Genomic DNA, 57,671 nt, shown 5'->3' with positions numbered 1-57,671 from the left:
GGGGACGAACCCAAGCCCACGCCATTCGAACTGCTCACGCAGTTCGAATACCTGCGAGATCTCGTCCTTGGCGCGTCGATTGCCTTGGCGCGTAACCGCACGGCTGTATTGGTTTTCCACCTCGTAGCGGCCTTCGTTCACCTGCCGCACCAGCATCAGGATCGCCTGCATCACGTCGAGCGGTTCAAATCCCGCGATGACGACCGGCTTACCGAATTGTTCCGCCAGGGGCTCGTAAGGCTGCGTACCGATGATGGTGCTGACATGTGCAGGACCAACGAAGCCGTCGATTGCGACCCCACCGACCTTGCGCATGTTCGGATTCTCGAGAATGCTGTGCATCGCAGAAGGCGTAAGCACGTGGTTGCAGAACACGCTGAGGCCCTTCAACCGCTTCTTATCCGCAATCCGGACCATCACCGCAGTCGGCGGCGTCGTGGTCTCAAATCCGATGGCAAAGAACACCACCTCCCGGCTTGGCAGCTGTTCGGCGAGCCGGATAGTGTCGAGCGTCGAATAGACCATCCGAATGTCTGCGCCGAGGGCCTTGGCTCGCAGCAAGGACTGCCCCTGCGAGCCAGGTACGCGCATCAGGTCGCCATAGATGCACAGAGTGACCTCCGGCCGCTCAACGAGCCGGATCGCCATGTCAATCCGGCTGGCGGGCAGAACGCAGACGGGACAACCGGGCCCGTGGATCATGCGCACGTTCGCGGGCAGCAAATCCTCCAGCCCGTACCGGGAAATCGCATGAGTATGTCCGCCACAGAATTCCATGAAGCGGTAAGTCCGTCGCGGACCGGCTTCAGCGCCGATCGCGCGCGCGAGCCCCTGCGCGATGGTCTTGTCACGAAATTCGTCGGCATATTTCATGATCAGCGTTCCTGCCCTGCACTGCCCAGCCCATGCAGCAGCTCCAACGTGCGCTTGGCTTCTGTCGGGTTGATCTTGGACAGCGCATAGCCGACATGGACAAGAACGGTGTCGCCGACATCGATCTCCTCAATGAGAGCGATCGATATCTCCAGGCTGACCCCATCAACGGACACGATCGCCATATCGTCGGGTAAGATTTTTGTGACTTTTGCCGGGACCGAAAGACACATATCAGACTGCTCCTTCCAAGGTTGACGACTGTTCGGCAATCTGTAGAGCAGCAATCCAGGCCTGCCCAAGGCTAAGACCACCATCGTTGGGCGGCAGCCGGCGTGGCACCAGCAGGGTGAGGCCGGCGCTGCGGCAACCGCGCTCAATTTCTTCCGCCAGCACCGCGTTCAGGAAGCAGCCGCCGCTTAGTACGATGGTACTGACACCGGTTCTCCGCGCAACGTGCGTGACCCAGTCAATGCAGGCGGCGGCAAAGGTGCCATGAAACAGGCCGGCTCCGTCCGCGGCGTCGAGGTCGTCTGCAATCAACCGCGAAAATAGCGGACGAAGCGACAGCACGTCGCGCTCGATGCTCCAGCCCGTTTCGAGAATAGCAGTCCGCCGCACCAACGCCTCGAGCTTCATCGCAGCTTCGCCCTCATAGCTCTGCAAACTCGCGACCCCCAGCAGCGCCGCCGCGGCATCGAACAAGCGGCCCGCGCTGGTCGTGGTGGCCCCGCCCGGCTGATCGAGCAATGCCGGCACGCGCTCAGCCTGTCGCTGCGCTGCAAAGCGAGGCCCGATTTCGTTTCCCCGCCCGAGCCGGTGTAATACTGCGCTCGCCATGCGCCACGGCTCGCGGGCTGCACGATCGCCGCCAGGCATCTGCAGGGGCGCGAGATGCCCGATGCGTCGAAACCTCGATTCTTCGCACAACAATAGCTCGCCACCCCAGTTTCCGCCGTCGCAGCCGAAGCCATGGCCGTCGAGCACCAGGGCAAGCGCAGGTCCCGCATGGCCATGCTCAGCGATGGCGGCGGCGGCGTGTGCGTGGTGATGCTGGACAGCGATCAGCGTGCGACCGCTCGCTTCCGCAAACCGGGTCGACGCCATATTGGGATGCAGATCGTGGGCAATGACGACGGGCTCCACGTCAAGGGTCGATGTGAGATGCCGGATCGTCTCCTCGAACGCACGGAGGCCTTCGGCCGTGTCGATATCCCCAATATGCTGGGAGACGAACGCTTCGTTGCCCCGCGTAATGGTGACGGTCGATTTCAGCGCGCCGCCGACGGCAAGCACGGGCGGCACCGACCGCGCAAGACGGGTCGGTTCGGGAACATAACCGCGCGCACGGCGAATGAATTGAGGCCGGCCTGCCACCACTGACATCACGGAATCATCGGCACGCGTCAGGATCTCGCGATCATGGGTCACGATAAGATCGGCGATCCCCTCAAGCCGCCGCCGCGCCTGCGCGTTGTCGATCAGAAGCGGTTCGCCGCAAGGATTGGCACTGGTGGCAACGATAACCGGGCCGGGTCCCGCAAGCCATGCTGCTGTGGAGCGAAGCTCATGGAAGATCAGGTGATGCAGCGGGGCTAGCGGCAGCATGACACCCACGCGCGACAAACCAGGAGCTATGGCAGGCGCCAGATCATTGCGCGTAGGTAGAAGGATGATGGGACGTGCTGAGGATTCGAGCAGCGCAAGCTCCGGCCCATTCGCTTCCGCGATCTCGTTGACCTGCGCGATGGAACCGACCATGACCGCGAACGGCTTCTGAGGGCGCTGCTTTCTGCTGCGCAAACGCTGGACGGCGCGCTGGTTACGCGCGTCGCAAAGCAACTGATACCCGCCCAGCCCCTTTATCGCGACGATTTGGCCGCCGGCGATTGCCGCGACAATGGCATTGATCCCATGGCTGAGCCGAGGGCCGCAGGTCGGACACGCGATCGCTTCCGCATGGAACCTGCGGCTCGCCGGATCGGCATAGTCGGCCGCGCAGGCGGCACACAGGCTGAAGGCGTTCATGACCGTGTTGCGGCGATCGTATGGAAGCCGTTCGGCGATGGTATAGCGTGGACCGCAATGGGAGCAGCTGATGAAGGGATAAAGGTAATGACGATTTTCGGGATCGAACAGCTCACTGAGGCATTGCTCGCAGGTCGCGGCATCGGCGACGATCCGCGTCGACAATCTGCCAGCTTGGCTCGTGGTGACCGAAAAGTCTTTCGTCCCGAGCGCCGCGGTCTGGTGAACGCAGATCTCGTCGATGCGTGCCAGTGGAGGCGCCTCCAGCGGCAAAGCGGCAACAAACTCCGCAGCCCAGTTGCCCTCGACTTCGATTGTGACGCCCTCCGGGTCATTGACGACAAACCCCACCAATCCGTACTGCTTGGCAAGGCCATACACGTAGGGGCGAAAGCCGACCCCTTGCACAGCCCCGCTCACGCGCACGCGCAGCCGTGTCGGGTCGCAGGCGATAGCCGCGGCGCTCATCGCCCTATGTCCTCTCCGGCGCATCCTTGATGCGCCCCTGCCGATTGATCCAGGCGTACAGGGCGCCAAAACCCTCGCCGGTGCGCGCCGAGACCGTCAGCACTTCGACCTTTGGATTGACTCGTCTTGCGTGTTCGACCGTCTTTGGCAAATCGAACGCTAGCAGCGAGGTCAGATCAATCTTGTTGATCAGCATGAGCGAAGAAGCAGCAAACATATCCGGATATTTAAGCGGCTTGTCTTCGCCTTCGGTGGTCGACAACACCACGATCTTGCAAGCCTCGCCGAGATCGAAGGCTGCCGGACAAACCAGATTACCGACGTTCTCGATAAAGAGAATACCGCGCGTCAGCAGCGGCAAGCGGCGATAAGCCTCGCCAATCATTGCTGCATCGAGATGGCAACCCTTGCCGGTATTGACTTGAATAGCCGGCACGCCGGCCGAGCGAATGCGTTCGGCATCATTCGAGGTCTGCTGGTCGCCTTCGATAACCCCGATCGGGCGAATGCGCTTGAGCTCTGACACGGCGCGGACCAGCAGCGAGGTCTTGCCCGCACCCGGGCTGGACACAAGGTTAAAAACCAGCACGTTATCGGCCACGAAACGCGCGCGGTTGTCTGCGGCGATCCTGTTGTTCTTGCCAAGGATGTCGCGCTCGACCTGAACGAGCCGCTCGCTGTTCATGGGCGCGAGCTTCAACGTGGCCGATCCGGCGCCGCAGCTCGAAGGCGCCCGCTCCCGATGCGCCTGGTGATGGCCAGGATGATGATCGTGATCATGGCGGCGGCGAGCATCGCGCGAATGCGGCTGGCCCTGGTCACGATGACGATGGGCATGATGGCGATCGCAATCGTCCTGCCCATGAGCATGGTGACGTCCTTGGTCTCGCGCATCATGCGCTTGGATAACTTCCGCTGAAGGCATTCCTTCGCTGCAGCCGCATATGGTACACATCAATCGAACTCCAGCTCCTTTACCCGCATCTGTTCGCCCGCGGTTACCTGCAACTGGTAGCTGCCGCAGCAAGGGCAGCGCTCACCGCGCCGGGGAATTTCGACGCTCTTCGAACAGCTCATGCACCAGGCCCCGCCGGGAAGTTCGACAATTTTAAGAGCCGCACTCTCGGCAATGGTCCGCGCTGCAACGACTGCAAAGCAAAACTTGATCGCTTCAGGCGCGACATGGCTCAGCGCCCCGATCTCCAGACAGACGCTCCGCAGCTGCGAAAGCGATCGACGGCGCGCCTCGTCCTCGATGATTTCGATGATGCTTTGACAAAGCGCCATTTCATGCATCGTCAACTTCGCGAAACTTGAGTGTGAATCCGACGCAGGGATCAAGCGATGTAATCACCGCACGAACCGCTTGCTGATGTCGTCTCGCCGTCAGCACCGCGCCCTGCAGGTTCCGGACAAGCGGACCGCGCCAATGGAAATTCCATTCCGTCGGCGCAAGAAATTCGAAGCGGTATATCTGCCCCTGAGGATCGAGCTCAACCGCGTGATAGAGCCGCCCCCTGGCGCATTCGACCGCGGCCGCTGCACGGCCAGGACCTAGCCTGTAGCTTTCGATGATCCCAGGCTCCGCCGACTCGATATGAGCACCGGCCTTGAGCCAGTCGCATAGCCGAACGATTTCTGCAATTCTGGCCTTCAGCCGCTCGACGGCACCCGACCGACCCAGCCAGAGCCGATCACGCGTCATTTGGCGCGCCCATGGACCCGTCTCGGGCGCATGCCCCCCAAGGTAAGGACAATGGCAAAACGTCGGGTCATCGCCGAGCAGCCGTTCAATGATGTTGCGGTCGTCGGCAACGGACAGGAACGAGTGCGCGATCGGGATGGACTTCAAGTCGACCTCGTCAAGCGCTGCAATGCAAAGCGCGAACGGGCTACCGGGCCTCGGCGCGCCATCTTCATCCGGCATGCCGAGTGCAGCGAGCGCAGCCACGATCTGTGCGGTAGCCTCGCGTCGAGCTGAACCTCGAGCTGGCCGTGCGCTGCCGACAAGCGCTGACAATCCCTGTATGAGGGACCGGATCGCCGACGCAGTGCTGCTCGGCGTAGGATGTCCGACAAAGAGGCCCCGCAGCAATTCTGCAATGCGCTCGGCAACGACCAGCATCATACGACGCTGTTTTGTCGCCAGAACGATCTCTTCGTCGCGCGCCGCCTCGGTCGCGGACTGCAATGCGGCTTGCTGCGCAGCGGCGCATAACGTGAAGAGCCGCGGCAGCGCCTCGAACAACGACGAGACCGGCCTGCCGGTGAACAGCCGCGCCAACGGCGGCCTGGCTCGCGGCAGGATCTCGACCGCGGCGATGACGTCGGCAGCAAGCAATATGGTGACATCGATTTTGTTGCGGGCGAGGAGAGTCATGCGCACCGCTCCGCCATCATCTCGCGCAAGAAATGCCGGCGGTCGATCAAACAGAGATGTGGTGCATGGATATGATATTGAGCTCGGCGCATCTCCGGCCGTATCATGGCACCGACCACTGCTTCGGCACGGACGTCCCCCTTGTCTTTGTGTGCCGAGGTCGCCGAGAGCAGGGAGCAACGGGCAATCGAGCTCAACGACGCGATTTCGCTGACAACAAGTTCAATGTCGCCGGATCGAACTCGCAAGCGCAGGTTCGATCTCTGCCCAGCATGCCGTTGGCAGGTACCGTTACGCAGGAAGATAACCACGTTCATGGCCCAAGTCGCGCCCTTCATGCTAACGGCTCTGCCCTGCGCGTGTGCGAAACCCGATCGCTTCGACCCTGTACACGGATCGTTCAAGGTCGGTCGCGTGCGCATGGTTCGACCGGCGATACCCCAATAGGCTGCTGCGAGCATCTTCTCAGACGTCGACACATCGGCGTGCTTGCTCCTACGATCGTCCCGTTCGCGCTCAAGCACCATTTTCAACGGACGCGAAGCCGAACCTGAAGGTGCGAAATCTGAAAAAACTTTTCATTCTTGGCGCCACGCGCTCGCGCAGCAGTCTGCGCCGCCATCGCTCTTCGGTCCGTTGCGCATGATCCAGCCAACGCCAATTGCAGGCGCGCCGTCTGCCGGAATCCGTCCGATGCCACCTATTCTCCAAGCTATTCATGTGGCGTAAACCTCGATCATTTCCCGCAGGCGTTCGGCGGAATCCTCGAAATCCTCGTCCGCGGCCAACGCAACAATCGGCACGCCGCCGACCTCCAGCGTATCCAGGATGATGTTGTCCGTAGAATTGAAGAACTGCACCGACCAGACGTTCCGGATCCCGGTCGCCTGCACCCGGCATGTGCCGTAGCCGCGGAAGACTAGCTGGGTCGGACCGTTGCCCACGCTTTCGTGCAGAAAGGCCAGATCGACAGCGTTCATCGGGAGCAGCGTGAGGTTGATGACATGCGCGCGCATGCCAGACCGCCAGGCACGGGCCCGCTCGCGTATTTCGGCGAGCACCGGCAGCACGTTCATCGCGCCGTCCGGCGGAGCGGCGATCACAAGATCAGTGGAAGTCAGGTCGGTTGCGGCACGCCGCACAATCTGCGGAATCGCCCCGACCTCGACATATTCATGTGCGGGCTCGGTCCCGATGCGCACGCGCCAGATTCCCGCAAGCACGGATTCCCAAATTTGCGCCAGGGAGCCATCCGGCAGCGCGACAACGCCAGCAACCTCGCCTTCCCCAAGCATTTCGGCAATCAGCGTGCGTTCGAGATCACTGAGGTTCGCCAGCCCGTACAGTTGCGTCCGCGCGCCGCCTCTTTGGCCGCCGGCGGCAGCAGCGGCCTTCGATAACAGCGCGACGGCATTCGCACGGTCCCTTGCAAGCTCGTCGCCGTCGTGCCAAGCGCACTTGACCGGCGCCACCACAGTCGTCAGTCCGCCATGGATTACGTCGAGACTTTTCAACCCCAAGGGAAACTCGCTCACCGCCTGCTCGGCGCCGTCGGATCCGACGCGGGCCGCTGCTTTCATGATGCGGCCTTCCGTTGGGCATGCCGAGAGGCGGTGCTTTTGGCGATACGAGCGCCACCGGCGCGTGGTCGAGCGGTCGGTGCCAAGGTGGGGTCGATCTTGAGCAAACGGACCAGGCTCGTGAGGATCAGTCGCCGTGTACCCTGCTGATGGCACTCGATCGGCGTCTGCGAGCCGAGCAGGCTGCGGCGCCCGCCCGGCTCGTCACCGGCGCCCCGCGCGGTCACTGCCCTCCGCACGCGCCGCCGAAACGACTTGATCCATTCAGAAAGCCCGATGGCCACGTGGATGGCCCAGAGCGAATGCGGTGGATTGGCCGCCGGCAGCAGCGCCGCGCCCCCCGTTCCGGGGTCCTCCGCGGCCAGAGGCGCATCGGCGCCCGCTCTCTCCACATCGGACAGACCGGGCCACGGCAGATCGTGCTGCCCCGGATGGAACTTCATCGGACACCTTTGTGATAGTTTTTGGTTCTGCTAGGCGAGGTATTAGCAAGCCACATGCCATCATCGTCTCGCCCGATCACGTTCCCCGCTCGAACCAGCGGCTCGACATTTTCGTGTGAATGTTGCGCTGCGATTGCAAACTCCAGTTGGGAGCAAGAGCACGCAGCCCAATGTCCGCAAGCGGTACCGCTAGCGTAGATGCTCGGGCAATTGCGGCTCATGACCGATCAAGTCCGCAAAGAAGCGATCGCAGTCCTGGCCGTTGAGGCCGGCCTCAAGTCCGTCGAGTGCTTCCGATATCAGCCTTGCTTCATCCTCGTCCAAGAGCCGCACTGCGGTATCGATATGGACGAGCACCTTAGCGCCGACCGACGCGCCGGAGAGCAGCATCACCGAAACATACCGCTGTTCATTGCCATGCTGGCACAGCGCGGTGATGCCGTCGGTCTCAACGATCGTCATTGGCACGCCAAGGCACATGGTCAGCCGCAGGCCGCTAGATCGGCTGCGCTCCCTATCTCATAATTTGTACGGTCGATATTGTTCGCCAACAGCCATTCTGAAGCAGGCAGCGGCGCGATCCGCAGTTTTGCCGGCGAGCCCCACTGGGCAAGCAGTTTGCAAGCCAGTTCAATCGCGGGGTTAATCTGAAAGCGCACAGGATCAGTCAGCGGACCGCCCCAATGATCCAGGTCCAGCGGCTGACAGCCGATGAGAGCGAGCTCTCGCGGGCAGCGTCCGAGCAGGTCGGCCGCACTCAGGACCTCCTGAAAGCCGGTCTGATGCAGGCTGACCTTCCTGGCAGCGCTAAATTTTGGTACCTCGTCATCTCTCACGAGCTTCAACTTCCCCGGCGGAAGTCCATAGTCGATGGCATCGAACACGATCAGGCAATCGGCCTGCTCAAGAAAGCTGACGAGGTAGAGACCCTGCGTTCCGCCATCGAGCAGGGTGACGTTGTCCTCGATGGCGTAGCGGCGGTGAAACTCCTCTACTACGCGCACGCCGAATCCCTCGTCCGCCCATAGGATGTTCCCGATGCCGAGCACCAGGATCCTTTTCTTATTCTCCGGACCCGACAACCGCTTCCAGGTCAATCGCGTAACTCGCGTTCGCCGGAAATTATTGAGGAGATGCTCCGGCGCGACATGATGTCTTCGCGGATCACCACGTAGATGTGGACCACCGCAAAGGTCACGATCACCCATAGGCCGAGATGATGCCAGGTATGGGCGTCCTGACTGTTCGGCCAGATTGCAAATACCCAGCCGAACAGCTCGTACTGCCAGCTATCATTGCCGGCACCCTGCCCATAAAGTGCAAAGCCTGTCACGACCATGAACGTCATCGTCTGCGTGAACATGAAGAACATCGCGAGCTGAGCCAGCCGATTGTGCCCGACGTGCCTCTCCGGCTCGACTGCAACGAAGGCGTACCAGCGAATCTCGTGGTACACCTCGCGCCAAAAGCACCTGCGCCAGAGCGGCACGCAAAAGATCTGCATGGCATGCGAGTTTCCCATCAAGGCCCAGTAGATGCGCAGCAGAAAGCCGACGCTCAGCACATATCCCGCAGAGAAATGCGCAAAGCGGATATAGCCGAACAGGAGATTGCCGCTAGCCTCCCCCGGCATCGCAGGGGTCCCCGTTCCAATGAGATAGCCGGTTATACCGAGCACCAGAATGGCCGCCGCATTGACCCAGTGCCACAGCCGCACCGGCGCTTCATAAACGTAGGTGACGCCACGGCCGACGCCGCAGTCAGTTTGTGCCGAATCGACGGCGGCAAGGCGTTGCGGAGATTTATCCAGCATGTCCCTAACGAACATTGACTGAGGCCAGTTCTTGGCCGGCAGGACTGATCACATGGGTCGAGCACGCCAAGCATGGATCAAAGGAATGGATCGTGCGTAAGATCTCCAGCGGCCGCTGCGGGTCGGCCATCGGGGTACCGTTCAGGGAGGCTTCGAAAGCGCCAATATTGCCCTTGGAATCGCGAGGAGATCCGTTCCACGTCGTCGGCACGACACATTGGTAGTTGTCGATCTTGGTGTCCTTGATCTTGATCCAGTGCCCGAGCGCCCCCCGTGGCGCCTCAGTGAAACCGTAGCCCTTGGCCTCCTTAGGCCAGCTTTCCGGCTTCCACTTGCTGACGTTGGCAGTTGCGCTATTGCCCGCCTTGATGTGGAGTACGAGCTTATCTTGGAAATAGCGCATCTGATGCGCCGCCCACTGGCATTCGAGCGCCCGCGCCGCGGTGCGGCCGAGCGTCGAAAATAGTGCAGTCAGGGGAAGATTGAGCCCCTTGAGTAATTTCTCGGCCGGCTCCTTGAATTCGGCTTTGCCTTGCGCATAACCGATGATGTATCGCGCCAACGGCCCGACCTCGACAGCGTGGCCGCGCCAGCGCGGCGCTTTGATCCAGGAATACTTGCCGCCTTCGTCGAGTTCCTGGATATTTGTCCTGCTGCCTTTGACCTTTGCCCCAAGCTGAAAACTCGGCTCGGTGATGCCATCCCAAGGGTGTAGTCCGGAGAACTCGCTGGGGTATTTATACCAGGAATGCGCGACGTATTCCTGGATTTGCTCGGGATCACCATGGTCAATCGGCAGGATCTCATTCAGATTGCCACCGAGAATGACGCCGCGCGGCAACTTGAGGCTTTTCGCGGAACAGTCGTTGGCGTGTTCGGGAATGTCGCCGTAGGACATCACGCTTTGGCCTGAAAGCCCGCCGCCATGGAGCCAGTCCTTATAGAACGAGCCGATCACTGCGATATCGGGCAGATAAACCTGCTCGACAAACTCGATCGAACGGTCAATGATCGAGGAGATCAGGTTGAGACGCTCCATGTTGAGCGCACCCACCGCGCCGGTCCCATCCATATTGATTGGGCAAGGCACGCCGCCGACCAGCCAGTTTGGATGCGGGTTCTTACCCCCATAGATGGCTTGGATCTTGACGATTTCCTTCTGGAAATCGAGCGCCTCCAGATAATGCGCCACAGCCATCAGGTTCGCTTCCGGTGGCAGCTTGTAAGCCGGATGACCCCAATAGCCATTCTTGAACGGACCGTGTTGCCCTGATCCAAAGAATTTAGTCAGCCTGATCTGCAAATCCTTGAAATAGCCGGGGGATGACAGCGGCCAGGGCGAGACAGACTGCACCAGCGCCGAGGTCGACTTGGGATCGGCCTTGAGCGCGGAGACCACGTCGACCCAATCCAGCGCGTGCAAATGATAGAAATGCACGAGGTGGTCATGCACAAGCAGGCACAGCTGCATGATGTTGCGGATCGAGTTGGCATTCTCCGGAATAGTGATCCCTAGCGCATTTTCAACAGCGCGCACCGAGGTGAGCGCATGGGTGCCGGTGCAGACACCGCAAATCCGTTCGGTGAACGCCCAGGCGTCGCGCGGATCGCGCCCGCGCAGAATGACTTCGATGCCGCGCCACATCGTCCCGCTAGAGACGGCGTTGCGGATCACGTTGTCCGAATCGAGATTGGCCTCGACGCGCAGATGGCCTTCGATCCGCGTCAGTGGATCGATGACAATACGCTTGCCAGAACGATCGAGATTGAACCCATTGGGTGTCCGGACGGCCACCGTCGGCCTTTCCCTCAATTCGGTTTACTTTTGTGAGCTGCGCGATGCGCCTTGTCGGTCAACCGTTTCACGGCCGTCACCGCCGCATGGGCGGCGACGGTCAGGCCAACCGCACCGGCAGCGGCCATGCCGATCTGGTCGGCGTTCTGCTCGATGCCGAATTGCTTGATGGTCGTGAGTCGATCGTAAAACGAACCTTTGTCCCAAAAGCCGTCTTCGGAGCAACTGAGGCAGCCGTGGCCGGATTGGATCGGGAACGAAACGCCGCCGTTCCAGCGAACGGTCGAACAGGCGTTGTAGGTGGTCGGGCCCTTGCACCCCATTTTGTAGAGACAATAGCCTTTGCGTGCGCACTCGTCGTCCCACTCTTCGACAAATTGGCCGGCGTCGAAATGCGACCGCCGATAGCACTTGTCGTGGATGCGCTCGGAATAAAACATCTTTGGCCGCCCCTGGCGATCGAGTTCCGGAAGCTTTCCGAACGTCGTGATGAAGGTCACCAGGCCGGTCATGACTTCCGCGATGGGCGGACACCCGGGCACCTTGATAATCGGCTTGTTGGTGATCACCTGATCGATCGGCGTCGCACCAGTCGGATTGGGTTTGGCCGCTTGCACACAGCCCCAGGACGCACAGGTGCCCCAAGCGATGATCGCCATAGACTCTTCCGCCATCGACCTGAGTTTTTCAACGAATGGCTTGCCACCGTCGATGCAGAACATGCCCGCCTCGTTCAGCGGCGGATTGCCTTCGACGGCAAGCACATACTTGCCTTTGTATTTGGCACGGGTTTCCTCCAGGATGGCTTCGGCCTGGTATCCTGCCGCTGCCATGATCGTATCGTCATAGTCGAGCGAAATCATCGACAGCAACGCGTCTTTGATCAACGGATGGGCCGAGCGGATAAAGCTTTCCGAGCAGCAGGTACACTCAAGCCCGTGCAGCCAGATGACGGGCACACGCGGCTTGGTCTCCAGCGCATTGGCAATAGTGCTCGCGGCGAGCGGGCCGAGTCCGAAGCTTGCGGCGGTCACACTGCAGAATTTATGGAAGCTGCGACGCGTGATGCCTTGACGTCTGATCACGCCGTAGAAAGTTTCCGTTGCCACGCCCATGATCCCTTCCAGTACTCGCCGGGCTATACCGCTTACTGATGTTAAGCAGCAAGAAACAGGCCAGGGTGCGTGAAGCGCTTGACCGATACCAAGCCGCTGCTCGCCGGCCGCAATGCCGATGAGAAAGCCCGGCTAGCGAGGCACAAGCTGCGCCTGTGACCGTCCACCGCGCCAATAGCGTCCGGTTTTGAACGTGGATGTGAGAACTCCAACAAAACAGCAGGGTATTCGCCCTATACGATGAATACGTCATACTCGCTTTCGACGTGGCCGTGACACGCCTGCGGCATGACAATGCTGAACAGCAGTTGGTGCAGTTGACGGGCACCCCGCCAGGCGAACTATCGGATTATTGCGGCGTAGACGATATTCTGGACTTGCTCGCGGTAGTACTTGCGGATCTCTCCGGGTGCTGCCGTTCCAACCACCACGATCAGACGCTCCTTGGGGTCACAGAAAAATTGAGTTCCGTAAGCGCCGGTCCAGGTGAACTCACCTGGATTACCTGGAACGGCCGATAGACCGTCGCTTATGCGTACAGCTACTCCGAGCCCGAACCCAAAGCCGGCACGGTGCGGCTCCACATTGCCGACTTTGTTCTTGATCTCCGGCCCAAGGTGATTGGAGATCATGTGATGCACCGTCTTGGGGCCGAGAACGCGCTGCCCGTCGAGCTCCCCGCCGTTGAGCAGCATTTGCCCAAAGCGCACGTAGTCACCAACTGTCGCAAATGCGCCGGCTCCCCCGCAGTCAAACCTCGTCGGACTTCCGAGGAGCTCGATGCTTTGTGGCTTTCCCGTCAGCGGGTCGTTTGGAAATGGACGCGCGAGGCGTTCGCGTTGCGATGTCGACAAATGGAACGTGGCGTCCAGCATTCCAATCGGCTTCCACAAATTGTCGGCAAGATAATCGCCCAATCGCTGCCCGCTAACCTGTTCCACGACAGCTCCAAGCACGTCAGTCGAGAAACCGTATTCGAATTCTGTTCCCGGCTGGTGCGCTAGCGGCAGCTTGGTGATGCCTTCGATGAAAGCTTCCTTATCGCCCTTGATTGGCGGAGCTGCGAAATCCGGATAAAGACGCGCAACTTGATCTGAATTCGGCGCGCCATAAGTTAGGCCTGATGTGTGGCGATAAAGATCGTGGATGTAGATCGGAGAACTCTGCGCTTCGAACTCTAATGAACCGTCAGGCTGCGGCACCGCCACCTTCATGTTGGCGAATTGCGGATAGTAATCCGTAAGCTTGGCCCGCAAAGGCAGGCGCCCCTGTTCCGTGAGGCTAAGCCCAGCAACCGCCACCATCGGCTTGGTCATAGACGCGAGGGCGAATATCGCATCCAGCCGCATCGACGTTCCTTTTGGTGGATCGAGCTGCCCGTACGCCTTGTAGTGAATCAGCTTGCCGTCTCTGGCGATTGCAACCACCGCGCCCGGCACGCGCTCGCTTGCGATCTCGCGAGCGAAGAACTCGTCTAGTTTCGCAAGGCGCTGCCGAGAAACGCCGACGTCATCCGCGCTGGCCTCGGGCAGAGGCGCGGAGTGTACTGACTCGAAACTGATTCCTGCGGCCGCCGCGGCCACAACAAGCTTGTTCATTGAGCTCTCGCCAATGGATGGATGGACCTGACTTGCGAGACGGCTGCCGTCGTGATCGAATGTATCTGGCCGACGCGCCGAAGGTGTTTTGCGCCGGCCTGCGCTCATGTACTTCTCCTGGCACAACGTTTGTCGATGAGGGTCAAGGTGAGAATGACTGCAATCGCGAACATCACCATACCGCCAGCAACCCAACTTGCCTCCCGCCAGCGCGATGCTTGAACGTAGTCTATGACGTAGGCCGACAACACCTTGGTGCGCCCGGGAATGTTGCCGCCAATCATCATCACGACGCCAAACGTGCCGATCGTATGAGCAAAGCCGACGACCCCAGCCTTGAAAAGCTCAAATCTCGCCAGCGGCAGGCCAATGGTAATGAAGTCATACAGCGCAGAACCGCGCTGAGTGGCCACGACATCCAGCGGAAGCTCACCTGTTGCAACAAAGGCATTACGGATCGGCTGCACCACCAAGGGGAGCGCGGAGAGGACCGACCCGATTACGATTCCCGCAAAGGTAAAGGCGAGCGTGTGCTCGCCCCAGAAGGAGGCGAGAAGACCTCCGGGTCCGTTCGGGCCGAGCAGGACGAGTACGCAGAACCCGAGCGCCGTCGGCGGCAGCACAAGCGGCAGTACGACGATCGTTGCAACCGCCTGGCTCAAAACGGTCTTTGAGCGTGCTAGCCACCACGCGAGCGGCGCGCCAACAACCAGCAGGATCGTCGTCGTCACGCTGGCGAGCTCGATCGTGAGCGCAACGGATTGCCAGATCTCGGGCGAAAGGGCGTCCATGTGCGTCAGCCCCTCGGTGAGAGCCCGCCGCGAAACCGGCGCAGCGATCGCCTGCACATCCAGTTCGCTGAGAGATTTGGCGCGCATCGCCTTTTGGTCAGATCCAACCTCCGAGAACGGAACGCCCTGCCGGATCGCTCGATAAGACGCCTCGCTAACAGCCAGCGCATACCCGCCTTGTGGCCTGTTAGCGACAGCGCAGCGGAGCTGTAGTCTGGGTCTCCGGCCTCAATCAATCGATCGGCCTGTGGGGCGGGTGCCCCCTGCACCAGCCGCGCCGGCTGCGGCATGGCAACCGCATTCATTGTGTTCGTCCAAGCCGCGATATGCCTGGACAGGGCCGTGAACGACGACGGCTTGCGCGTCTCATTTTCATCTATGGTGTTCGAAGTCGACACCGCCGAGCTGAAGCGGCTTTCCGGAGCCGCAGGGCCGTTCTCATGCAGTCCAGTCGGGCGAATGCTGTCGCCCGAACGTAACACCTGAACTGTTGCTAACTGCGTGGCATGACCGTAGAGATCGCCGCTCGCGCCAATATTCGACACGGTCTCGGGTCGTCTTGCCTCAGTCGACCACCCGGCAAGCTTATCGTCCGGCATGCAGCTTTTCGTGGCGGTCGCCACATTGACGCCCGTCGCTTCTGCGAGCACGATCAGCATCGCAAGCACCTCATCGGAAACTCCGGTGACAGGGCCGCTTCGCCCGGTCTGACGGCGGCAACTGCTCGCTTGCCACCCAGCAATCCCCGTGCCGCTTGTGAAATTTGGCGCGCTCTGTGCCTAACGTAAGAAAAGCGCGCCTAGATGCCCTTCACTTTGGAGTGGACGTAACGCGCTGTCAGATTTCCGGCATCTTTGTTCTCAAGCAGACAGCGACGACACAATCAAGCGGCAGAGCTTGCCGCCCGAGATGCTCTTGGGTGTTGCGACGCTCTGTGATCACTCGATGCAAATCCTCGTGTGGATTCTGCTTCGTAGGATTGGCTGGTCTGTTTAGGATCCCTCGAGGGCCAGCGCGTGCAGGCGCAGACGGCCCGCCAAATCCCTTGCGGGAATGAACGCGGCTGAACAGAGGTTTAGAAGTACATGTCGTGCTCGACTTTTTTCTTACTTGGAAGAAGGATAACCAGGCATCGCCGATCGTCTTCGTCCGGTAAGCATGCGCGCACCGTTCTATGGTAACGTAGCACTACCTTTGGACATGGCCATTGTGCCGAGCGACTGGGCCAGGACCTGCTACCGAAACCAACACGTTGCAGCGAACTTACAGCGCGTCCGGGCGATGCAGTATGTCGACGGTAATAGTACCACGGGCGCGAGAGACACATGCACAGATCTTTTCGTTGGCGTGCTTTTGCTGTTCGCTGAAGAAAACGTCGCGGTGGTCAAGCTCACCGTCAATGTGGACGATGTCGATGGCGCAGACGCCGCACTCGCCGCGCCGGCAATCTGCCATCACCTCGCAACCGGCCTCATTGAGCACGTCCAGCAACGAGCGATCGCGCGGAATCTCCACTTCGAGGGCCCGATCTGCAAGGCGCACCCGGAAACCTTCAGTCGGCAGCGAGCCGCTCGAACCGAAGGTCTCGTAGCGTAGGTCGGATAGTGCGCGTCCCGCGCCGGTCCAGGCCCGGCGCGCGGCATCGAGCATCCGCATCGGACCACAGAAGAGAGTCAAGGCGTCAGGCGGCAGTGATGCGAATAAGTCGTCGAAATCGAGCCGGCGCCCTTCGTTGCCTGCATGGACAAAAAGCTGATCGTTCAGCAAGGGAGAGAGAACATCCAAGTATACGGATTGCTCACGGGAAGGCACTGCATAGTGCAGAGTGAAGTCGGCATTGCGGCGCGCCAGCGCCTGAGCTGCCCCAACCAGTGGCGTAATGCCGATCCCACCCGCAATTAGGCAGTAGTGCCTGCGCGCCCAGTCGATCGGCAGCAGCGAGGCGGGCGATGTAATGGTCAGCCGCGCGCCCGGCGCGAGCGACCACATATACTGCGAGCCGCCGCGGGAGTCCTCCGCGCGCCGCACGGCGATACGATAGCCGGCTCGGTCAGCTTCGCCGACCAGGGAATAGGACCGCGTCTCAGGACGTCCATCGATAGTGACGGCGATGTTGATATGGCTGCCGACCGGATAGGCCGCGCCATCAAAGTTTTCCGGTTTGATCAGGAACTCGCGGATCGAAGGTGTCAGATCGCGCGTCGCGACGAGCGCTGCTCGTGTCCAGCTTTCAATGAACCGCATGGAGATTTCCTTTAATCGCCTGGCATCTTGATGAGCGCCAGTCCCGGCAGCAGATCAGAATGCGTCTTGTTCCTGAGCACAACGCGCAGATTGCGCGCCGCCACTCGGGCGTGCTCGCGCATGATTGCCTCGGCCCGTGCGCCTTCGCGGTTTTCGATTGCATCGATCACGACGCGATGTTGATCTTGCGCAATCAAGAGCGTGTGGCGCGCATTCGGTAGCGTCGATTGGGTCATCACAAAGCCGCTGGGCGAAGCGAATGGTAGCGCCGACGCGCGATCGACCTGCCGGATCAAGGGCGGACTGCGCGACAATTCGGTCAACAGCGCGTGAAAACGCGCATTGAGCGCGACGTAGGAGGAGAAAGCCTCGACGGAGATGGGATCCTGCCTCACCAAGCCGTCGATCTCGTCGAGACATCCTTTAAGAGGCTCAAGATCGCGCGACGAAACGCCGCGCTCGGCGGCGAATCGCGCGGCCAGCCCCTCCACCGTGCCACGCAGTTCGATCGAATCCAGGACATCTCGTTCGGAAAATGCCTTCACCATGAAGCCGCCAGAAGGGATCGCTTCCAGAAGTCCTTCCTCCTCCAGTCGAACCAATGCCATTCGCACCGGAGTACGCGATGCGCCGATCGTCTCCACAGCTTGCAACTCGGAGATCCGTTCGCCCGGCCGCAAGTCGCCCGACAGGATCAGATCGCGCAAGCTGAGCTGGGCGCGCACCGTCTGTGAGACGGAGCGATCACTGTCGCGCTCGACCATGCCCTACTCCGCGGCCTGCCGACTGTGCTGTGGATCCTCGGCCTCGATCATGCGATCTATCAAGCGGCGGGCCCACATCGCGCCCGCATCGATGTTGAGGTTATAGAAGACCCGGTCAGGATTTTCGTCGATCGCACGCTGCTGCGCCTCGAGAATGACCTCGTCCTCACGGAAGATGCTAGAAACGCCTTGGCGGAGTTCAGTGGTCAGGCGCTGTTCGTTCAGGCGATAATTGCGCACGAAGGCCCAGAAGTAATGGCAGCTCGTTTCCGTTTCGGGCGTAATGGTGTTGAGGACAATGCCATTGACGCCAGCCGATCGGTCGCCTTCCGGCGCGCCAGTTCCAGCGGGCGCCACTCCGACGTCGATATTGATGGTGCACGGCGCCTCGAAACGAATGATTTGCCAGCGGTCCACCGGACCAGGTTTTTGCAATTGCTTGGCCCAGAACGGCGGCGCGGTAATCCCCTTCATCCAGCGCGTTACGGTAGCGGTCTTCTCACCATGGGTGACGTCAAACGGCGCTTCCGCGATGGCGTCATTGCCGATGCTGGCTCCATGCACAAAAGTTTCGTGCGTCAGGTCCATGAGATTGTCGACAACCAGACGATAATCGCATTTCAGGTGGATGGTGTCGCCATCACCGGCCCAAGCGGAATCATCGTTCCAGTGCATATCCGGCACCAAGCGCGGGTCGGCTAGCGCCGGATCACCCATCCACAGCCAGACGAAGCGATCGCGCTCGACCACAGGATAGGCACGCACACAGGCGGAGGGGTTGATCGTCTCTTGCGAGGGCATGAAGATGCAGCGGCCCTGCGCGTTGAATTTCAGCCCGTGGTAGCCGCAGACGACGCTGTCGCCCTCAAGACGCCCTTTTGAAAGCGGCACCAACCGATGCCAACAGGCATCCTCCAATGCCGCCACCTCACCGTTGGCGCGCCGGTACATCACGACGTGCTTGCCGCAGATTGTGCGCGGCAACAGCGCCTGCCTCACCTCAGCATCCCAAGCGGCCACGTACCAGACATTCGTCGGAAAGCAACGGCTCATAGCGGCTCCTCGCATTGGACACTGTCTGTATACAGTGACTTCAAAACAAGCCAGAAAATTGACGAATGTACGGGCTTGTGATGGCACTCTTGTATACAGAGAAGGGTCGACAAGAAGCTCATCGACTTCACCTCGGCCCTAACGAAACATCGGTGGTACCGCTAACCAAGCTGCCGGCTCAATCCGAGCTCGCCATCGTGTACATCCCGCTGCACCTCGTCCTGCACTGTCGCGGCTTCGTACGGCTATCGGCGATGTTCCTGGCCTGCGTAGGGGCGCAACATTGGGCGCTTCTTAGCCGGCAGCACAGTCCCCCTGCCGGGATCGGACGTCGACGTCTTGGTGCCGAGATCGGCCCATGCTCTCAAATCCTCTAGTGCGTAGATGACGCGACCGCCGATCTTTCGATACGCTGGCCCCGTGCCATATGTGCGGTGCTTTTCGAGCGTGCGGCCGGATAGGCTAAGATAACGCGCAGCCTCCGGTGTACGCAGGAACCGCGTGGATAGACGTGACATCGGATCGGGCATTTGAGAGCTCCAGGTGAGAGGCCGGCCGCGAATGGCGGCACTTTGTTCGCACCATCATCATGGAGAAGCGTGCTCTCTGGAGGGATACCGAATATCGAGGAAGCGGCTTTCGGCACCCCAAGTTGAAGGCGCCGCTCGTCTCCTACGCCCTGGGCGCAAAGCCTTCTTAGCGCCGGGCTCGCGGCTGCAAAGACGCACCTTGCACAGAAGGATATGCGCACGGTGATCGGGCGCCTTCGTAATGCGGAAGCGGAATCGCTTTTGCGCAGAAATCTGCCGAACCATCCGGTTTCACCGCACCCTATATACTTTATACTTTTGTGCTGCTGCGCTCCGTCATCCGATTGTCGAAAATGTACAATCGCAGCCAGAACTAGTCACATTGGTCTCGTCCTGCCAGGAAAAGCGCTCAGAAAAAGGACGTTCAAAACTGCCAAAAGTGGAATGATCGAGTTGAGAGCTCCATCGTAACACCCAGACGCCTAAACGGCTCATCGAGCGCCGATGCGGATACGCCTCACATCACCGCTAGATGTCACAGCTTCCACTGCCTGGATGCCTACGATCCAAACAATCAATTTTACCAATGTTGCGTATTGTTGCATCAACCTTGGCTATCGAAGCGTACCGATCACTCTAGTACTTCTGTGCCGAGACGAGACTCGGTGATTTGCCAGCAAAATGCGGCGTGACGTTGAGCAACACCGTTGCGATCGACCTCACAAATGCCGTTCGACAATTCAAACAGACCTCGTCAGAAGACAGGCGGCTTATCCAATGACGCCCCGGTCGTCTGCGCGTTAGGCCTCTGGTGCAGAACTTGCTTGACGAAAAAAGATAACGTAACTGAACGCCTGCCTTTGGAATGACGCGCCGGCTCTCGGAACCGTCTTCAATCGGACACGGCTAAAATGACAGCCTCGTATGATGCCGTCGCGTCTCAACGACGCAGCGGCTCGCAGCGAGTGTATTCGGGAAGGAAGCGTCATGACCACCATGGCAACTGCGGCGCCTGTGCGCGCGTCGCAGGCTTGGTATAAAATTCTCTACGTCCAGGTGTTGATCGCGATCGTGATTGGCGCCATCGTCGGCTGGCTGTGGCCGTCGGTCGCGACCAACGACTGGGTCAAGGCGCTCGGTGACGGCTTCATCAAGCTGATCAAGATGGTGATCGCGCCGATCATATTCTGCACCGTCGCATCCGGCATCGCGCATATTCAGGATGCAAAGAAAGTCGGGCGCGTCGGCGTCAAAGCGCTGGTCTATTTCGAGATCGTATCGAGCTTTGCCTTGGTATTGGGCCTTGTCATGGGCAATCTGGTCCAAATCGGCCATGGTCTTGCGGTCAAACCGGACGCTGCGGCGGTCGCCAGTTACGTCAAGCAGGCGGAAGCCTCGAAGACCGTCGATTTCTTTCTCAATATCATTCCCGATACTGTGGTCGGCGCCCTCGCTCGCGGCGATGTACTGCAAGTTCTCCTGTTCGCGATCCTGTTTGGCTTTTCGCTGATGGCGCTGGGGGAGCGTGGAGAACGGCTGCGCGGCATGATTGACGACATCGCGCACGCGGTGTTCGGCGTGATCGCCATCATCATGAAAGCGGCCCCGATCGGTGCGTTCGGCGCGATGGCTTTCACGATAGGCAAGTTCGGGCCGGCGGCGCTCGGTAATCTGATCGGGCTTATCGTGCTATTCTATGCGACGGCCGCGATATTTGTAGTCGTCGTACTCGGCCTGATTGCGCGGATCGTCGGCTTTTCGATCTTCAAATTCATTATCTATATCAAGGACGAGCTTCTGATCGTGCTCGGCACCTCGTCCTCGGAAAGCGCGCTGCCGCAATTGATGGAGAAGCTCGAGCGGCTGGGCTGCTCAAAGCCCGTGGTGGGTCTCGTGGTGCCAACCGGCTACTCCTTCAACCTCGACGGCACCAACATCTATATGACGCTTGCGACATTGTTTATTGCCCAGGCACTCGGGGTCGATCTTACCTTTGGCCAGCAACTCACGATCTTGCTCGTGGCAATGCTCACATCGAAGGGAGCAAGTGGCGTCACCGGCGCAGGCTTCATCACGCTCGCCGCGACATTGTCGGTGGTCAATCCAGCGCTGGTGCCGGGCATGGCGATCGTATTCTCGATCGACAAGTTCATGAGCGAGGTGCGAGCCCTCACCAACATTACCGGCAATGGCATCGCGGCGGTGTTTGTATCCTGGTGGGAAGGCGAGCTCGACAACGCGAGACTGCACGCCCGGCTCAAGCAGTCCACCGTTTTCAGCGATATCGATACACGAAGCTCAAGCAGGTAGGCCGGATCCTATTCGTGATTTCAAAGCGCTCAACTGAGCGTAGCCAACTCCGTAGTTCTTTCGCAGTTCCAAATCGGCACAGCCGACTTGAAACTGCGAGCTAGAACTTCTCTGCGGGACCTGCGGATCGCCACTTGTTCCGCGTCACGCCCAACATCCATGCAAACGTGGATGACGAAACAGCTTTTTCGACGATTATTTCCCTAGCCAATGCCGACGTAACCGCGCGTAACCGCGGCAGAACAATAGATTCCGGCAAGACCTGCCTGCCTGACGGGCCGAGGTACTGGGTTCTAGCCACAGTTAGCCTGGCCCGTTTGGCCACTGAACAGGCCCCTTCCGGCCGACGAGTGGCGGCGATCTCCGACTCAGTCATCCGTTTGTTCCGGCGCGCGTCGCGGCATCAGGCCGGCGCGCGTATGATCACGGTGGACCAGTCTGGCACCTTCGCGGGCTGAAATGGATTCGTCGAACTGACGTCACGTCAGGGCTCCACAGCTTATCGTGGATCTTTATGAATTTGGCGACGCGTGCCTCATTGGGCAGGGTCAGTGTCTTCGTTGACTCGATGTAGGCGTTGTCCGCGTCGTTGAAACATGCCTTGGCGCCGCGCAGCTGTGGTTCGGCCGCGGCCCCGAGCGCCCGCCGAGCAATATAGTCAGCGAAGGAAAACGGACATCTCAGCCTCGGTTGTACGCATGTCAGCGCGCCATAATGAAAGGTTTAGGACAACTATACCTACGTTTGTGATGCGCCTTTCTGCGGCACGTGCTGAGTTCAGCCGCAAGCAATTGACCGGAACCGAAGGCGAGCGTCCCTCATGGGCCGGAAGGGTTGCCCCATTTTTGCCTAAAATGTTATAGCTCTCCCGCCGGAGAAAGGCCGGACGGTCCAAGAATGTATGACCACATCAATAATTTCAAGCGGTCAGCCACGCAGTTTACTTTCGGCAGCATAACGCTGGCGATAGTGACGCTCGCCTCCTTGCACCTTCAAACACATTTCGCTGCGACGGCGTTTGGCTATTTGCTAGTGATATTGCTGTTTTCGTTGATCGGCAGCTTTGTTGCATCATCCGCGCTCTCGGTCTTAGCTATCGCTGCTTTGGCATACTACTTTGCGCCGCCGGCGTTCAGTTTGCGGATCGACGACCCTCAAGTTCTTCTGGTAGTTGTCGCTTTCTTCACTGTCTCGATCGTCGGAACGCACCTGATTGGAAAGGTCCGCCAGGAAAGAGAGGCTGCGCGTGAGACTGCGGCCGAACTCCGGCGCAGCGCTGCCGACCTGAAAGACCGTGAAAAGCGGTGGCGCGCAATCTTTGAGCACAATCCGTCCATGTACGTGATGGTCGATGAAGCCGGCACCGTCCTCAACGTCAATACGTTCGGCGCGACACAACTCGGCTATGCGTGTTCCGAACTGATTGGTCAATCCATCCTGGGAGTCTTTCTGGAGGAGGATCGCGCGTTTGCTCGCAAATGCATTCGGACGTGCCTTGAAGAGATCGGTCAATCGCAAACCTGGGAGGCGCAGAAAGTTAGGAAAGACGGCTCGATATTGTGGGTACGTGAAAACGCCAAAGCGATGCTCTGGGCCGATGAGCGGCCCGTTGTCCTCATAGCCTGCGAAGATATCACAGAACGAAAGCGGACCGAACTTGCCCTGCAGCGAAGCGAGGCACATTTGGCTCAGGCACAGGAGTTGAGCAATACAGGCAGCTTCAGCTGGAACGTCGCCACCGGCGAGGCCTTTTGGTCAAAGGAGCTATATCGGATTCTCCAGTTGGATCCGGAGACCGTTCCCGCGCCGGAACTGATCGTCGCACGCACGCATCCAGACGATAGGTCGTCGGTCAAGGAGACCATCGATCAAGCGATGCGAGATCCAAAGAATTTCGAGCATGAATACCGGCTAGTGCTGCCGGACGGATCGGTGAAGCATATCCATGCGCGGGCACGAACGACGAGAACCGCGACTGGTGACATCGACTTCGTCGGGGCGGCGACGGATATCACGGCCGCAAGGCAAGCAGAGCAACAATTGCGCCGTAGCGAGGCCTATCTTGCCGAAGCCCAACGTCTCAGTCACACGGGCAGTTGGTCCTGGGACGTCTACCGTCTCGATTTCATCTATCGCTCCGCCGAAGTGGATCGTCTCTTCGGCTTCAAGCCGCAAGAGGCTGTATCGATAGAGACCATTCGCTCGCGTATCCATCCGGACGACCTGCCTCGCCTTCAGGAAGTGCAGCGCCTGGCTAGAGACGACAAGGATGGGCGATTCGAGTATGATTTTCGAATCCTCCTCCCTGATGGCTCGATGAGGCACATACATTCTGTGGCCCATGTCGTGGTTGGCAGCGACGGCAATGTCAGCGAGCTCATTGGAACACATATGGATGTCACGGAGCAATACGCAGCCAGAGACCGCCTGGAAAGCACACTTGCCGCGCTGCTGGAAAGCGAGCAGCGCTTTCGCGACTACGCCGAAACGGCTTCCGACTGGCTCTGGGAGACCGGGCCGGATCATCAGGTCACCCACCTGTCCGAGCACACCAGCGCTGCGGGAATTTTGGCGACAGGACTGATGGGTACGCTTCGTTGGGATATCGCGTGCGACGTCGAAGAAGAGCCTGAGAAGTGGCGGCAGCATCGAGCAACCCTGGAGGCGCACCTCCCATTTCGGGATCTGGTCTATCGCACCATCAATCGGATGGGAACTCCGATCTACGTCCGAACGAGTGGCAAGCCTTTCTTTGGTGTCGACGGTAATTTTCTGGGCTACCGCGGCGTCAGCACGGACATCACGGCTATCATTCGCGCAGATCAAGCCGAACAACAGCTGCGAAAGGCTCAGGCGGAGCTTGCGCATGTGACGCGTGTGACGACGTTAGGAGAGCTGACAACCACCATCGCCCATGAAATCAACCAACCACTTGCCGCTATTATCAGCAACGCCGACGCGTGCCTCGGTTGGATGAACCGCGAAACCCCCGATCTTTCCGCCGCGAGGTCATCGGTTGAGTGGATAATCGAAGACGCAATCCGAGCAAGCGAGGTGATCCGTCGGGTTCGCGCGCTTGCGAAGAAAGGCGAGATCGAGATGCTACCACTCGACATTAATGACGTCGTTAAGGACGTCATTGCGCTCGTGACGCGAGAGCTGATTAGCCACCAAGTGGCGCTAAAGACCGATTTGACGGCAGCGCTGCCCGCGATCTACGGAGACCGAATTCAGTTGCAACAGGTGATTATCAATCTGGTGATGAACGGGATCGAAGCTATGGACGCAGTTACGGACCGGACGCGCGAACTAGTGATTCAGTCATCCAGGGACGATATGGGACACGTGTGGCTTGCGGTGACTGATAGTGGCGTCGGCATCGCCGAGAATGACGCCGACCGAGTGTTAGACCCGTTTTTCACGACAAAGTCGAATGGCCTTGGCATGGGCCTTTCGATCTGTCGCTCGATTGTGGAAGCTCATGGAGGGCGCCTTTCAATCGCCCGCAAGCGGGGGCCGGGGGCAAGCTTTCGGTTTGATCTGCCATTGCACCAGGAGGTCGTGTCGTGAGCGAACGCTCTAACTCCCAGCGCGAAGGCAGCAAGGCCGAGACGTCGGCAAATGCGATTGTCTTCGTTGTCGAAGATGACGTTTCGATGCGCCGATCGCTCACGAACCTTTTTCAATCGGTGGGCCTGGACGTCGTTGCATTCGGATCGGCCCGCGAAATGCTGCAAAGCACACTTCCGGATGTCGTTAGCTGCCTGGTTCTTGACGTCCGGCTGCCAGGCTTGAGCGGCCTTGAGTTTCAGACCGAGCTAGCCAAGTCGAGCATTCATATTCCTATCATCTTCATTACGGGCCATGGCGACATTCCCATGAGCGTCAGGGCCATGAAGGGCGGAGCGGTCGATTTTCTTACCAAACCGTTCCGCGATCAGGAACTGCTGGACGCCGTGATCGCAGCGACCGAACGCGATCGCAAAAGACGAGAGGACGAGAAGACCGTCGCGAACCTGAAGTCCCTATTTGAAACATTAAGCCCGCGCGAGCAGGCGGTGATGAAACTGGTCGCCACCGGCCTGATGAACAAGCAGATAGCCGCCGAGTTGGGGCTCGCCGAGATTACGGTTAAGATCTACCGGGGACACGTGATGAAAAAGATGCGCGCCCGGTCGCTGGCGGATTTGATTAGAATGACTGAGGCGCTCGGAATCCGAGCTAACCGCCCTGAACAAACCTAAGTATGATTTTACAATTTAACCACTCAAGCCCACTTTTCGCCCAGGGTCGGCTAATGCCTCGGCAAACGCTAGTCCCGCGCCAGGAGGGCTTGCCTTGTCCACGCCTTTGATTTCTGTCGTTGATGACGACGCATCGGTCCGTGCGGCGACAGAGAACCTTTTGAAATCGCGTGGCTATATAGTCCAAACATTTGCGTCGGCTGAGGAGTTCTTGAGGTCACCGCGGTTGAACGAAACCTCCTGTGTCGTCACGGATGTGCAGATGCCCATTATGACCGGCTTGGACCTCCTGACAGAAATGCGGAACAGAGGTTACAGCGTGCCGTTCATTTTCATTACGGCGTTTCCCAACGATCGCGTGCGCACCTCAGCCCTGAGCGCGGGAGCGACCGGATTCTTGGCCAAGCCCTTCACAGGACATGCCCTGATCGAGTGCCTTGATGCCGCACTGGAGAGCGGAGACATCTGAAACCAGCAGCCGGCCGCCGTCGCCCTGTCGTCAGACTCCGCTGAGGTCGGGCTGGGCTCCTTGACAAGTCTATTTCACCCGTCTTCTCGGCTTGTCACCCTGAGCTCGCCCAAGCTAATTTGAGCGCTGAATCTCAAAATCTATAGATCTATCGTGACCCGCTACGATCTCCTATAGCACTCCGAAATTAGAAGGCATCGGCAGCGGGCAAGCTCTATCTAGTTGCGTTGTTGGTCCGTGACCTGACCAACAGGCGCTCAGGCCGGCCAGAACGAGCTTGCCGCCCGAGGCCGGAGTGCGTGGCACTGTGTCAGCTCATTCCAGCCTGTTGATGGCCGGATAATGTTTACCGGAAGCTCCCGACAGACGAGCGCTTGCTTCGCTTAGGCTCGTAGCGACTGGATACCACTTATGTACGACAAAAGAGCTCCCCCTCACCCCAGATGATCTGTGAGTGCCTTTAGGGGAACAATTGCTGACAACTTGGGGTGATCTTGGTTGGCAGGCAAAGAGCTCTGCGGCACGAGCTCCTGTTCGCGGCGACGCGCCCGTCACAGACCTGAACTTCTTGTCTCTTGGAGCGCAGCATCGTTCCGTGCCTCCTTCGGACCTCCCCTTCCTGCCGGCGCCTTCAGCCCACGTGAACTCGTGCGCATCATTAGATGGCCTGGACACCGTCAAGCTGTCCCAGATATTCAATCGGGATAGGGGGAAGCCTCGCAGCCCCTCCCCTCCCACACCACCGTACATACGGGTCCGTATACGGCGGTTCGCTGGATTAAGCGGCAAGAGTTGTTCTGTTGCCGCCGTAGTTTGGGTGTCAGCAATCGTCGCGCCAGCTTCGACTCCTCTGATCAGCGTCAGTCAGGGTTTCACCCCTTCCCGCCGTTCCGAGGCCAGTTGCCCGGAATTCAGTCGCATGGCCGATGCGATATCGCTGCATCTACTCGTCACTTCCAGCGTTCAGGCCTTCGGCGAAACTCGTTCCGCCTACTATGCCCTCTGCTGACTTCTGCACTGCGGTCAGATCGCCTTACGACGACCTCAGTCTCGTTGCCGAGACGCAGCGCAGATCTCCCGAGGTAAGATCGACCGCCTTCGCCGCACGCCCGCCGGATTTACCACCCCGGCCCTTGATGACCGTGGACTTCGCGATCACGTGCTCGCTCGTCCGGCCGGGTAGGCCTCGTTATCCGGTTTTTGTCCATCGGGCCGCGGCTTTGCTCCACGCTTCCTTCAGACCCCACCTCGCGATGACGCCCTTGCGCTTCGCTAATCCTTCACCGTCATCAGGCTGGATAGAGGACTTCCACCTCCAAGCTGCCGGTCATGCTCGGCACACACGTGAAAAGCGCCCGGCCGCCTTACGGCGGCCGGGCGTTTTTTGCCCGATCCTCATGCAGCTCATCCCCCATCCGAGCAATTCAAACTATTAGCTCGCCTGTCGGAGGCTCTGCTCCTGAGCCAATGGCTCGGCAAGAATAACTATCCGGTGCACGTTGGGCAGTTTTTGGCTAAAATCAGCGGGAGCTCTTCTGATTGTAAGCGGCAAATGACCGCCGAGCGAAGTGACGATCGCGCGAGGACCGGAATTTTCAGCAGATCTTATGATCACATAAAATCGTCTTCATAATCGTATGTCGAGGGGCTTTCTGCGATCTTAGTATCGCTGCCTTCACTGTCGTCAGCTCTTGAAAGATAGCGCGAATTGGTGCCTTTTCGCTGCCAATCACCGTCACCGTTCCTGATCCACTTGCCTGACTTCTCTGGGTCGAGAACCATGTTGTCGGCATCGACCTCAACGAACCCCATCTTTGCCGCACGGGCTCTTGCTTCCTGATTCGCCGGACGCAAATTGAGCAACGGCCTTTTGCCATCCTCTCGCAGCTGATGCTCAAGCAGGATATCGCCGGCGTTCTCGACAAGCGGATGAACAACTTGAAAGTCCACGGTAGAGGTAGTCCCAGTCCGTCCGGGAAAAAGCTCCTGCCATCTTTCCGCGTCGAACACCGTCATGCTGTCGCCGCCCTCCATTCTCAGAAGTCCGACACTCTTGTTCCCTAATTGGTAGCTGAAATATCTTGCATCGTCGGAATCTCGAGTTGTTCCATAGTCCTTAGCAACTTCTACAGTTCGCTTTGCCTTATCGGAGACGAATTCCGAGTACTCTTGCGGGTTATCGGCGATGTACTTGATTTCATCGCTATGATAGGTCTTCGCTGCCTCTCGGAATGAACGACGATCTTTAAACTCTATTATGGGAGGATCTGAAACGAGCGAATACGGTCTTGTTGCTGAAGATGAGCCGCCACTCGACGTCGATTCGGTTAAGCGCATATTGGCGAAGGCATCAGCGAAGCTGCTTGCATCCGTTTGCTCGTCATCTTCGGCAAAGCGCGAGGATTGGTAATAGGACGAGCCATTGATCCGATTATACATGACGATTGGTGCTCCGGTCGGGCATACATTTCCGCATTTAGTTTAGGGCCAGTTAGGCCCTGCGGAGGTGATAGGCAGCTTGGCTTACCACAAGCTGACGTGGCTCGTGTTAGCGCTAGATCATCCAGATCATGGTCTCGAAGTTCCGGCGGCGCGCGGCTCAACCCCCAGCAGCAGTCAAAGACCAATCATGACCATGCTATCTGTCGTGCATTCGCAGAACTGCCGTAGCCAATACAACCTATTTGCTAGACGACGGAAGAGCACCTCGGCGTTGAGGCGGCGCCTATTCGACTGTGACCGATTTTGCAAGATTGCGCGGCTGATCCACATCCGTCCCCATAACGACGGCGGTATGGTAAGCTAAAAGCTGCACGGGGATCGCATAAACCATCGGAGTAAAGCTTGCAGCCATGTCAGGCAACACAATGGTCATGAGCGTATCCACCGTTGCTTCCGATGCCCCCGTCGAATTGGTGATCAAGATGATGTTGCCGCCTCGAGCGGCGACTTCCTGCATATTCGAGACGGTTTTCTCGAAGACCTGGTCGTAAGGCGCGATCACCACAACGGGTACGGTCTCGTCGATCAATGCGATCGGTCCGTGCTTGAGCTCGCCGGCGGCATAGCCTTCTGAGTGAATATAGGAGATTTCCTTCAGCTTGAGCGCACCTTCCGATGCTAACGGCGCCGATGTCCCTCGGCCGAGATAGAGAACGTCGTTCGACTTGGCGATATATCGCGCGAGTTTCTCGATCTGCGGTTCGACCAACAGCGCAGCAGCAATTAGCCGCGGCACTTCGATGAGTTCGCGCACGAGCCTCGATTCATCAATCTCGGACAACTCACCGCGCGCTTTGCCTGCCGCGATGGCAAGCGCCGCCATCACTACCAGTTGACACACGAATGCCTTGGTGGAGGCGACGCCGATTTCAGGTCCCGCCAGTGTCGGCAAAACGGATTCGCTCTCCCGCGCAATCGTCGACGTCAAGACGTTGACTACAGATATTGTGTGTAGGCCCTGGCTCTTGGCATAGCGCAATGCAGCCAATGTGTCAGCGGTTTCTCCCGACTGCGAGATGACGATCGCGAGATCGCCCTGGCGCAAGGGCGCCTCCCTATAACGGAACTCGGACGCTACATCGATCTCCACCGGCAAGCGCGCCAACCGCTCGAACCAGTATTTGGCGATGTGACCGGCATAGCTTGCCGTGCCGCACGCGGCAATCGAGATGCGCTGAACAAAGTTAAAGTCGAACGGTAATGAGAGCGGTAGGACTACGCGCTCGGCCACCATATCGAGATAATGCGCCAATGTCTGACCGACTACCGTCGGCTGCTCGTAGATTTCCTTGGCCATGAAGTGGCGATAGTTCGCTTTGTCGACCAAGAATGATGACGCCCCAGACCTTGATGGCTCCCGACGGACAACGGTCCCGTCTATGCTATAGATCACGCAGACCGTGCGGTTAAGCACGGTCCAGTCGCCGTCTTCAAGATAGGTTATAGTATCGGTCAAGGGCGCGAGCGCGATCGCGTCCGATCCCAGATACATTTCGCCGTCACCATGCCCGATTGCAAGGGGCGATCCCTTGCGCGCACCGATCAGAAGATCGTCGTGGGCTTTGAACAGGAATGCCAAAGCGAAGGCCCCGCGCAGCCGTGGCAGCGCGGCTTGTACCGCATCCTGCGGCGAGTAGCCATTCTTGAGATAAGATTCGACGAGATGCGCCACCACCTCGGTGTCCGTCTCCGAGCTAAAATGGGCTCCATTCTGCTCCAGCTCAGCTCGCAGCTCGCGAAAATTCTCAATGATTCCGTTATGAACGACCGCGACATTATCCGTTGCATGCGGATGAGCATTGTTCTCGGTGGGTTTTCCATGCGTCGCCCAGCGAGTGTGACCAATACCGCTATGGCCCGACGGCGGATAATCGCGCAGCCGCTCCTCAAGGTTTTTCAGCTTACCTTCAGCGCGCCGGCGCTCGATACGGAGACCTTCGAGCGTCGCGACGCCCGCGGAGTCGTAGCCACGATATTCCAATCGCTTGAGCGAAGCGACCAATTGCCCAGCGACAGGACCACGTCCCAAGATGCCGACTATTCCACACATGTCGATCAATGCAGCCCAAGTTCAAGGAGCCAGAACGCCCCTTTGGAGGATCGCTTAGCCGATGGTGATGGATATCAAGTTCTGAATTCGATGTGGCTGCCTGTATGGCTGCCGCATTTACAAGCGTGACTTTCAACCATCATCGCCTCGCTCAGCCACACTCCGCTTTTTGGTTGTCACCATCGAGTACAAACTGCGACGCGGCCGCGAATGGCGTGATTGCTTCGAGGTGATCTCGAGCGGCTTTGTACGGCATCTAATCCCGACACGAACAAACCCTTTGCTCGATGGCGACGACAACCGTCGGCGTCGCCGCAAGTCAACTGCGAGGATATATCGCGCAAGCCGTCATATCGTCGCTGATGAACCTCATTCACGACTCTTCAGCTCCAAATCCCAATGGAGCGAACGGCGACGCGGCCGATCGGGTTAGCAGCTGGCGCATGGGCAACTAAATCCCCGCGCCTCACCGAGGGTCTCCTAGGTAGGCTTGCACCGGCCGCGCTCCATTAGACAGGTAGAAGGATGCAGCTTCACTTTCCACATGGTCTTCTCGGTGTTTTCCGCAGCCGCTCTGGTGTGACTTGGCCCGTGTTATTGGAGACATTTCTGTCGTGCTGGCCTAAGAGGCTCATCGTACTTGGATGCAAGCTATGCTCGGCGGGACGACGACTTAAACGATCGTCGTCGAACGCTCTATTGTACGAACGTAAGCCTTCAATATCGAAACGTTCGAAGAAAGATACCAACGTTTGCTAGCCTTTCTCGTTCCGTCTTGCGTCAGCCGTCCACTCTCTGCAGAGTCGCGCTATTAAGAAGTGCGGAGGTCGATGCCCCTATTGGCCAGTGCGGCGAGACCACGCAAGATGAACATAACATGCGCCCGAACATGGATAGGAACACAGACCATCGTCATTTAGCTCCCAGCTCGTTTGCTTAGGATCATCGCGGGTGTCAGGCGGGTTGCGTTTGTTAACTGCCGTTCTTTTTCCAATCTGAATGGTTCTCGCCTCTCTAGTCCAGATAAATCAATGTATATAGTGCGCATTTCTCTATGAAGTGTATGACTGGAGCTAACGATTGATTTCTCTAGTTGTGGATGTCGCGCGCTTGCGGACCTAGATATCTCGAGGAAGCGCTCCGCAATCGCGGTTCGAAGGGGCGCTTTCTTTCCGGCGCAACCAAGAAAGACCATGGCGGCTCAGGACTCAAAGCGGCGCGTTGCGCTGATCACCGGCGTGACCGGGCAGGACGGCGCGTATCTCGCCGAGTATCTGCTCGGTCTCGGCTACACCGTGCACGGGATCAAGCGCCGGTCGTCCTCGTTCAACACCGCGCGCGTCGACCATCTCTACCAGGATCCGCATGCCGGCAACGTGCCGTTCCTGATGCACTATGGCGACATGACGGATTCGACCAATCTGATCCGCCTGGTGCAGCAGATCCGGCCGACCGAGATCTACAACCTCGCCGCCCAGAGCCACGTCCAGGTCAGTTTCGAGAGCCCGGAATACACCGCCAACGCCGACGCGATCGGCGTGCTGCGGCTCTTGGAGGCGATTCGCATCCTCGGCATGGAAAAGGAAACGCGGTTCTACCAGGCCTCGACCTCGGAGCTTTACGGGCTCGTGCAGGAGGTGCCGCAGAAGGAGACCACGCCATTCTATCCGCGCTCGCCCTATGGCGTCGCCAAGCTCTACGGCTACTGGATCACGGTGAACTACCGTGAGGCCTATGGCATGTTCGCCAGCAACGGCATCCTGTTCAACCATGAGAGCCCGATCCGCGGCGAGACCTTCGTGACGCGCAAGATCACCCGCGCCGTTGCCCGCATCGAGGTCGGCCTCGAGAACAAGCTCTATCTCGGCAATCTCGACGCCAAGCGCGACTGGGGCCACGCCCGCGACTATGTCGAGGGCATGCACAGGATCCTGCAGGTTGACGAACCCGGCGACTTCGTGCTCGCGACCGGCGAGACGCGGTCGGTCCGCGAGTTCGTCGAGCTGGCATTTGCCGAGGTCGGCCGCAGCATCGAATGGCGCGGCAAGGGCGTCGAGGAGGTCGGTGTCGACAAGGCGTCCGGCAACACCCTGGTGCAGATCGATCCGACCTATTTCCGCCCGACCGAGGTCGATCTTCTGATCGGCGACGCCAGCAAGGCGCGCGCCAAGCTCGGCTGGACGCCGAAGACGCCGTTCGCGCAGCTGGTGAAGGAAATGGTCGCCAGCGATCTCGTCGAGGCCAGGCAGGACGCGGCCAATGGCAAGCACGGCGTTTGAGCTGAAGGGCAAGACCGTCTTCGTTGCCGGCCATCGCGGCATGGTCGGCTCGGCGCTGATGCGCCGGCTGGCGCGCGAGGAGGCCGATCTCCTGACGGTGTCACGCAGCGAGGTCGATTTGCGCGACCAAACCGCGGTCAACGCCTGGTTTGCCGCGAAGCGGCCGCAGGCCGTGTTCCTCGCCGCCGCCAAGGTCGGCGGCATCGTCGCCAACAACACGCTGCGGGCCGAATTCCTCTACGACAATCTGGCGATATCGAGCAACGTGATCCAGGCGGCGCACGCCAATGGCTGCCAGAAGCTGATGTTCTTCGGCTCGTCCTGCATCTATCCGCGCCTGGCGCCGCAGCCGCTGCGCGAGGATTCGATGCTGACCGGCCCGCTGGAGCGGACCAACGAGCCCTATGCCATCGCCAAGATCGCCGGCATCAAGATGGCCGAGGCCTATCGCAGCCAGTACGGCGCCGATTTCATCAGCGTGATGCCGACCAATCTTTACGGCCCCGGCGACAATTATCACCCCGAATACAGCCACGTCGTCGCCGCGCTGATCCGCCGCTTCCACGAGGCCAAGGTTTCGGGCGCCGGCAACGTCGCGGTGTGGGGCACCGGCACGCCGCGCCGCGAATTCCTCTATGTCGACGATCTCGCCGACGCCTGCGTCCATCTGATGAAGACCTACTCCTCGCCGGAACTGGTCAATATCGGCACCGGCGAGGACATCACCATCGCCGAGTTCGCGCTCATGGTCGCGGCGGCGGTCGGTTTTCGCGGCGAGATCAGCTTCGACACCTCGCGTCCGGACGGCACGCCGCGCAAGCTGCTCGACGTCAGCCGTCTGACCAGGCTCGGCTGGCGCGCCCAGACCACGCTGGAGGACGGGATTCAGCTAGCGTACCGGGCATTTCTCGCCGACAGCAAATGGACTGCGCCAGAGTGAACTGCTTGTCCCCGACAAGCGGGCGCAAGCAGACCCATCCGAGGATCCGCGGGGCAGCAAATGTCCCAGCCTAGCTGGCCCCGTCCTCGCGTAATGATTAACCTTGCCACGCGTCGCCCAACGCTCTTCGTCAACAAGAGCGCTCGGTTGGACGTCCGATCACCCGAGTGACCCCACATATTCTGGTTACGGCTCAGCCAACCATCTCGCAGGAAACAGAAATGTCATGCTCGAGATGTGCTCTACTGCTACCCAGTTGAACCTGATCGACCCCAATCTCGAACGCCGCCCCGATCGATCATTAGCTCGGAACGTGCCGGTGTCCTTTTCCTCACGATCAGCGGCCTATCGAGGGTCGGCCATCACCATCCGCGCCGACAGCATGACGATGCACATGAGCGCGCCTAACATCCCGAACGCAAAAGGCAGGCCAGTCATATGTGCGACGAGCCCGATGCTGGCGGGCCCCATCAGTATACCGGCGTACCCGGCTGTCGTGATGACCGCGATCGCAACGCCTACCGGCATCACTTTCTGTTTGCCGGCGCGGCGACACAGTACAGGTACAACATTTGAAATACCCAATCCAATAAGCAGGAACCCCGCCATGGCAACCACCGCAACCGGCGCGGCGACCACAGCCAAGAAGCCTGTCATGATCGGTAGAGTTCCGAGCATCAACGTGGCACGGTCGCCGATTCGCTCCACCACGGCATCTCCGCCGAGACGTCCTGCGGTCATCGCGACGGCGAAGAGCATACAGCCAAGACCTCCATGTGCCTCCGCGAGAAGATCTTGCCCGACAAGAAGCAAAGCGCTCCAATCAAGCATTGCACCTTCAACGAGAAAAGTGATCGCCGCGAGCGCAGCTATCAGCAATACACTGCGATGGGGCAAGACAAACAATGGCCCTTGCTGCGTCACAGTCGTCGCCGTCAACCGCGGCCAAGCCAACACAATCGCGGTCATCATTAACGCCGAACAGACCAACGTCGAAAAAAGCGGACCAAGCTGAAGCGAGAGGAACGAGGTCACGGCGGCAGAGCCGGTGAACTCTCCGATGCTGTAATGGGCATGGAAACCGGACATCAGTGGGCGGCCGGCGCCGCGCTCCAATTCGAGCGCATAAATGTTCATGGCGACATCGATCGAACCGAGTGAAACTCCGAAAGCAAACAGCGTGGCACCGAGTGCAAGAGGTGTTCCGGCGATAGCAAGCCACGGCAGGATAAGCGCCAGGCCGAGTCCACCCACGAGGATAATGGGCTTGCTGCCGTACCGCGCGTTCGACACGCTGGTCAAAAGCATAGCGAGAACGGATCCCGCGCCGAGACAGAGCAGCAGAAGCCCAAGCATGCGGTCGTCTACCGCGAGCCGCTCCTTGGCGAGCGGCACCAAAGGCGCCCACGCCGCCAGGCCAAATCCGGCGACAAAAAACGCAAGCCGCGTCCCAAGCAGGCCGGCAGCCCAACTGGCAGATGGTATCACAGGCACTCCTGAGAGAACGGGCTCGTGAGCACGGCGCCCCTCATCCTGTGCGTCGCCTGCAAGCGGCCCGCAGCTCGGCGATGATGGCCTCACGTTGACATTTTCATCCTTGCAAATGCGATGCCACCGCAAAAAGTTCGGGCCACCTCAAAACAGGCGAGCAAAGAGGAGTGATCGTGAAGCACCCCGGATGCGTGTTTCGGCCTATCTCTCTCGGGCTAGCCTTGCGGGGACGCTATTTTTGCTCGTCTCCGACAGTCGGAGGCGCAACAGCTAAAGCTGGCTTTGTTGCAAAACGTACAAAGCCGACGGCACCCAGAATTGCGTGTGCTTCGAGGAGAAGGCTACAGCTAGCGCGAACACGGCCGTAAGTTCCTCGACAGCATGCGATGCCAATCCGGAAGTTCACACCAAAAGCAACGGCACTGATCCGACGGTTTCAGAACTGTGATTCCACCGGAGCCTTAGTTGTCGTGAGGCAATCAGCAGATGCTCCGTGTCATTATCATTGACGCCGACGGGCCCACATCGGCATCGCGCGCAGTCATCGATTACCTTTTCTATCGGGCTGGTTAGGTCCAGGATGCGCGCGCGTTCGATACTGAGGTGCTCACCGACATCGTTCAGGCGCTAATATCCGCAGCGCGCCGAGACCGTCGCTCTGACCAGGCCGGACTGTGCGTGGTAAAGAACGAGTATAGCAGACAAAGATCGATCAGTATCGTCGCCGACATCACGCTATAAGCCCAAGAGCTCCGCACTAGATCGAGCTCGATCAGCACCCGTGAGAGGCCGAAGCCGACGATCCAAGCATCAAAGCTCATGCAGATGCGTCGGAATATCTCCGGATCAAGCCGGCGGATGGCGTAAGATCCCAGCGGGATACCGAGCACAACACTGGGTATAAACGCATAGAGAAGGCTGCCGCTTTCGGAGATAAACAGGCCTAGCTTGTAATAGACGAAGGCGGTCACGCTCGATTCAACCACGCGAACCAGGGCTAGACCGGCGCGAAATTCGTTTTTGACCAGGCCCTGATTGTTAAACAACATCGCCAAAGGCGGACCGGAGATGGTCGTCACCGAATAAAGGATTCCCAACATCCACCCAAATGGCAGACCGATCAGCCAGCTTGCTTCGATAGGGCGGCGCCAACCCGCGGCTTGCAGCAGGATAAGGGGCAGCATGATCGTGTAGGTGGCGAATTTGATCCAGCCCGGCTGCAGCGAGGCTAACGCATAGCCGCCGAGCGCAATGCCCGGCAAGAGCCCAAGCAAAATGGGAAACACTCGTCTCCAAACCGCCGGCACGCCCTTCAGATTGATGAAGAGGACGCAAACGTTGACGAAGACCTCGACAATAACAATCGCTGGGTTGAGAATGCGATTGGTGTAGAAAACCAGCGCAAGGGGCACAGTGAGCGACGAAAACCCATATCCGATGGCTCCATTTACAAAGGCCGCAAAACACGTTGTGGCGGCCAAAAACAACATAGCTGCATCAAACTCAGGCATTCGTAACTTTCGCACTTAGGAGGGCGTCGCGCCATGCGTCAGGGAATCAGACCCGAACATTGGTCAATCTGGATTGAGGCGGATTCTGACCAGTCGTTTGACAGCTCATGCCGCCTTCATCGTGGCAGTGGATGTGGTCAAGTGCACCGGTTCAACATCTGCTCCTATTATCGCCTTCAGTTGAGAAGCCATGCCGTACTTCCCACTACCTGACTACGATCACACAGCCAATACGGCGGCCACGCGGAGTAAATAATTCTACTTCAAGAGGCGCCAGAATAATGGCAACGCCCCTTTTTCATCAGGGGAGTATAAATTCTCTCGCCCCCGGCGAGTACGAATTTGGGCGTTCCGCGGCCGTCACCGTCCGGCAATTCGCCCTGGCCGAGCAGCAACGGATCGCTGACATGTTTTTCGCCGAGCACCTGATGCATGCCAAGCTCGGCAGCACAGGCATGAAGAGCTCGATGTGCAAAGGAGCGTGAAGCCATCCCAGACTCCGTCGCTCACCACACCGGCGTCATGAAAGAAATGTATTTCTTGGCGGCGTAGTCCTTCGCGGGCGAACGATGGATCGAGACGAGCTCAGCAACCAGGATCATCCTTCGGTTCGTCACGAATTTCGGGCCTATCAAATTACCGCAGTCGGCAGGCAATGCCCTTATCGAGAGCAGCAATCGAGCCAACCCGGATCGATTTTTGCGTCATTGCTTGGCCAGCTGGGCATCAGCGGCGACGGTGAAGTCGAGTGCGGTGGCGTTCTTGTCGTGGCCGGAACTCGTGTCGACACGATGATCGGACGCGATCGCGACGTAGACCGCTGGCAGCACGAAGAGCGTGAATAGCGTGCCAACAGACATGCCAGCGACGATCACGAGCCCGATTGAGAAGCGGCTCGCCGCACCAGCTCCCGTTGCGGTCAATAGGGGTACGAGGCCCGTGACCATCGCCGCCGTCGTCATCAAGATTGGACGAAGTCGGACGCGCGCCGCCATCTCTATCGCCGCGCGACGGTCGAGTCTCTCCTTGAGCTGGAGCTCATTGGCGAACTCAACCATCAGGATCCCGTGCTTGGAAATCAAACCGACCAGCGTCAGCAGTCCGACCTGAGTGTAGATGTTCATCGTCGCCCAGCCAAAGAATAGCGGTATCAAGGCGCCGACGATTGCCATCGGCACACTGATCATAATAATGAGGGGATCGCGCAGACTTTCGAACTGCGCCGCAAGCACCAAGAATATGACGATCAGGGCAAATGCGAAGGTGATGGCCAGTTGGTTACCCTCGTGCACATACTGCCGGGCGTCGGCAAGGAAGTCGTGGCTGAAGCCTGCGGGCAGCTTCTTTGCCTCCGCTTCCAGGAAGTCCACGGCCTGACCGATCGTGACGCCGGGCATCGGCACGGCTTGAAAGGTCGCGCAGTTGAGCTGGTTGTAGTGGGTGAGCGCGTTCGGATCGGTCGCAGTTTCGATGGAGACTACGGTAGACAACGGGAGCATCGAGCCAGTCGCAGTCTTCACATAATAATTCCCGATCGCTTCCGGCGCCAGGCGTTGCTCCCGTGGCACCTGCGGGATCACCTGGTAGGAGCGGCCCTGCAGATTGAAGCGATTGACGTAGTTTCCGCCAAGCAGGGTGGCGAGCGCGTTACCGATGTTCTGCATGGTGACGCCAAGCTCGTTAGCCTTGGATCGATCGACCTTGATTCGCACCACCGGCTGGTTAAACTCAAGGTCAGAGTCGCTGACCATGAACAGGCCGCTCTTGCGCGCAGCATCCTTCAGCTTCGACATCTGCTCATAGACGGATTGGAAGCCTAGCGTCGAATTGATCACCATCTGCACTGGCAAGCCATCCGAACCACCTGGAAGCGGCGGCAAGCTAAAAGCAAATGCGTTAATGCCTTCGATTTTGGACAGCTCGGCCTGGACCAAGGACTTTAGCGCGATCGATGATCGCCCGCGCTCGTCCCATGGCTTGAGCAACATGCCGGCCATGCCACCCCGCGAGCCGCTAATACCGTTGAGCACGAAGCTCAAATCAGTCTCGGAAAACTTCTTGAACGCCTTTTCGAGCTTGGCGCCGTAATAGTCGAGGTAGTCGATATTGGCGTATTTCGGCGCCTTGGTCAGTGCGAATACAATCCCTTGATCCTCCTCGGGTGCTAGTTCCTTGGACGTGTGCAAATAGAGAAAGCCGACAAGGCCCAGCATGGTCAGCGCAAACAACCCGGTAATCGGTCGATAATCGAGTGAGCGGTCGAGTTTGCGCCCGTACCAGCGGGTCATGGCGCCGAACACGCGGTTCACAGATCTGGCAAACCGCCCCTCTTCAGCACTCTTCAGGAGGACCGAGCACATCATCGGCGACAGCGTCAAAGCGATCACGCCCGACACGATCACCGCCCCCGCCAGCGTAAACGCAAATTCGCGAAACAGCGCCCCGGTGAGGCCGCCGAGAAAGCCGATTGGGGCGTACACAGCGGCCAATGTAATCGTCATGGAGACAACCGGACCGACGATCTCGCGAGCGCCCCTCGTAGCAGCCTGTAGGGGCGGCGCACCTTCCTCTAGATGGCGGTGAATGTTCTCCACCACGACGATCGCATCGTCGACCACGAGACCGATTGCGAGCACCATCGCAAGGAGGGTCAGGAGATTGAATGAAAATCCCAGCGCCAGCATCATGCTGCAGACGCCAACGAGCGACAACGGAATGGTGACGACAGGAATGATGACTGACCGCAGCGATGCCAGGAATAGGAAGATCACCACCACCACGATCACAATGGCCTCAATTAGCGTCTTCTCCACTTCATCAATCGACGATTGAATGAATTTGGTAGAATCGTAGGCCACTTTCATCTTCAGTGATGGCGGCAGGTTACGTTCCATTTCTGGAAACAGAGCCCGAACACCTCGTACTATGTTTAGCGGATTGCCTTGGGGGCTCGCCTGCACGCCGATGAAGACCGCGTGCTCGCCGTTCATGGACACGCTGACATCTGTGGTCTGCGCGGCGAGCTCGATTGTCGCGATATCCTCCATGCGCACAAAGCCGCCGTCATTTGACTTGACGACCATACGTTTGAAGTCATCGACACTGCGCAGGTCGGTGTTCGCCGTGATGTCGGAGATAGTGTAATAGCCCTTGGTCTGGCCGGCCGCGGCCTGGAAGTTGTTGGCGGCGATTGCAGTCGAAACATCAGCGGGCGAAACGCCGTGCCCCGCCATTTTCGCGGCGTCGAGCCATAGCCGCATCGCAAAACTCTGGCCGCCCAAGATGTCTGCCGCCGCGACGCCGTCTACAGTAGACATAACCGGTTGCACGACGCGCGAGAGATAATCGGAGATCGCGCTGGCCGTCAGCTCCTCGCTGGAGAAGGCGATATACATGACAGCGGTGGCCTGCCCGGTTGACTTAGTGACCACCGGATCGTTCGATTCTTTGGGAATCAAGTATTTGACTGAGTTGACCTTGGAGAGCACCTCGGTGAGCGCCTCGTTGGGATCGAAATTGAGCTTGATGTAGACTTGAATCGTTGAGGTACCGAGCACCGATGAGGAAGTGACGTAGTCGACGCCCTCTGCGGAAGCGACTGCCTGCTCCAGGGGAGTCGTGATGAATCCCTGAATCATGTCAGCGGAGGCGCCAGGATAGGAGGTCGTTATATTGACGACCGTATTAGATAGCTTGGGATACTGCCGGATCGGCAGAACGGCAGCCGCGCGAAGGCCGATCAGCAGGATCAGGAGACTAACTACGACAGACAAAACCGGACGTTTGATGAAAAGCTCGGTAAATGCCATTTCGACTCGCATTCAAAGAGGGTGACGCAAATTCGCTAGCAAGTCGCGTACGGCCACGGCCATCAATGCGACGACTACGGCTAAGGCCTGCAGCATGAGATAAGCGGGAACGACTGCTCTAACGGCTCACACATTCCAAAGCAGAGACAGCCCGCTCCTTCGCTTCACCATCTTCGTTGCCTGGATGAAAGTCGGCCCTGCCATTTGGATCGCTGATCGCGATCTCGGATCGGGGAGCACCATCTTAGGATAGAGACCCATGTCCTTTTTTTTGTCGCGCAATCGACCAGAGGTCCGACCCAAGATGTTTCGTCCTCACGCCTGAATGAAACGCAACGACTTCGAGCAAGGTATCAATTCAGCCTAAAGCTTCGCACCGACCCGTCGATCGAATGATCCAGCTTCAACATCGAAAGTACAAGCAACCTGACGGCTGCTCAACTCTACGAAGGTAAGCGGGCAATATAGAATAGGCTGCAAACCCTAAACCAAGGTTTGTCGCAACGGAACGCTGGCCGCAGCCGCGCGAGACTGGTGACGTTGCCAGACAGAACGCTCTCGATCCGTTTTGATTCCCAGCCCCCACCGCAGTCATCCCGATCGCATCGTTAATACGCTGAACCAACGTCGGCTCCCCGGTTCGCCCCTCGCTGCCGGCTCAAAAAACGTCGTTCGGAAACCTTGCATTGAACACTTTTCCAGCTCAAGCTCCAGGACCTCGCTTTGAGATCAGCTCATGCTCGGCTGTCTGCTTGGCTTTCGTCATTGCGCCGGCAAGCTGTTCAGTACGTTCTTCTCAACCGTGAGATCCGTCTCTCTGCGGGCGTCTTCGAGTTCTCGCTGTTTGTGCAAGTGCTCCGCCTGGTCTCTTTGGACCGCAGCAAGTTTCTCATTGTTGTTTAAGAGCAGCTCGGCCGTTTCTCGGTCTTCGCTATTCTCGGCGCTGGCTCGTCGAATGCTTCTTCGCCGGTATGCATTGGAGGCGCCGCTTTCTGGTTGGCTGCGAGTTCTATCCGCAGAACCTCCTCGGCTTCTTTCGTTCAGCTCGCTTGCCTGCTGATCCTGGTCCGCCAATTTTAAGATAGGTTATAGTAACTCGAAACAGAGGGTTTGGTTCGTTGAAATAGGCCTGATTTGGCTGAGAGCCTTGGATAGGAGCACGCCATTTTGGCGCGAGGCTTTCGGTTACGAACATCCATTTGACGCGGGGCGCGATCGTTTCTCCCAGGGGCGGTCTCGGCGACGAACCCGGGGAGAAATTGTCGATGCGCCGATCGGCGGCATCTCCGTCGTTGTCTTCATCATCTCGATTTACGTGCCGAGCATCGTGCAGGGCGTCTTCGTCGGCAGCGGCACGGAAGCCGCAAAGCATCCGAATTGGCGGCGAGCTTCGCACCTCATTATCAAACCGTCAGGGCCAGGGTCGCTGGTCACCTCGATGGCGGTAACGACCCCGGCGCAGTTGGCCACGCGAGAATAGGATTGCCGTAGACTGACGTCTTGCTTCCTCGTCAGATGCGATTCACCTCCTGGATCGCAGCATGCAAAAGCGTAGCGTCCGTTGGGAAGCTGATGACCTTCGGGCTGCACGGTGGCGTCGACAGTGACCCGCTTGATCTTGGCTGAATAGTGTGCCGGCCTCGCGCGTCACCCGAAGTCTCTCAAATCACCTCACCGCCCGCGGATCTTCACTTTGAGGTCACGCTCCAGTTGTTGAAGTTGAAGTTCATTACCCCCGGGGACGAGGTGATCTCAACGCCGTATTGAACGCTACTAACGTTTATATCGCCGAAGTAGCCCTTCGACTTGATCCACTGCAGGATACTCTTGATGTCCACTGTCCCGCTGTTGGTCTTCGAAGTACGCAGGAGTGAGATGACCTTGTGACCGTTGAAGCCTTCAAAAACATTCCAAGTCGCTCCGCCCACGTTGACGTTGGTGTAGACCGGGATAGCCGCCCCGGAAGGATCCTGCCGATAATGATAGGAAATTGGTTTGACGTTGCCGCTGCCGTCCGGGTTTCCGGTGTAATTCGTCCAGAGCATTATCTCATGCTGGTTCGAGCTGTCCCAGATATCATAGGCGACGTCCCAGGCACCGTTAGTAGGAACATCCTGATTGAAGCTGGAGCGCAGAGCGCTGATTGAACTGAGCGGTTTCCCGATATTGAATGCCTCGTGCGGATAGTCTTGATGCCAGCAGTATTAGGCTGGTTCGACCACACGCCCCACTGGTTGACTTCACGCACCGAAATCGTCTGAGGCCCAGCGCCCGCTCCCCACACGTCGTTGTTCCAAGTGTAGCCATTGCGTGAGAAGTTCCCGTATGGAGCGCTCGAACTCCAAATCGGAGCCTTTGCCGGTGCAGGCACGGCAGACAGTGACCTGGCTTCATTCACAGCCCGCCCAAATAGATTATGATCCTCCTGTCTACAGACGTACCCCGTTTGGCAACCTGGCGAGCCGGCACCGTTTATCCGATTGGAATCCATAATGCTCTCCTTGCTCTTAAGAGTGGCAAAGCCAGTCGCCGATCCGCCCAGCGGGTTGCCCTGGGTTCGTGACCAGTTCAGTCAAAGGCGGCATCGGCATCCAGACCAATTTCGAATTCTAGGAAGGTTGGCTTTCGAGAAGCTGACTAGTACCTCGACACAGAGGTTTTGATTCGTTGAAATCGACCTGATTTGGCCGAGGGCCGTGAATAGGTGCGCGCTTTTTTTGCGCGAGCCTTTTGGGTTGTAACGACCATTTGACGCTGGCGTGGTCAGCATTGCGCCGTTTCTCCGTGAGCGTCATCCAGGGACCACGCGCTGAGGGCTAATCTGGTCGGTTAGGAAGATCTCGTGGACTGAATCATCACGAGGTCTCGCCATGTCTAAGGATAGCCGTAAGGATAGCGATAGGGATAGGCATACGCCTATCCTCAAGGATTTTTCTGACACGCTGCAGCGCGTCGAGATCATCACTGGGATCGGCCGGCGCCGGCGCTGGTCGGCCGATGCGAAGGCGGCGATTATCGCGGAGAGTTTTGCGCCGGGTGCAAGCGTGTCCGCGGTGGCGCGGCGACACGACATCAGTCCAAGCCTGTTGTTTCTGTGGCGTCGTCAGACGACGCGGGCGAAGGTCGCGGCGCGCCGGGCCGGAGACGTGCCACCTGGCTTTGTGCCGGTCGCGATCACCGGCTGCGGGGGCGAATTGCCGTCGCGCGAGGAGCAGGCGGCGATCGAGATCGAGGTCGGCGCGGTTCGCATCCGTGTCAGGGGGACGGTCGACCGGCGGGCGCTGTGCGAGGTGCTGGCGGCAGTCGGGACGGTTGGCCGATGATCGGGCTGCGACCCGGGTTGTCGATCTGGATCGCGACGCAGCCGGTCGATTTCCGTCGCGGGATGGACTCGCTGGCGATGCTGGTGAGCGAGGCCTTTGGAGCCAATCCGTTCGACGGCGGACTTTATGTCTTCCGCTCCAAGCGCCGAGATCGCGTGAAGATCCTGACCTGGGATGGAAGCGGCCTTGTCCTTTACTACAAAAGAATCGAGGGGCAGTTCACCTGGCCGCCGATCAAGGAAGGCGTCATATCGCTATCTCATGCTCAGCTCTCGGTCCTGCTCGATGGCTCGGACTGGAAGCATGTGCCGATGCGAGCTGTGGATCAGCCGGTACGAGCAGGTTGATCATTATCAAGAGGCGTTCGTCACTCATGCAGAGTTGTTGTAGAATCACTCTGCATGAGTGATTTGCCTTCCGATCCAGCATTGCTCCGACAAACTGTGATGGCGCTTTCGTCACGGCTTGCGGCGTTGTCGGAGGAATGCAGCACGCTGGCGACCGCGCGTGATGCAGCGATCGCCCAACGCGACGCTGCGATCCAGGAGAACGACAAGCTCCTGATGATCCTGTCCCAGTACAAGCGCACGATCTTCGGTCCGCGCTCCGAGACACTGGATATCGGACAGCTATCTCTCTTCAGCATCAGGGCACAGGCGGCTCATGCCGCCGCCAACGACGACGTGACCGGAGGCAGGCTGCCTGACGGAGCGGAGGGCCGTGGAAAGCGACCGGCACGACGCAACCGGGGGAAGCTTCCGGAGCATTTGCCGCGCATCGATGTCGTGATCGATATCGAGGGCCACATCTGCCCCTGCTGCGGCGAGCAGCTGCACAAGATCGGGGAGACCGTCAAGGAAGCCTTCGACATCATTCCGATGCAGTACCGGGTCAAGCGCACCGTGCGTCCGCGGTACGGCTGCCGGGGCTGCCGCCAGGGTGTGGTACAGGCACCCGCGCCGGCCCAGGCGATCGACGGTGGAATGGTGACGGAAGCCTTGCTGGCCCACGTCGCGGTCATGAAATACGGCTACCAGCTGCCGCTGTATCGCCAGGAACAGATGTTTGCCGCCCAAGGCATCACGCTCGACCGGCAAACGCTAGCCTCGTGGATGGGCCGCGTCGCCTGGTGGCTGAAGCCGCTTCACACGCTGTTGCGCCACTTGGTGATGTCCTACCCGCGGCTGTTTGCCGACGAGACGCCGCTGCCAGTTCTCGATCCCGGCCGTGGCAGAACCAAAGTCTGCCAGTTCTGGGCGATCGCCACCGATGACCGCCCATGGGGCGGCCCGGCGCCGCCAGCGGTGGTCTACGTGTTCGCCGAGGATCGCAAGGCGATCCGCGCCAAGCAGCTGTTTAGAGATTATAACGGCATCCTGCAGGTTGACGGTTACGCCGCTTACAAGGGGCTGATCAAGAACGGCGGCCGTCTGGTACAACTAGCGTTCTGCTTCGCGCATGCGCGGCGGAAGTTCTGGGACGTCCACGTCGCGACGAAATCCCCGATTGCCGCGGAAGCGCTGCAGCGGATCGCGATGTTTTACGCCGTTGAGGATCGCATTCGCGGTTTGCCGGCGACGCGGCGAGCTGCGGTGCGACAATCCGACACCAGACCGCTGATCGAGGACTTCAAGCCCTGGCTCGAGGCGCGGCTGTTGGAAGTCTCGAAGAAGTCCGGTTTGGGCAAAGCCATCCGCTACACCCTCAACCATTGGGACGGCCTGACGCGCTTTATCGATGACGGACGCATTGAAATAGACAACAATACGGTCGAGCGCAGCATCAAGCCGATACGGCTTGGAAAGAAGAACTATTTGTTCGCGGGCAGCGAAGGCGGCGCCGAGACATGGGCCATTCTCGCGTCGCTCATCAACTCGGCAAAGCTACAAGATATCGACCCACGGCACTATCTGACCAACGTTCTCGAGCGCATCGCCTCTGGACGCACCAAGATCAATCAGCTGCACACGCTGCTGCCGTGGAATTGGAAGGCCGAGCGCGATGGTTCGGAAGCAAAGCTCGCCGCCTGATCAGTTCGACGGCAGAGCGTCTGGAACTTCCTGCGCGTCGCTGGTGTCGTCATAAATCTCTTCGCGGATCACGCGCAGCGTCACCTCGTGCAGATAGACTTGCAGCGCCCTCTCCAGCTCGGTGAACTCCGGCAACAGGATCTTGTCGACGAAGCCCCGCGACGCGCGGACCATCACCGTGTTGCGTCGCTGGCGGCGATAACGAAACGGCCGCAGCCCATACCGGCGGCAAAGCGCCAGAAACAGATGCCGCGACCACTGGTCGGGAAGTGAGAATTGCTGTTCGATCGGTGGATCGTGGCGGGCGAGTTCCTCGACCCGGGCCCGCACCCGCCGCAGCGCCGCTTCCGCCGCAAGGCGCTCACCAGCAGTTCCGGCACCCACGAACAACGCCTCGATCTTCCGAAGCTTCTCGCGCAGCTGCGACTCGCCGGTCATTCTGATCCCCGTTGCCCGCTCCGAACCGGGATCACCCCATCACCGCGTGCCTGCGGCGTCAATCATCCCGACCGCGCTATCCAGAGCATTCCGCGAGAGTCAAGGCCCGGCACGGTGAGCTTCCCGTGACGCTCACGTTTCTCCGGTGGTCTGGCAACGAGGCGGGGGAAACTGTCGATGCGTCGATCGAGGCATTTGCGGCGAGAATGCCCATCTCGATCTCAACCATGTTTAGCCAGTTGGGGTGCTTTGGCGGCATAGTGGAACTCTTGGGGTCTCGGCGAGGATCCGCGAAAGCTTGTGAGGACGCACAGCGCGGACCAACTGTCCGCCAATCGTGCCAGCCAGTTCCTGATCGTCACTTCAGCTCTTGCGACCCATGCCTGCCTGACCGACCTGCTCGCAGGACAGCCCTTCTGTTCCTTCGCAAAGGCCCGACATTCATCGACGAGAATTTTGAGGCTGAACACGCATTGTCCCGTGCTACCGTCCGATTTGTGCGCCATTGCACGCATGGGCTTCCGAATGGGACCGCGCGCCCTTGCTTGGACGAGCCAAGCACCTTCATGTTGCGATTTACAGATCGGCGGAATGGATCGCCTGGCACAGGGCATCGCGATGCCACGGCAAACAGCGCTACCGCCATCACTTGCACCACGGCTCATCAGTCGCGAAGCCGCCGCCGCTTACGTCTGCGTGTCGCCCAACACGTTTGATGAGATGGTGAAGAACGGCCAAATGCCCCGAGCACGATTGCTCGGGGAGCGGCGTCGGGCTTGGGATGTCCGTCAACTTGACATCGCCATTGATCAACTGCCTTCCGATGGCAATAATACCCGCGTAGACGACACGTGGAATGATGTCGATGCCCCGCAAGCTGCCGCCTCACGTCGAGCGTAATCATGTCAAAGGCCATACGTATCTATCGTTTCGCCGTGGCAAAGGACCTCGCTCTCGTTTGCCGAATGATCCCACGAGCGAAGAATTTATGGTGGCGTACCGAGCCGCGTTGCTCGGCCAATTTGTACCGGTCCGAGATCGGTTTGTGCCGGCTGCGCCTGGCACTATCGCGGCGCTTATTGCTTCCTACATGAAGAGCGCCGAATACATTGGCCTCCGTGACACGAGCAAGACGGGCTACATTGGCCGTCTTGAGACGCTCCGGGTCGAACACGGTCATCGCACAATCGCCGGGCTCTCGCGCGAGCGAATCATCACTGGCATTCTTCAACCCTATGCGAATCGCCCAGGTGCGGCACTCGATACACTGAAGAAGCTTCGGATACTGATCCGTCACGCGATCAATATCGGATGGCTGAGGCATGATCCGTCATTGGGTATCAAGCGGCCTAAGATCAAGAAAATTCGGTCCTGGACCGACGACGAAATTGAGCAATTCAAAAAATGCTGGCCGCTCGGCACCAAGCAGCGCACTGCGTTTCACCTGTTCCTCAATCTGGGTCAGCGTCGCTCCGACGTAGTCAGGATGGCGCAGACGCACATCACGCCAGAACGCAAGATCAGGATAAAGCAACAGAAGACCGGGCGCGAGCTTCTCATCCCGTTGCATCGGGACACCGTCGAGGCGCTCGACGCATATGACATGCAACGCGTCGTGATCATTACGACTGCTTATGGCAAGTCCTTCACGGTTGATGGTTTCAGTGGATGGATGCGCGACGCTATCTCGAAGGCCGGACTGCCTCTCGATTGCAAGCCGCACGGTCTACGCAAAGCCGCCGGACGTTTGCTCGCCGAAGCCGGCGCAACGGCGAAGATGATCATGTCTGTCCTCGGACACACGACGCTAGCTGAAGCTGAGCGCTACACGGAGGAGGCTGATCAGGCGGCCCTCGCTGAAGACGCGGTGATCAAACTTGAAGGACACAACGCGAACAGGATTCCCCAAACCGCTTCCGCAGGTTTGGGGAAAACGCCGAAAACCAAAGGGAAATCAAGTCGAAAGGTGCGAGGCTGGCGCTCCCTAGGGGAATCGAACCCCTGTTTCAGCCTTGAGAGGGCCGCGTCCTAACCGCTAGACGAAGGGAGCGTTGAGAGGCAAGGCAATAGCCTTGAAATCCGGCCGCCGCAAGATGCCTTGTGCATTGCGGCGGGGATTTTGTCACGCATGCTTTACGAACGCCCCCGGGGGCATCCGGCGCCATAGCGCTGGATTCCGGGTTCATCGCCGCGCGATGCCCTCAGGTGTGCAATCGCGCACCCGGGAAGACGAGGCCGGGCGAGATGCCGCGCGTGCCTTTGCCGAGCGCGTCGCACCTGCACGCTACAGTGGCACCGCCCGCGCGATTGCATGATGGCCACCCTGAGATGTCATGTCGTCGTCGTGCACGGCCCTGCTTTCGCCAAATGGCAATGCAAAACACTTGGCTGTGAAGTCACCCGGCGTCCGTCTCTGCTAACATCGCAGCCCTTCACCATGCTGCGCCCCGCACGGCGCCGGACAAGCGAGAGGAGTGCTTGGAACAAAGCGCAAGCGCTTGACGGCCTTGGCGCACGGCAGATTTGGCTCACGAATATCTTGGCACAACAAACATCAGCGCGGTCGCAGGCCATGGAAGACGTTCCGCACCTCGCGCCGCACAGGTCAATAGCTTAAGCAGAGCGAGGACAGACCATGATCAAACTAAAAATCAACGGCCAGGAACAGAATTGGGACGGCGACCCGGATCTTTCGCTGCTCTGGTATCTCCGTGACGAAGCAGGCCTCACGGGCACCAAGTTCGGCTGCGGCCAGGCGCTGTGCGGCGCCTGCACCGTGATCGTCGACAAGGAGGCGGTTCGCGCCTGCATCACCTCGGTGTCCGACGTCGTCGGCCGCGAGGTCACCACCATCGAGGGGCTGCATCCGACCGGCGACCATCCGGTGCAGAAGGCCTGGCGCCAGGTCAACGTGCCGCAGTGCGGCTACTGCCAGGCCGGCCAGATCATGCAGGCCGCGGCGCTGCTGGACCAGAACCCGAAGCCGAGCCACGACCAGATCCGCGAAGCCATGGCAGGCAATATCTGCCGCTGCGGCTGCTACCAGCGGATCGAGAATGCCGTCCATCTCGCATCGACGGGGGTATGACATGAATATCCGCACCAACCCCAGCAAGCTTCGCGGCTTCGAGAAGCACGTGAAGGTCGAGAACGTTTCGCGCCGCAGCATCCTCAAGGGGCTCGGCATCGCCGGCTCTTTCGTGCTCGCCGCGCCCGTGATGACGCGCCAGGCGTTCGCCTATGAAACCGGCGCCGGCAAGATGCCGCACGGCGTCGTGGTCGATCCGCGCGTGTTCGTCGCGATCGCCCCCGACGGCATCGTCACCATCCTGGCGCACCGCTCCGAGATGGGCACCGGCGTCCGCACCAGCCTGCCCTTGATCGTCGCCGAGGAAATGGAGGCCGACTGGTCGCGCGTCCATGTCCAGCAGGCGCATGGCGACGAGGTCAAGTTCGGCAACCAGGACACCGACGGCTCGCGCAGCACGCGGCATTATCTGATCCCGATGCGCCAGATCGGCGCCTCGGCGCGCTCGATGCTGGAAGCCGCCGCCGCCAAGAAATGGGGCGTGCCGGTGACCGAGGTGAAGGCGCAGAACCACGAGGTGGTGCATAGCGCGAGCGGCCGCAAGGCAGGCTTCGGCGAGCTCGCGGCCGACGCCGCGAAGGAGTCGGTGCCGAGCGTCGAGGGCCTCAAGCTGAAGGACCCCAAGGACTTCCGCTATCTCGGCAAGGGCCAGGTCTCGATCGTCGACCTGCACGACATCACCACCGGCAAGGCGCATTACGGCGCCGATGTCCGGCTGCCCGGCCTGAAATACGCCGTCATCGCGCGTCCGCCGGTCACCGGCGGCAAGCTCAAGTCGTTCGACGACAGCGCGGCCAAGAAGGTCCCGGGCGTCGAGAAGGTGATGGAGGTCAAGGGCTGGCCGTGGCCGTCCAAGTTCCAGCCGCTCGGCGGCGTGGCCGTGATCGCGCGTAACACGGGCGCCGCGATCAAGGGCCGCGACGCGCTGAAGATCGTCTGGGACGACGGCGCCAATGCCAAATACGACTCCGTCACCTATCGTGCCTCGCTCGAGGAAGCCGCGCGCAAGCCCGGCCTCGTGGTGCGGAAGGAAGGCGATGCCGATGCGGCCTTGAAGAGCGCCGACAAGGTGATCACGGGCGAATATTATCTCCCGCATCTCGCCCATGTCAGCATGGAGCCGCCGGTCGCGGTTGCCGACGTCAAGGGCGACAAGGCCACGATCTGGGCGCCGGTGCAGAGCCCCGGCGGCACCCGCGAGGACGTCGCCAAGACGCTCGGGATTCCCGAGGACAATGTCACCGTCAACGTGACGCTGCTCGGCGGCGGCTTCGGCCGCAAGTCGAAATGCGACTTCGCGCTTGAGGCGGCATTGCTGTCGAAGGAGCTCGGCGCGCCGGTCAAGGTGCAGTGGACCCGTGAGGACGACGTCCATCACGACTTCCTGCACACCGTCTCGGTGGAACGGATCGAGGCCGGTCTCGACAAGAGCGGCAAGGTGATTGCGTGGCGGCACCGCAGCGTGGCGCCGACCATCGCCTCGACCTTCGCCGCCGGTGCCAATCACGAAGCGCCGTTCGAGCTCGGCATGGGCCTGATCGACAACCCGTTCGAGATCGCCAACCTGCAGTGCGAGAATCCGGAAGCGGCCGCGTTCACGCGGATCGGCTGGTTCCGCTCGGTCTCCAACATCCCGCGCGCCTTCGCGGTGCAATCCATGGTCGCCGAAATCGCGCATGCGACGGGCCGCGACCAGAAGGAGATGCTGCTGGAGCTGATCGGAAGCCCGCGGATCGTCAACCTGTCCTCGGTGAAGGATCCCTGGAACTACGGCGAGCCCTATGACAGCTACCCGATCGACACCGCGCGCTTACGCAAGGTGGTCGAACTGGTCGCCGAGAAGGGCGAGTGGGGCCGAAAGGTGCCGAAGGGCCACGGCCTCGGCATCGCGGTGCACCGCTCCTTCGTCAGCTACATCGCGACCATCGTCGAGGTGGCGATCGACGACAAGGGCAAGTTCTCGGTGCCGCGGGTCGACACCGCGATCGATTGCGGCACTTACGTCAATCCGGAACGGATCCACTCGCAGATCGAGGGTGCCGCGATCATGGGGCTGAGTCTGGCCAAATACGGCGAGATCAGCTTCAAGGACGGCAAGGTGCAGCAGGGCAATTTCGACGACTTCCCGGTGATCCGGATGGACGAGTCGCCTGTGATCACCAACGTCTACATCGTGCCGCCCGGCGCGGACACCCCGCCGAGCGGCGTCGGCGAGCCCGGCGTGCCGCCGTTCGCGCCGGCATTGATCAACGCGATCTTTGCCGCGACCGGAAAGCGCATCCGCGCCCTTCCGATCGGCAAGCAGCTGGAGACCTGAAGCTGGAACGTCGGACGAGATAGGTCGTTCTCATCGATCCACTGGAGCAGATCGATGAGAACCCCACCTCAAACATTCGGGACGCTCGCGGCAACCCTGTCCGCGGGCGTCTTGCTTTTTGCGACACAGACGGCGCTTGCCCAGACCGCCTCGCCGCCGAACGCAACGGCGACCCGTCCGGCGCGGGTGCTGCCCGACCAGAACTCGGTTCCGAGCAGCGGCCCGCCAGCGACCACCGGCCAGACCACTGGCGAGGCCAGCCGCGATCCCACGATCAAGCAGATGAACGACGACGAGAAGCGGAAGGTCGATACCAAGGGCAAATAAAGCAAGCGCGGACCGGGAAGCGGCGGTCTCCCCATCCGCCGCTTCCCGATCGCATCGCCCCCTATCGGTGAGAAGCGTTTTCGAACGAAACGAACACCGTTTCGCTTGGAGAAAACGCGTCGTAACAAGCCGGAGCTTCGGTCCTCATTCAATCAGGACCGAAGCTCAGATCGTGCCTTACTTCTTGTCGAGCGCGAACACCCAGATCACGCCGCCTTGCGGGACGTTGTTCTCGAAGCCCTTGACCTTGCCGGCCAGTGCATCCTGGATGCGTTGCGCGTCGACGCCCCAACCCGACTGGACCGCGATGTATTGCGTTCCGTCGACCTCATAGGACATCGGCATCGCCATGATGCCGGAGTTGGTCTTCTGCTCCCACAACAGCTCGCCGGTCTTGGCGTTGAAGATGCGGAACATCCGGTCGTTGGTGCCGCCGGCGAGAACCAGGTCGCCCGCGGTCGCCGTCACCGAGCCGAACAGCTGCGAGGTCTTGAAGTCGTGCTGCCAGACCTTCTTGCCGGTGGCCGGATCCCACGCCTGCAACTCGCCGAAATGATCGGCGTTCGGTGCCGGCGTCAGTCCGATGTCCTCCGGCTTGGTGCCGAGCCAGAGCTGGCCGGGTACCAGCGGCTGCTTCTCGCCCGTGAAGCCGCCGCAGAAGTTCTCGTTGGCGGGAACGTAGACGAGCTTGGTGCTCTGGCTGTACGCCGCCGACGGCCAATCCTTGCCGCCCCACAGCGACGGACAGAACTCGACCCGCTTGCCGATCACCGGCTTGTGCTCGGGATCGACGATCGGCCGGCCGGTCTCGGCCTCGATGCCTTTCCAGACGTTGGTCTTCACGAACGGCCAGCCGGACACGTAGTTGATCTTGTCGGGCTTGTTCTCGAGCACCCAGAAGATGGCGTCGCGTCCCGGGTGGATCAGGCTCTTGAACGACCGTCCGTCACGCTGCAGGTCGACCAGCATCGGCGCATCGACCTCGTCCCAGTCCCAGGAATCGTTCTGGTGATACTGGAAGTGCTTCTTGATCTTGCCCGTCTCGGGATCGAGACCGATCACCGAGCTGGTGTAGAGGTTGTCGCCGGCGTGAGCCGAGCCCGGCCACGGCGCAGCGTTGCCGACGCCCCAGAGGATCGTCTTGTTGTCCTTGTCGTAGGTGCCGGTCATCCAGGCCGATCCGCCGCCCGACTTCCAGTCGTCGCCGCTCCAGGTCTCATGCCCGGGCTCGCCCTCGCCGGGGATGGTGAAGGTGCGCCAGAGCTCCTTGCCGCTCTCGGCATCGTAGGCGACGACATAGCCGCGCACGCCGAACTCGCCGCCGGAGCCGCCGACGATCACCTTGCCGTCGACCACCAGCGGCATCAGCGTCAGGTATTGACCTTTCTTGTAGTCCTGGACCTTGGTGTCCCAGACCACCTTGCCGGTCTTGGCATCGAGCGCGACGACGTGGTCGTCGGTGGTGGCGAAGTAGACCTTGTCCTGCCACAGGCCGACGCCACGGCTGGTCGGATGCAGCTGGAACAGATCGTCGGGAAGCTGCCGCTTGTAGCGCCAATACTCCTCGCCGGTCTTGGCGTTGAGCGCGATCACCTGGCCCATCGGGGTCGCGGCGAACATCACGCCGTTGTTGACGATCGGCGGCGCCTCATGGCCCTCGATGACGCCGGTCGAGAAAGTCCAGACCGGCTTGAGGCCCTTGACGTTGGAGGTGTTGATCTGGTTGAGCGGACTATACCCCTGTCCGTCATAGGTCCGGCGATACAGCATCCAGTTGCCGGGTTCGGGATTTTCGAGCCGCGCCGAGGTCACCGAACTGTAGTTTTCGATCGGCCCCGCGACGGCATAGGTCGAAATGAGGCACGTGAATGCGACACAACTCGACAGTAACCACTGCTTGCTTGTCATGAGATGCTACCTCCCTGCTCTGTTTTGATTTTTTCAGTTTAGGTCATGCAGAAATCCCGATGTGGCCTCATCCTCCCTGCTGAGCACCCACCTTTCCGACGAATGGCGCTGCGACCGTGATCGCGCCGTCGGCAACCGTCAGCGGCAATGCCGCGAGGCGACGTGGCGCCGGCCCGAACACGACCTGCGCATTCTGCCGCGGATCGTATTCGGAGTTGTGACAGAGGCATTTCAGGACGTTCTTGTCGCCCTGCTCTTCCTTCAACCAGGCAGTGATCGGACATCCGGCATGCGTGCAGATGACCGAGTAGCAGACGATGCCGTCAGGGGCGCGGGCGCGCGTGGCATCGTCGAGTTCGCTCGGATCGAGCTTGACCAGCACGACCTCGTTCAGCCGCGAGCCCTTGCGAACGACCGAGGTGTTCGGGTCCTGCGGCCAGGCGCGAATGGGCGGGCCGCCCAAGGTCAGATCTTCCGACTTGATGACCTGGCCGGCCTTGTCGCCTTCGGCGCGCACGAGCCGATCGGCTTTTTGCGGCCGCTCGCTGGCACCGGGCTGTTCTTCATCATCGGCGGCGGCTGGTTCGATCGCGGCGAGACAGGCGCAGCCTGCGAGCGCGGTCAACACCGCGCGGCGCGTCGGGTCGGCGCACGACCCTGCCGCATCGGATTCACCGGACTGTTCGATCGAAGCGCTGGAGTTGGCTTGCGACATGGCGCAAGCTGAACGTGCAACTCGGCCGAAAAGATGGCGGCACACCTTCTCGATGCGAGAACGCATGCGCAAAAAATACGCTGCAGCTTTGGGTTGATCGACGGCGCGGCTTCGCGATTGCTGCGATCAGGGCTCGTTGACGAAGCTCAGCCTGCCGACAGGTTTCAGCGTCTTTGCATCAAATGTGCGAATCTCTGTTGCACCGCCCACGTCAAGCGTGAGGACCAATCGTTCGCCGGCGACACCGGTGGCGACGATGCGCGCGCCTTTCGGCAGCGCAGCAGTGACGTCGGAAACGGAAACGGGGCTTCCCTCGCTGCGATAAAGGCGGTAGCCGATGGCAATCAATACGACGGCCACGGCCAGTGCCGAGGTCAGGCCCGCGATCAGCATCATGCGCCGCACCCGCGCGATCAGCGCGGCCTGGTCGGGGGTCGGTTCGGTCACAGCGGTGTCGGTCATCACAAGGCTCTATCTTTGCAAGTGTCTTCGCAACAAGTCTCTTCGAATGGCGGTCGGAAGCTGGAGGTCGTCGTCGCCGGCGACGAGGGCTCGGCCCGGCTCGACCGCGTGCTCGCGCAGCGCAGTCCCGAGCTGTCCCGGTCCCGGCTGAAGGCGCTGATCCTCGCCGGTTCCGTGACCGTCAAGGACGCCGTCGTCCGCGACCCCGCTTATCATGTCGCCAAAGGCGATACGATCATAATCGACGTGCCGGAGGCCGCGCCCGCCGAGCCGCAGGGCGAGGACATCGCGCTCGATATCGTGTTCGAGGACGACGACATCATCGTCATCGACAAGCCGAGGGGCCTCGTCGTGCATCCCGCCGCCGGCCACGCCAGCGGAACGCTGGTCAACGCGCTGATCGCCCATTGCGGCTCGAGCCTGTCCGGCATCGGCGGGGTCAAGCGGCCGGGCATCGTGCACCGCCTCGACAAGGACACCACGGGGCTGATGGTGGTCGCCAAGAACGACCACGCCCACCAGTCGCTGACCGCGCAGTTCGCCGACCATGGCCGCACCGGGCCGATGGAGCGCGGCTACATGGCGTTCGTCTGGGGTGTGCCGAACCGGCCCCACGGCACGATCGACGCGCCGATCGACCGCCACCCGCACGCCCGCGAGAAGATGGCGGTGCGCCAGGGCGGCCGCGAGGCGATCACCCATTTCGAAGTGCTCTCGAGCTTTGCCGGCCGCGACGGCAAGCCGGTCGCCTCGCTGCTGGCGTGCCGGCTCGAGACCGGGCGGACCCATCAGATCCGGGTGCACCTCGCCCATCTCGGCCATCCCCTGCTCGGCGACAGCGTGTACGGCGCCCACTTCAAGACCAAGGCCGGGCAGCTCGGCGCGGAAGGTAAGGACACACTCACTGCGCTGGGCCGGCAGGCCCTGCACGCCTATCTGCTGGCATTGGAGCACCCCCGGACCGGAGAACTTTTGCACTGGGAGGCGCCTTTGCCGGAGGATTTGCTTCTTCTGCAACGGGCGCTGGAAGCGGCGGTATGACGCACCACTTCCGGAAAAGCCGCGTTATGACAACAGGTTATACCTGCCACACGGGGACGTGACGTCAGCAATCCTTCCCTATCACGGACAGTTTGGTGTATGTTGCACCTGCGCTGAATATCCAGCGCGGAACATCGCAGCATGGCCGGCTTTAACCCAGCGGCCACCTGCCGGGCCCGCCGCTATCGGGGGCCTGAACCACTGGAGGGCGCTCAAATGGCCCGTACAGCTACGTTGCCGGTCCTCAATGGAGAATCCGGCCTCTCTCGATACCTCGCCGAGATCCGCAAGTTCCCGATGCTGGAACCCCAGCAGGAGTACATGCTCGCCAAGCGTTGGCGCGAGCATGACGATCGCGACGCGGCGCATAAGCTCGTCACCAGCCATCTCAGGCTCGTGGCCAAGATCGCCATGGGCTATCGCGGCTACGGCTTGCCGATTTCCGAGGTCGTCTCGGAAGGCAATGTCGGCCTGATGCAGGCGGTGAAGCGATTCGAGCCCGAGAAGGGCTTCCGTCTCGCCACTTACGCCATGTGGTGGATCAAGGCGTCAATACAAGAGTACATTCTGCGTTCCTGGTCGCTCGTGAAGATGGGCACCACCGCGAACCAGAAGAAGCTCTTCTTCAACCTGCGCAAGGCGAAGAGCAAGATCTCCGCCCTGGAAGAGGGTGATCTCCACCCCGACCAGGTCAAGCTGATTGCCAAGCGCCTCGGCGTGACCGATCAGGACGTGATCGACATGAACCGCCGCCTCGGCGGTGACGCGTCGCTCAACGCCCCGATCCGCGACGACGGCGAAGCCGGCGAATGGCAGGACTGGCTGGTCGACAACTCGCCCAACGCCGAAGCCCTGATGGCCGAGAGCGAGGAGTTCGATCATCGCCGCCAGGCCCTGAACGGTGCGATCGGCGTGCTCAACCCGCGCGAACGCCGCATCTTC

48 protein-coding genes, 1 tRNA gene and 2 pseudogenes (2 of these 51 cut by a window edge) are annotated in these 57,671 nt (G+C 59.9%); 17 read left to right on the top strand and 34 right to left on the bottom strand.

Annotated features, from left to right (window positions below; all coding sequences use genetic code 11):
- The 21 genes from hypD to ACVIHF_RS42055 form a co-directional block, all read right to left on the bottom strand.
- Nucleotides 1–873, bottom strand: the 5' portion of a protein-coding gene (gene hypD, locus ACVIHF_RS42155) for a hydrogenase formation protein HypD (protein ID WP_456793837.1). Its footprint begins 270 nt before the window's first position; 873 of the gene's 1,143 nt are visible here — the first part of the coding sequence; it begins with the start codon at nt 871–873; the stop codon falls past the left edge of the window.
- 2 nt (nt 874–875) lie between these two features.
- Nucleotides 876–1,106, bottom strand: a complete 231-nt coding sequence (locus ACVIHF_RS42150) for a HypC/HybG/HupF family hydrogenase formation chaperone (protein ID WP_456793836.1) — start codon at nt 1,104–1,106, stop codon at nt 876–878.
- Nucleotide 1,107: 1 nt separating this feature from the next.
- Nucleotides 1,108–3,369 carry a carbamoyltransferase HypF gene (hypF, locus tag ACVIHF_RS42145; protein ID WP_456793835.1) on the bottom strand — a complete coding sequence of 754 codons (2,262 nt, stop codon included), beginning with the start codon at nt 3,367–3,369 and terminating at the stop codon, nt 1,108–1,110.
- Between the two features lie 4 nt (nt 3,370–3,373).
- On the bottom strand, nt 3,374–4,324 hold the full coding sequence (gene hypB, locus ACVIHF_RS42140; protein ID WP_456793834.1) for a hydrogenase nickel incorporation protein HypB: 951 nt from the start codon (nt 4,322–4,324) through the stop codon (nt 3,374–3,376).
- Nucleotides 4,324–4,665, bottom strand: a complete 342-nt coding sequence (gene hypA / locus ACVIHF_RS42135; RefSeq protein WP_456793833.1) for a hydrogenase maturation nickel metallochaperone HypA — start codon at nt 4,663–4,665, stop codon at nt 4,324–4,326. Before hypA ends, hypB begins: the two co-directional genes overlap by 1 nt.
- Complete coding sequence (locus ACVIHF_RS42130; RefSeq protein ID WP_456793832.1) at nt 4,658–5,749, bottom strand: hypothetical protein; 1,092 nt, start codon at nt 5,747–5,749, stop codon at nt 4,658–4,660. The genes hypA and ACVIHF_RS42130 overlap by 8 nt, the downstream gene beginning before the upstream one ends.
- Complete coding sequence (gene hybE / locus ACVIHF_RS42125) at nt 5,746–6,210, bottom strand: [NiFe]-hydrogenase assembly chaperone HybE (protein WP_456794180.1); 465 nt, start codon at nt 6,208–6,210, stop codon at nt 5,746–5,748. Before hybE ends, ACVIHF_RS42130 begins: the two co-directional genes overlap by 4 nt.
- Before the next feature lie 255 nt (nt 6,211–6,465).
- Nucleotides 6,466–7,329: a hydrogenase expression/formation protein gene (locus ACVIHF_RS42120; RefSeq protein ID WP_456793830.1), complete on the bottom strand. Its 864-nt coding sequence runs from the start codon at nt 7,327–7,329 to the stop codon at nt 6,466–6,468.
- Nucleotides 7,326–7,772, bottom strand: a complete 447-nt coding sequence (locus ACVIHF_RS42115; protein WP_456793829.1) for a hypothetical protein — start codon at nt 7,770–7,772, stop codon at nt 7,326–7,328. Before ACVIHF_RS42115 ends, ACVIHF_RS42120 begins: the two co-directional genes overlap by 4 nt.
- 189 nt (nt 7,773–7,961) lie before the next feature.
- Complete coding sequence (locus ACVIHF_RS42110) at nt 7,962–8,252, bottom strand: HypC/HybG/HupF family hydrogenase formation chaperone (protein WP_456793828.1); 291 nt, start codon at nt 8,250–8,252, stop codon at nt 7,962–7,964.
- A gap of 2 nt (nt 8,253–8,254) precedes the next feature.
- Complete coding sequence (locus ACVIHF_RS42105) at nt 8,255–8,854, bottom strand: HyaD/HybD family hydrogenase maturation endopeptidase (protein ID WP_456794179.1); 600 nt, start codon at nt 8,852–8,854, stop codon at nt 8,255–8,257.
- Between the two features lie 11 nt (nt 8,855–8,865).
- On the bottom strand, nt 8,866–9,585 hold the full coding sequence (cybH, locus tag ACVIHF_RS42100) for a Ni/Fe-hydrogenase, b-type cytochrome subunit (protein WP_456793827.1): 720 nt from the start codon (nt 9,583–9,585) through the stop codon (nt 8,866–8,868).
- A 4-nt stretch (nt 9,586–9,589) separates the two neighbouring features.
- On the bottom strand, nt 9,590–11,380 hold the full coding sequence (locus ACVIHF_RS42095; protein ID WP_456793826.1) for a nickel-dependent hydrogenase large subunit: 1,791 nt from the start codon (nt 11,378–11,380) through the stop codon (nt 9,590–9,592).
- Between the two features lie 14 nt (nt 11,381–11,394).
- The gene (locus ACVIHF_RS42090) at nt 11,395–12,495 is read right to left on the bottom strand and encodes a hydrogenase small subunit (protein WP_456793825.1); all 1,101 of its coding nucleotides are present in this window, start codon (nt 12,493–12,495) and stop codon (nt 11,395–11,397) included.
- A gap of 341 nt (nt 12,496–12,836) precedes the next feature.
- Nucleotides 12,837–14,093 carry a serine hydrolase domain-containing protein gene (locus ACVIHF_RS42085; protein ID WP_456794178.1) on the bottom strand — a complete coding sequence of 419 codons (1,257 nt, stop codon included), beginning with the start codon at nt 14,091–14,093 and terminating at the stop codon, nt 12,837–12,839.
- Nucleotides 14,094–14,197: 104 nt separating this feature from the next.
- Entirely contained in the window at nt 14,198–14,884 is a 687-nt protein-coding gene (locus tag ACVIHF_RS42080; RefSeq protein WP_456794177.1) for a molybdate ABC transporter permease subunit, read from the bottom strand.
- A 5-nt stretch (nt 14,885–14,889) separates the two neighbouring features.
- The gene (locus tag ACVIHF_RS42075; protein ID WP_456793824.1) at nt 14,890–15,543 is read right to left on the bottom strand and encodes a hypothetical protein; all 654 of its coding nucleotides are present in this window, start codon (nt 15,541–15,543) and stop codon (nt 14,890–14,892) included.
- Nucleotides 15,544–16,147: 604 nt separating this feature from the next.
- The gene (locus tag ACVIHF_RS42070) at nt 16,148–17,128 is read right to left on the bottom strand and encodes a PDR/VanB family oxidoreductase (protein WP_456793823.1); all 981 of its coding nucleotides are present in this window, start codon (nt 17,126–17,128) and stop codon (nt 16,148–16,150) included.
- 11 nt (nt 17,129–17,139) lie between these two features.
- Entirely contained in the window at nt 17,140–17,892 is a 753-nt protein-coding gene (locus ACVIHF_RS42065) for a GntR family transcriptional regulator (RefSeq protein ID WP_028336750.1), read from the bottom strand.
- A gap of 3 nt (nt 17,893–17,895) precedes the next feature.
- Nucleotides 17,896–18,945: an aromatic ring-hydroxylating dioxygenase subunit alpha gene (locus ACVIHF_RS42060; RefSeq protein WP_456793822.1), complete on the bottom strand. Its 1,050-nt coding sequence runs from the start codon at nt 18,943–18,945 to the stop codon at nt 17,896–17,898.
- Nucleotides 18,946–19,190: 245 nt separating this feature from the next.
- Nucleotides 19,191–19,475: a helix-turn-helix transcriptional regulator gene (locus tag ACVIHF_RS42055; protein WP_456793821.1), complete on the bottom strand. Its 285-nt coding sequence runs from the start codon at nt 19,473–19,475 to the stop codon at nt 19,191–19,193.
- A 987-nt stretch (nt 19,476–20,462) separates the two neighbouring features.
- On the opposite strand from ACVIHF_RS42055, the gene ACVIHF_RS42050 reads away from it, so the two are divergent.
- From ACVIHF_RS42050 to ACVIHF_RS42030, 5 genes are all read left to right on the top strand, one after another.
- The gene (locus ACVIHF_RS42050; RefSeq protein ID WP_456793820.1) at nt 20,463–21,785 is read left to right on the top strand and encodes a dicarboxylate/amino acid:cation symporter; all 1,323 of its coding nucleotides are present in this window, start codon (nt 20,463–20,465) and stop codon (nt 21,783–21,785) included.
- Between the two features lie 134 nt (nt 21,786–21,919).
- On the top strand, nt 21,920–22,243 hold the full coding sequence (locus ACVIHF_RS42045) for a hypothetical protein (RefSeq protein ID WP_456793819.1): 324 nt from the start codon (nt 21,920–21,922) through the stop codon (nt 22,241–22,243).
- 439 nt (nt 22,244–22,682) lie between these two features.
- Nucleotides 22,683–25,355 (top strand): PAS domain S-box protein, encoded by a 2,673-nt coding sequence (locus ACVIHF_RS42040; protein ID WP_456793818.1) that lies wholly within the window; start codon nt 22,683–22,685, stop codon nt 25,353–25,355.
- Complete coding sequence (locus ACVIHF_RS42035) at nt 25,352–26,029, top strand: response regulator transcription factor (protein WP_028338114.1); 678 nt, start codon at nt 25,352–25,354, stop codon at nt 26,027–26,029. Before ACVIHF_RS42040 ends, ACVIHF_RS42035 begins: the two co-directional genes overlap by 4 nt.
- 94 nt (nt 26,030–26,123) lie before the next feature.
- A complete protein-coding gene (locus ACVIHF_RS42030; protein ID WP_456777554.1) occupies nt 26,124–26,498 on the top strand; it encodes a response regulator transcription factor in 375 nt (124 codons plus the stop codon).
- A gap of 1,611 nt (nt 26,499–28,109) precedes the next feature.
- Here ACVIHF_RS42030 and ACVIHF_RS42025 read toward each other — a convergent pair.
- Both ACVIHF_RS42025 and glmS read right to left on the bottom strand, forming a co-directional pair.
- The gene (locus tag ACVIHF_RS42025; protein ID WP_456793817.1) at nt 28,110–28,937 is read right to left on the bottom strand and encodes an Effector protein NopP; all 828 of its coding nucleotides are present in this window, start codon (nt 28,935–28,937) and stop codon (nt 28,110–28,112) included.
- A 286-nt stretch (nt 28,938–29,223) separates the two neighbouring features.
- Nucleotides 29,224–31,050 carry a glutamine--fructose-6-phosphate transaminase (isomerizing) gene (gene glmS / locus ACVIHF_RS42020; protein ID WP_456794176.1) on the bottom strand — a complete coding sequence of 609 codons (1,827 nt, stop codon included), beginning with the start codon at nt 31,048–31,050 and terminating at the stop codon, nt 29,224–29,226.
- Between the two features lie 1,193 nt (nt 31,051–32,243).
- Here glmS and gmd point away from each other — a divergent pair.
- Both gmd and fcl read left to right on the top strand, forming a co-directional pair.
- Nucleotides 32,244–33,329 (top strand): GDP-mannose 4,6-dehydratase, encoded by a 1,086-nt coding sequence (gmd, locus tag ACVIHF_RS42015; protein ID WP_038380137.1) that lies wholly within the window; start codon nt 32,244–32,246, stop codon nt 33,327–33,329.
- Nucleotides 33,310–34,269 carry a GDP-L-fucose synthase gene (gene fcl, locus ACVIHF_RS42010; protein WP_456793816.1) on the top strand — a complete coding sequence of 320 codons (960 nt, stop codon included), beginning with the start codon at nt 33,310–33,312 and terminating at the stop codon, nt 34,267–34,269. The genes gmd and fcl overlap by 20 nt, the downstream gene beginning before the upstream one ends.
- A 345-nt stretch (nt 34,270–34,614) precedes the next feature.
- On the opposite strand, the gene ACVIHF_RS42005 is transcribed toward fcl, so the two are convergent.
- The 4 genes from ACVIHF_RS42005 to ACVIHF_RS41990 form a co-directional block, all read right to left on the bottom strand.
- Nucleotides 34,615–35,757 (bottom strand): MFS transporter, encoded by a 1,143-nt coding sequence (locus tag ACVIHF_RS42005; RefSeq protein WP_310879714.1) that lies wholly within the window; start codon nt 35,755–35,757, stop codon nt 34,615–34,617.
- A 623-nt stretch (nt 35,758–36,380) separates the two neighbouring features.
- Nucleotides 36,381–37,271 (bottom strand): sulfite exporter TauE/SafE family protein, encoded by an 891-nt coding sequence (locus ACVIHF_RS42000; protein WP_028333173.1) that lies wholly within the window; start codon nt 37,269–37,271, stop codon nt 36,381–36,383.
- A 263-nt stretch (nt 37,272–37,534) separates the two neighbouring features.
- Nucleotides 37,535–37,762 (bottom strand): hypothetical protein, encoded by a 228-nt coding sequence (locus ACVIHF_RS41995; RefSeq protein WP_456793815.1) that lies wholly within the window; start codon nt 37,760–37,762, stop codon nt 37,535–37,537.
- Nucleotides 37,763–37,975: 213 nt separating this feature from the next.
- Nucleotides 37,976–41,080, bottom strand: coding sequence for a multidrug efflux RND transporter permease subunit (locus ACVIHF_RS41990; protein ID WP_456793814.1), 3,105 nt, complete (start codon nt 41,078–41,080; stop codon nt 37,976–37,978).
- 1,147 nt (nt 41,081–42,227) lie between these two features.
- Here ACVIHF_RS41990 and ACVIHF_RS41985 point away from each other — a divergent pair.
- Nucleotides 42,228–42,560, top strand: a complete 333-nt coding sequence (locus ACVIHF_RS41985; RefSeq protein WP_456794202.1) for a hypothetical protein — start codon at nt 42,228–42,230, stop codon at nt 42,558–42,560.
- Here the strand turns inward: ACVIHF_RS41985 and ACVIHF_RS41980 are convergent.
- Nucleotides 42,527–42,743: pseudogene (locus ACVIHF_RS41980) on the bottom strand (IS5/IS1182 family transposase); the annotation flags it as partial. The gene ACVIHF_RS41985 and the pseudogene ACVIHF_RS41980 overlap by 34 nt on opposite strands.
- A gap of 25 nt (nt 42,744–42,768) precedes the next feature.
- Nucleotides 42,769–43,215, bottom strand: coding sequence for a GH12 family glycosyl hydrolase domain-containing protein (locus ACVIHF_RS41975; RefSeq protein WP_456794175.1), 447 nt, complete (start codon nt 43,213–43,215; stop codon nt 42,769–42,771).
- Between the two features lie 735 nt (nt 43,216–43,950).
- Between ACVIHF_RS41975 and tnpA the strand changes: the two genes are divergently transcribed.
- The 3 genes from tnpA to tnpC all read left to right on the top strand — a co-directional run bounded on the left by tnpA (nt 43,951) and on the right by tnpC (nt 46,433).
- Nucleotides 43,951–44,403 carry an IS66-like element accessory protein TnpA gene (gene tnpA, locus ACVIHF_RS41970; RefSeq protein WP_456793813.1) on the top strand — a complete coding sequence of 151 codons (453 nt, stop codon included), beginning with the start codon at nt 43,951–43,953 and terminating at the stop codon, nt 44,401–44,403.
- A 17-nt stretch (nt 44,404–44,420) separates the two neighbouring features.
- A complete protein-coding gene (gene tnpB, locus ACVIHF_RS41965) occupies nt 44,421–44,750 on the top strand; it encodes an IS66 family insertion sequence element accessory protein TnpB (RefSeq protein ID WP_456793812.1) in 330 nt (109 codons plus the stop codon).
- 99 nt (nt 44,751–44,849) lie between these two features.
- Nucleotides 44,850–46,433 carry an IS66 family transposase gene (gene tnpC / locus ACVIHF_RS41960; protein WP_456793811.1) on the top strand — a complete coding sequence of 528 codons (1,584 nt, stop codon included), beginning with the start codon at nt 44,850–44,852 and terminating at the stop codon, nt 46,431–46,433.
- Here the strand turns inward: tnpC and ACVIHF_RS41955 are convergent, their stop codons facing one another.
- Nucleotides 46,434–46,871 carry a hypothetical protein gene (locus ACVIHF_RS41955; RefSeq protein WP_092090658.1) on the bottom strand — a complete coding sequence of 146 codons (438 nt, stop codon included), beginning with the start codon at nt 46,869–46,871 and terminating at the stop codon, nt 46,434–46,436. It abuts the gene before it with no gap.
- An 856-nt stretch (nt 46,872–47,727) separates the two neighbouring features.
- Between ACVIHF_RS41955 and ACVIHF_RS41950 the strand changes: the two are divergent.
- Nucleotides 47,728–48,657: pseudogene (locus ACVIHF_RS41950) on the top strand (tyrosine-type recombinase/integrase); the annotation flags it as partial.
- A gap of 189 nt (nt 48,658–48,846) precedes the next feature.
- Here ACVIHF_RS41950 and ACVIHF_RS41945 read toward each other — a convergent pair.
- Nucleotides 48,847–48,921 (bottom strand) — tRNA-Glu (locus ACVIHF_RS41945).
- Between the two features lie 585 nt (nt 48,922–49,506).
- Here ACVIHF_RS41945 and ACVIHF_RS41940 point away from each other — a divergent pair.
- From ACVIHF_RS41940 to ACVIHF_RS41930, 3 genes are read left to right on the top strand one after another with little or no spacing between them, the layout of a single operon-like run.
- On the top strand, nt 49,507–49,959 hold the full coding sequence (locus ACVIHF_RS41940) for a (2Fe-2S)-binding protein (RefSeq protein ID WP_028333166.1): 453 nt from the start codon (nt 49,507–49,509) through the stop codon (nt 49,957–49,959).
- A 1-nt stretch (nt 49,960) separates the two neighbouring features.
- Nucleotides 49,961–52,276: a xanthine dehydrogenase family protein molybdopterin-binding subunit gene (locus ACVIHF_RS41935; protein ID WP_253604087.1), complete on the top strand. Its 2,316-nt coding sequence runs from the start codon at nt 49,961–49,963 to the stop codon at nt 52,274–52,276.
- Nucleotides 52,277–52,330: 54 nt separating this feature from the next.
- Nucleotides 52,331–52,603, top strand: coding sequence for a hypothetical protein (locus ACVIHF_RS41930; RefSeq protein ID WP_057018047.1), 273 nt, complete (start codon nt 52,331–52,333; stop codon nt 52,601–52,603).
- A 177-nt stretch (nt 52,604–52,780) separates the two neighbouring features.
- Here ACVIHF_RS41930 and ACVIHF_RS41925 read toward each other — a convergent pair whose 3' ends face one another.
- The 3 genes from ACVIHF_RS41925 to ACVIHF_RS41915 form a co-directional block, all read right to left on the bottom strand.
- Nucleotides 52,781–54,511 carry a methanol/ethanol family PQQ-dependent dehydrogenase gene (locus ACVIHF_RS41925; RefSeq protein ID WP_225159733.1) on the bottom strand — a complete coding sequence of 577 codons (1,731 nt, stop codon included), beginning with the start codon at nt 54,509–54,511 and terminating at the stop codon, nt 52,781–52,783.
- Nucleotides 54,512–54,578: 67 nt separating this feature from the next.
- Nucleotides 54,579–55,226, bottom strand: a complete 648-nt coding sequence (locus tag ACVIHF_RS41920) for a QcrA and Rieske domain-containing protein (protein ID WP_253604091.1) — start codon at nt 55,224–55,226, stop codon at nt 54,579–54,581.
- 126 nt (nt 55,227–55,352) lie between these two features.
- On the bottom strand, nt 55,353–55,688 hold the full coding sequence (locus tag ACVIHF_RS41915; protein WP_028333161.1) for a hypothetical protein: 336 nt from the start codon (nt 55,686–55,688) through the stop codon (nt 55,353–55,355).
- A gap of 21 nt (nt 55,689–55,709) precedes the next feature.
- Here ACVIHF_RS41915 and ACVIHF_RS41910 point away from each other — a divergent pair, with 21 nt between their 5' ends.
- Complete coding sequence (locus ACVIHF_RS41910; protein ID WP_244435987.1) at nt 55,710–56,729, top strand: RluA family pseudouridine synthase; 1,020 nt, start codon at nt 55,710–55,712, stop codon at nt 56,727–56,729.
- Between the two features lie 216 nt (nt 56,730–56,945).
- Nucleotides 56,946–57,671, top strand: partial view of an RNA polymerase sigma factor RpoH gene (rpoH, locus tag ACVIHF_RS41905; protein WP_024581019.1) — the 5' portion only. The gene runs 171 nt beyond the window's last position; only the first 726 of its 897 coding nucleotides appear in the window; its start codon is at nt 56,946–56,948; its stop codon lies beyond the right edge, outside the window.

This window comes from Bradyrhizobium sp. USDA 4506 (assembly GCF_054058795.1).
This window is presented reverse-complemented; position numbering and strand designations above follow the sequence as displayed.

Bases quoted from the DNA above. Each gene is read 5' to 3' on its own strand.
- ACVIHF_RS41925 (WP_225159733.1), bottom strand. From the start codon at position 54,511: ATGACAAGCAAGCAGTGGTTACTGTCGAGTTGTGTCGCATTCACGTGC.
- glmS (WP_456794176.1), bottom strand. From the start codon at position 31,050: ATGTGTGGAATAGTCGGCATCTTGGGACGTGGTCCTGTCGCTGGGCAA.
- ACVIHF_RS42000 (WP_028333173.1), bottom strand. From the start codon at position 37,271: ATGCCTGAGTTTGATGCAGCTATGTTGTTTTTGGCCGCCACAACGTGT.
- ACVIHF_RS41935 (WP_253604087.1), top strand. From the start codon at position 49,961: ATGAATATCCGCACCAACCCCAGCAAGCTTCGCGGCTTCGAGAAGCAC.
- hybE (WP_456794180.1), bottom strand. From the start codon at position 6,210: ATGCTCGCAGCAGCCTATTGGGGTATCGCCGGTCGAACCATGCGCACG.
- ACVIHF_RS42040 (WP_456793818.1), top strand. From the start codon at position 22,683: ATGTATGACCACATCAATAATTTCAAGCGGTCAGCCACGCAGTTTACT.
- ACVIHF_RS42065 (WP_028336750.1), bottom strand. From the start codon at position 17,892: ATGGTCGAGCGCGACAGTGATCGCTCCGTCTCACAGACGGTGCGCGCC.
- tnpA (WP_456793813.1), top strand. From the start codon at position 43,951: ATGTCTAAGGATAGCCGTAAGGATAGCGATAGGGATAGGCATACGCCT.
- ACVIHF_RS41930 (WP_057018047.1), top strand. From the start codon at position 52,331: ATGAGAACCCCACCTCAAACATTCGGGACGCTCGCGGCAACCCTGTCC.
- ACVIHF_RS42130 (WP_456793832.1), bottom strand. From the start codon at position 5,749: ATGACTCTCCTCGCCCGCAACAAAATCGATGTCACCATATTGCTTGCT.
- hypF (WP_456793835.1), bottom strand. From the start codon at position 3,369: ATGAGCGCCGCGGCTATCGCCTGCGACCCGACACGGCTGCGCGTGCGC.
- ACVIHF_RS41995 (WP_456793815.1), bottom strand. From the start codon at position 37,762: ATGGCTTCACGCTCCTTTGCACATCGAGCTCTTCATGCCTGTGCTGCC.
- ACVIHF_RS42060 (WP_456793822.1), bottom strand. From the start codon at position 18,945: ATGAGCCGTTGCTTTCCGACGAATGTCTGGTACGTGGCCGCTTGGGAT.
- ACVIHF_RS41990 (WP_456793814.1), bottom strand. From the start codon at position 41,080: ATGGCATTTACCGAGCTTTTCATCAAACGTCCGGTTTTGTCTGTCGTA.
- ACVIHF_RS41920 (WP_253604091.1), bottom strand. From the start codon at position 55,226: ATGTCGCAAGCCAACTCCAGCGCTTCGATCGAACAGTCCGGTGAATCC.
- ACVIHF_RS42120 (WP_456793830.1), bottom strand. From the start codon at position 7,329: ATGAAAGCAGCGGCCCGCGTCGGATCCGACGGCGCCGAGCAGGCGGTG.
- ACVIHF_RS42150 (WP_456793836.1), bottom strand. From the start codon at position 1,106: ATGTGTCTTTCGGTCCCGGCAAAAGTCACAAAAATCTTACCCGACGAT.
- ACVIHF_RS42055 (WP_456793821.1), bottom strand. From the start codon at position 19,475: ATGCCCGATCCGATGTCACGTCTATCCACGCGGTTCCTGCGTACACCG.
- ACVIHF_RS42080 (WP_456794177.1), bottom strand. From the start codon at position 14,884: ATGGACGCCCTTTCGCCCGAGATCTGGCAATCCGTTGCGCTCACGATC.
- ACVIHF_RS42085 (WP_456794178.1), bottom strand. From the start codon at position 14,093: ATGAACAAGCTTGTTGTGGCCGCGGCGGCCGCAGGAATCAGTTTCGAG.
- ACVIHF_RS42115 (WP_456793829.1), bottom strand. From the start codon at position 7,772: ATGAAGTTCCATCCGGGGCAGCACGATCTGCCGTGGCCCGGTCTGTCC.
- ACVIHF_RS42110 (WP_456793828.1), bottom strand. From the start codon at position 8,252: ATGTGCCTTGGCGTGCCAATGACGATCGTTGAGACCGACGGCATCACC.
- ACVIHF_RS42070 (WP_456793823.1), bottom strand. From the start codon at position 17,128: ATGCGGTTCATTGAAAGCTGGACACGAGCAGCGCTCGTCGCGACGCGC.
- ACVIHF_RS42090 (WP_456793825.1), bottom strand. From the start codon at position 12,495: ATGGGCGTGGCAACGGAAACTTTCTACGGCGTGATCAGACGTCAAGGC.
- fcl (WP_456793816.1), top strand. From the start codon at position 33,310: ATGGCAAGCACGGCGTTTGAGCTGAAGGGCAAGACCGTCTTCGTTGCC.
- ACVIHF_RS42025 (WP_456793817.1), bottom strand. From the start codon at position 28,937: ATGTATAATCGGATCAATGGCTCGTCCTATTACCAATCCTCGCGCTTT.
- cybH (WP_456793827.1), bottom strand. From the start codon at position 9,585: ATGCTGGATAAATCTCCGCAACGCCTTGCCGCCGTCGATTCGGCACAA.
- hypB (WP_456793834.1), bottom strand. From the start codon at position 4,324: ATGTGTACCATATGCGGCTGCAGCGAAGGAATGCCTTCAGCGGAAGTT.
- tnpC (WP_456793811.1), top strand. From the start codon at position 44,850: ATGGCGCTTTCGTCACGGCTTGCGGCGTTGTCGGAGGAATGCAGCACG.
- hypA (WP_456793833.1), bottom strand. From the start codon at position 4,665: ATGCATGAAATGGCGCTTTGTCAAAGCATCATCGAAATCATCGAGGAC.
- ACVIHF_RS41940 (WP_028333166.1), top strand. From the start codon at position 49,507: ATGATCAAACTAAAAATCAACGGCCAGGAACAGAATTGGGACGGCGAC.
- ACVIHF_RS42050 (WP_456793820.1), top strand. From the start codon at position 20,463: ATGACCACCATGGCAACTGCGGCGCCTGTGCGCGCGTCGCAGGCTTGG.
- ACVIHF_RS41915 (WP_028333161.1), bottom strand. From the start codon at position 55,688: ATGACCGACACCGCTGTGACCGAACCGACCCCCGACCAGGCCGCGCTG.
- ACVIHF_RS42075 (WP_456793824.1), bottom strand. From the start codon at position 15,543: ATGCTGATCGTGCTCGCAGAAGCGACGGGCGTCAATGTGGCGACCGCC.
- gmd (WP_038380137.1), top strand. From the start codon at position 32,244: ATGGCGGCTCAGGACTCAAAGCGGCGCGTTGCGCTGATCACCGGCGTG.
- ACVIHF_RS41955 (WP_092090658.1), bottom strand. From the start codon at position 46,871: ATGACCGGCGAGTCGCAGCTGCGCGAGAAGCTTCGGAAGATCGAGGCG.